We start from the raw sequence: 56,373 nt of genomic DNA on the forward strand, positions 1-56,373 counted from the left end.
ACCGAATGCTGGGTCGGCTTGGTCTTGATCTCGTTGGCCGCCTTCAGATAGGGCACCAGCGTCAGGTGCATGAACAGCGCCTGGCGGCCATACTCGCTGCCGAGCTGGCGGATGGCCTCGAGGAAGGGCAGCGACTCGATATCGCCGACGGTACCGCCGATCTCGATCAGGGCAACGTCATAGCCCTCGATGGCACGGCTGACCGAGTCCTTGATTTCGTCGGTGATGTGCGGAATGACCTGCACGGTCTTGCCCAGGTAGTCGCCGCGGCGCTCCTTGGCGATCACGTTGGCGTAGATGCGTCCGGTGGTGAAATTGTTGCGCCGGGTCATGCGCGTGCGCACGAAACGCTCGTAGTGACCCAGATCGAGATCGGTTTCGGCCCCGTCCTCGGTAACGAACACTTCGCCGTGCTGAAACGGGCTCATCGTGCCCGGATCGACGTTGACGTAGGGGTCGAGTTTCAACAGGGTCACGCGCAGGCCCCGGGCCTCCAGAATGGAGCCCAGCGAAGCGGCTGAAATACCTTTGCCCAGCGATGAAACGACACCGCCAGTAACGAATATGAGAGAGGTCATGCCCGGGCAACCGTGCTGCAGTGGGTCCGGGAGAGAATTGTAACCGATATCGGACGGGAACCTTCCGCGGGGGAACGACCAAAACCTGCGCGGGCCCACGCCGCTGGCAACCATGTCTTGCGCCACTCGCTCATCGAGAGCTGGCTCTTGTTTGAAAACTGGCGCTTGTGAATTGCTCATTGCGGTCGAGCCAGATCACCGACGCCATGCGCCCGGTGCTGCCCTCGCGCCGAAAGGAATGGAACGTGTCGGACTCCTCGAAGGTGCAGCGATCGCAGTCATACACCTCGGCGCCGGCCGCGCGCAGCTGCTGCGCCGCGATCCACTTCAGGTCCGCCCGCCAGCGCTCGCCGTCGGGCGCGAAGGCTGTCTTCAGCGCCGCATCGTCGCGCAGGAAGGCTTCACGCACCTCGCCGCCGACCTGATAGCAGCGCCCGCAGATGGCCGGACCAATCCATGCGCACAGATCCCGGTCGGCGACCGGCAGCGCCGCCAGCGTCTTTCCGATGATGCCCGCGGCCAGCGAACGCCAGCCGCCGTGGATCCCGGCCACCAACGTGGCATTGCGATCGGCCATCAGAATGGGCAGGCAGTCGGCGGTCTGAATGACCACCACTTCTCCGGGCCGATCACTCCAGGCGGCATCGGCCTCGACGCCCGGACGCCAGTCGGCAAGGTCAATGACCCGGCTGCCGTGCACCTGCCGCAGCCAGCACGGCTGGGCCGGAAGCACATCCAAGGCCGCATCCGTTTGGTCGCCGCGAGTGGTCGTGAACGCCGCGATCCTCTGGGCGGCAAGCGGCCAGCCTGGTTCAATCATCGTCATCACCGGCCAGCAGCTCGATGAACTCGCGCATGTCGTTGGGAACGGGCGCCGTTGCCTGCACCGGCTCTGCGGTTTCAGGGTGCTCGAAGTGCAACTGGTGTGCGTGCAGCGCCTGTCGGGGGAAATTCTGCCAGGCCACGCGCTGGGCCTCGGTCAGCCCGGCTGGTGCACCCCGGCGACCGTAAAGCGGATCACCAATGATCGGGTGGCGCTGGTGCGCCATATGGACGCGAATCTGATGCGTCCGCCCGGTTTCGAGCGCGACGTTCAACAAGGTCGCAGCCTTGAGCCGCCGCGCCACCCGATAGTGCGTCACCGCGCGCCGGCCGTCATGGCGAACGACCTGACGCCGCCGGTCGACCGGGTGCCGGCCCAGCGGCTGGTCCACACAGCCACCGGCAATCAGCTCGCCCCAGACCAGTGCGCGATAGCGACGCTGGATTTCGCGCTGCTTCATGGCGGACACCAGGCGCCGATGGCTGGCCGTGGTACGCGCCACCAGAAGACAGCCGCTGGTGTCCTTGTCAAGACGGTGAACCAGGCCCGCGCGCGGCAGCGGCGCCAGCCCGGGGTCGAAGTGCAACAGCGCGTTGACCAGCGTGCCATCCGGGTTGCCCGAACCGGGATGCACCACCAGCCCGGCCGGCTTGTTCACGACCAGAAAATGCGGATCGTCGATCAGCATCTCGAGCTCGATGGCCTGCGGCTCGAGTTCGGCATGCGCTTCCAGGCAGGCCGCCAGCACCACGCGCTCGCCGCCGGCAACCCGCTGGCGGGGCTTGACGACCCGACCATCAACGGTAATCTCTCCGCCCCGGATCCAGGCAGCAATGCGGCTGCGGGAAAAGTCGGACCACAGCCCGGCCAGCAGAGCGTCCAGGCGCTGCCCGGCTTGCGCCGCGTCGATCACAAGGTCCTTGTTGATACGAATGTTCATGGTGTCCGGTAGCAGCCGACAAGCAGGCCGGCAGAATGGCATAATGACGCGCCGCAGCGTGCCTTTATTTTCGACTTCCAGAGAACATTATGCGCAATCCCGCCCCAGCCCGCCGCCCCTTATCCGTCACCGTGGTGCTTTTGACCGCACTGGTCCTGGCCCTGGCCGGCTGTGCGCGCGAAAAAATCAGCGATGACATACCGCCCGAAGAGCTCTACCAGCGCGCGCACAAGGCGCTTCAGGCTCAGGCCTGGCCACAGGCCATTCAGCGCTACAAGCAGCTGACCACGCGCTACCCCTTCGGTCGCCACGCCGAACAGGCTCAGCTCGACATGGGTTTTGCCCAGTACAAGGCCGGCGCTTCAGAGCAGGCACTGACCACGCTCGACCGCTTCATTCGCACCTACCCGACCCATCCCAACGTCGACTACGCCTGGTACCTGAAGGGGCTGGTCAACTACGATCAGGCCATGGGTTTTCTGCGCCGGATATTTCCCGGCCAGGTGGTCGATCGTGACCAGACCAAGGCGCGCCAGGCCTTCATGGAGTTTCAGGAGCTGGTGCGTCGCTTTCCCGAAAGCCGCTACGTGGCTGACGCCCGCCAGCGCATGGTGTTTCTGCGCAACATCATGGCCGAGCAGGACGTGGTGGTCGGCGAGTACTACTTCCGGCGCGGCGCCTACATCGCCGCGCTTGGCCGGGCCGAACACGTGATCAAGACCTATCCGCAGGCGCCGGCCAACGTTTCGGCGCTGGACCTGATGGCGCGCGCCTACAGCCAGCTGGACCTGCCCGAGCTGGCGGCCGACGCGCGCCGGGTGATCGAGCACAACTACGGCGATCTCACCCTGGAAGAAGAAGATCCCGGTTTTTTCCGCCGGCTGTGGCCGTTTGACTGAAGCGCGATACGACTCCGGATCTACAGCATGTCTGCCGCGGCCTTTTCCGAGCGCACCGACCTATTGACCGGGCGCCTCGAAGCCTGCCTGGAGCGCCGCCTCCAGGCACTTCCGGGCAGCGACGTGCCGCTTGCCGAAGCCATGACCTACGCCGCCATGGGCGGCGGCAAGCGCCTGCGACCGCTGCTCGTCTACGCCAGCGGGCAGGCGCTCGGCCTGGACCTGCCCGGACCGGATGACACCGACGGCCACTTGCTCGACGCGCCCGCCATGGCGGTGGAACTGATTCACTGCTACTCCCTGGTACACGACGATCTGCCGGTGATGGACGACGACGACCTCCGTCGCGGCCGGCCAACCCTGCACCTGGCTTTCGACGAGGCGACGGCGATTCTCGCCGGTGACGCCCTGCAGGCACTGGCCTTCGAAGTCCTGGCAGGATTGCCGGACGCCGCCGCATCGCAGCGAATGATTGCGCAGCTGGCGCACGCCTGCGGTGTCGTCGGCATGGCCGGCGGTCAGGCGCTGGATCTGCACTTTGAAGGCAAACAGCCCGACCGCGAGGCCGTCGAAGACATGTTCCGTCGCAAGACCGGGGCCCTGATCCATGCGGCGGTCATGATGCCCGCCGCCCTCGCGCCAGAGCTGCCGTGCGCCCGGCGCCAGGCCCTTTCGGACTTCGCCGGCGCCATCGGCCTGGCGTTCCAGATTCGCGACGACCTGCTCGAGGTCGAATGCGACACCCAGGTCATCGGCAAGTCCAGCGCCAGCGACGCCAGTCGCCAGAAAGCCAGCTGGCCGATGCGTTTCGGCATCGAGGCCGCGCATGCACGCATCGACGAGCTGGCGGCAGAAGCTCGCCGGGCGCTGGGCGCAGTCCACGGCGATACCGACGGCCTGGCGTGGCTGGCAGGCCGCCTGCTCAATCGCGGTTATTGATTCAGCTGTTATTGCCTCAGCGGCTCTCGACCCGGCAGAGGATATCGACGATTTCGTGACCCTTGCTGTGGCCGCGACGCTCGAAATGCGTTTGCGGCCGCCAGCCGGGCCGGGCCACGAAGGGGTTGCCTTCCAGCTTCAGCTGCGGCACCGCGCCGATGGCTGCCAGCATCCACTCGGCGTAGGGCTGCCAATCGGTTGCCAGATGCAGCCACCCCCCGGGCCGAATTGATTCCACCAGGGTGGTCAGAAACCCGGGCTGGATCAGGCGCCGCTTGTGGTGGCGTTTTTTTGGCCAGGGGTCGGGAAAATAGACGCGAACCTCATCCAGGCTGGCCGGCCTGACCTGCGCGGCCAACACCTCCACGGCATCGCGCATGGCCACTCGGACGTTCGCCAGGCCGGCCTCGTCGATGCTGTTGAGCAGGCGACCCACGCCCGGCTCGTGCACCTCGATGCCGACAAAGTTCTTTTCGGGTTCACGGGTGGCCATCCAGGCCAGTGCCTGGCCGTTACCGCAGCCGATCTCCACCACCAGCGGCGCGGGGCGCTCGAATGCCGTGCGCAAGTCGGTGATGTCTTCATCAATGCCGTAGCGCGGCAACAGTTCCTCAAGCGCGCGCCGCTGACCCGCAGTCAGGCGGCCGGGGCGGCGAACGAAGCTGCGAACACGGCGAAGGTGGGTGTGGTCGTTCATTCGGACGTGGTTGGCTGGTTGGCTGGTTGGTTGGCTGGTTGGCTGGTTGGCTGGTTGGCTGGTTGGCTGGTTAGCTGGTTAGCTGGTTAGCTGGTTAGCTGGTTAGCTGGTTAGCTGGTTAGCTGGTTAGCTGGTTAGCTGGTTAGCTGGTTAGCAATGATCATGATGCTCGGATCACATAAAGCAACAGCAAAAGGGCTTATCCCGGCGCACCTAGCCAACTAGCCAACTAGCCAACTAGCCAACTAGCCAACTAGCCAACTAGCCAACTAGCCAACTAGCCAACTAGCCAACTAGCCAACTAGCCAACTAGCCAACCAGCCAGCCACGCTCGCCAGCGCGGGGCCGCCTTTTCAAGCGCCCATGGATCAAGCGCCCGAGTCGCTCTCCTCGATCTCGACTTGGTCGCCGTCGTTGATCGTCACTTCGGCGAACAGGGAAGCGGGCACCGGTTCATCATTGCGCACAACGCGCACCGCATGCTCGTCATGGCCCAGCTCCTCGAGCACTCCGCTGACCGTCAGGTTGTCGGAAAACGTCCGGATTTCACCGTTCAGATGCACTTCCATGGCCCCCATTGTACGCACTTGCCCTTTCGGTAGTGGGCCGGGACAGCCATACCGCCAGAACAATCACCAGCCCACCCACAAGCAGCCGCAGCCAGTCGATATCACGGTCCCAGAAAACGAAATTCACCAGGATGCCGGTCGGAATGAGCATGTTGTTCATTGCCGCCAGCTGGCCCGTATTGACCCGCTTGGCGCCGAGGTTCCAGCCCAGATAGCCCAGGGCGGAAGCGCCCGCGCCCAGCCACAGCAGAACCCCCCACTGGATGCTCGTGGTCGGCCACCGGGAATGGTCGGCAAACAGCAGCACGGCCAGCCCGACAACCACGGCCGCCCCGGCAAAGAACAGCCCGAAAGCCTGTATCTGCGACACCGTATCGCCGAGCTGCAGACGCCTGTAGGCCACCTGACCGGCGGCAAAACACAGGTTGGCCCCCTGCACCAGACCGAAGCCCGCCAGAAAGTCGGGACTTATCTCACCGAAGCGAATGATCCCGGCTCCACCCACGGCCAGCGCTGCGGCCAGCCAGAAACGACCGGGCAGATGACGCCGCCCCCGCAGCAGCTCGTCGATCAAGGTCACGTACAGCGGCGTGAAGATGGTGAACAGCAGCAGCTCCGGCACCCTCAGATAGCCATAGGCGTGAAAAAGAAACAGGTACATGACGCCGATCTGCAGCGCGCCGATGACCATCAGCGACACGCCGGCCCGCCATCCCGGCCGCGCCCGTATCAGCAGCGGAGCAAAAACCGCCAGCGCCAGAATCACGCGCAGGAAAACCGAAATGAAATCATCGACCTCTCCGGCGAGATAAACACCAATCAGGGAGAAACTGAAAGCCCACAGCAGGGTGACGATCCACAACAAAGGCATGACAAGGCGCCCGTCTACTTAATAAATGCCTTGGGAGTTTACAGGATGGCCTGCGCCGCTGCAGGCTGCATTCACCCCGCCGGCGGCCATGCGCTCCGGCGATGCCCGGTTTATGCCACACTGGAAATGAATTCAACATGCTGCCGGAGGCCGAATCATGAGTGATAATGACGGCTACGCCGCGCCACTGCACTTCGGACGCGGGCCAACGATCTTCGAGGTTTTCGTCGAGCCGACCTGCCCGTTCTCGACCAAGGCCATGGGCAAGCTCGAGCCCCTGCTCGCCGCCGTCGGTGAGGATCGGGTCACCGTCAAGCTGCGGCTGCAGTCCCAGCCCTGGCACCTGTGGTCTGGAGTGGTGACCCGCTGCGTGATCGCCGCATCGACCCTGCCCGACGGCCGCGACCGGGCTTGGGACGTGCTCAAGGCGGTGGCCCAACACCGCGAGGAATTCGTGTTCGAAAACCATGCCACCGGCCCCAACCGCACAACCACGCCGGATGAAATCATCGAGCGCATCGAGGGCTACAGCGGCTTCGCCCTGGCGGCCGCCTTCGACAATCCCAAGCTCGATACCATCACCAAATGGCACAGCAAATACGCGCGCCAGAACGGCATTCACGTCTCGCCGACGTTCATGGTCAACGGGCTCATCGACCCGGACCTGGGCAGCGGCGACGAAGTGGACCAGTGGGCCGAGGCCATCCGCGGCGCCCCCGTGCGCTGATTGCCCGGGCCAAGGCCTGCCGGCACGGGGGAGACTAGCGACCAGTGCATCGATCAAGGGGAAGTCGCCGATGGCGGCGCTGAAATCCGACGTCGCGGTCATCGGCGGCGGTCTGGCCGGTATCGTCACCGCGCTCGAGTGTCTGCGCGCTGGCCGGCGGGTGATCCTGATCGACCGTCATCGCCCCGAGCATTTCGGCGGGCTGGCGCTGTGGGCCTTCGGCGGCATGGCGCTCATCGGCACGCCGCTGCAAGCGCGCCAGAAGATTCCCGACACCCCCGAGCGCGCCCTGGCCGACTGGCTGCGCTTCGGCGAGCTCGACCCCGACGACGAGCTGGCCTGCCGCTGGGCGCGCCATTACGTCGAGCACTCCCGCGTTCAGGTTCACGACTGGCTGCTCGCCCACGGCGTCAAGTTCATGCCGGCGGTCAACTGGGTCGAGCGCGGCCGCCACGGCGACGGCAACAGCCTGCCGCGCTATCACATCGTGTGGGGCACCGCCCGCCACCTGGTGCGGCAAATGTGCGCCGCGCTCCACGAGGCCGGCCGGAACGACCGCCTGCAGCTGCTGCACGAACACCGTGTCAGCGCGCTCGACCACGCCGGCGGAACGATTCGCGGCGCTCTCGCCATCGACGAGACCAGCGGAAAAGAAGTGCAGATTGCCGCGCCGGTCGTGGTGCTGGCCACCGGCGGCATCAACGGCAACCTCGAGCAGGTTCGCGCCCACTGGCCGGCCGACCGGCCGCAACCAAAACGCCTGCTCAACGGCGCCCACCCCTTCTCCGACGGCGCCCTGCAGCGCTGGGCGGCCGACAATGTAGACGGCCAGATCGTGCGCGCCGGTGAGATGTGGAACTACGCCGCCGGCATTCCCCACCCGCAGCCGCTGTTCGACGGCCACGGCCTGTCGCTGATTCCGTGCAAGTCCGCGCTCTGGCTCGACCACCGCGGCGAACGCATCGGGCCCGAACCGCTGGTCACCGGCTTCGACACCCACTGGCTGTGTCAACGCGTGGCCGAACAGGAACAACCCTGGAGCTGGCAGCTCATGAACCGGCGTATCGCCATGAAGGAGTTCGCCATCTCCGGCGCCGAGCACAACCAGCGCATCCGCGACCGCCAGTTTCTGCGTTTCACGAAAGACCTGCTGCTGGGCAGCGCTGCGCTGATCGAGCAGATGCAGCGCGAAAGCCCGCATTTTCTGGTCGACGACACGCTCGCCGGCCTGGCCGAAAAGATGAACGCACTGACCGGCACGCGCGCTATCGACCCGGCTGTCCTCAAGGCCACCGCCGACGCCTTCGACGCCAACTTTGCAGCCGGCGGCTGGCTCGAGAACGACGACCAGATCCGCCGCATCCGCCACGCCCGCCAGTGGGGCCCCGACCGGCTTCGAACCTGCAAGCCCGCGCCGCTACAGGACAAGGCCGCCGGCCCGTTCATTGCCGTCCACACCCAGCTGATCACGCGCAAGAGCCTGGGCGGGCTGCGTACCGATCTGTCCAGCCGGGTGCTCGGCCGCAATGACCAGCCCGTCGCCGGCCTTTACTGCGTCGGCGAGGCGGCCGGTTTCGGCGGCGGCGGGGCCTGCGGCAAGCGCTCGCTGGAAGGGACCTTCCTGCCCGGCTGCATCTTGACCGCCCGCGCCGCCGCGCGCGCCATCGACGAGGGAGGCTGACACCATGCCGATGTCCCGACATCCGGCATTTCCGGTCACGGCCGAGGATTATCGACGGCTGGCGAAAAAGCGCCTGCCGCGCTTCCTGTTCGACTACCTCGACGGCGGCGCTGGCGAAGAGAAGACGGCGGCCGCCAATCTCGCCGGCCTCGACGCCCTCCGTCTGCGCCAGCGCGTATTGGTCGACGTCGACGGCCTCGACACCACAACAACCTTGTTCGGCCAGCCCTGGCGGATGCCGCTGGCCCTGGCCCCGGCCGGGCTGGCCGGCATGATGGCCCGGCGCGGCGAGGTCCAGGCCGCGCGCGCGGCAGAAACCGCGGGCGTGCCCATGACCGCCTCGACCGTCGGCATCTGCTCGCTTGATGAACTGCAAGCCGCGGTGGAAAAGCCGGTCTGGTTCCAGCTCTACATGCTGCGCGATCGCGGCGCGGTCGAAGCCCTGCTGGAAAATGCCCGTCAGGCCGGCTGCAAGACCCTGGTCTTTACCGTCGACCTGCCGCTGCCGGGCATGCGCCACCGCGACGCCCGCAACGGCCTGGGCCTGCCCGGCGCACGGGCAAAGCGGGTGCGCGCCGCCCAGGCGCTCGCCCGCCCGCGCTGGCTGTGGGACGTGGCCGTTCGCGGCCGCCCGCACACCTTCGGCTGCCTCACCGACCAGGTGCCCGATGCCCGCGATCTCGACGCCTTCAAGGCCTGGGTCGATGGCCAGTTCGACCCGGGCGTGACCTGGGACGACATCGCCTGGCTGCGCGAGCGATGGGACGGCACGCTGATCCTCAAGGGCATCATGGAGGTCGATGACGCGCGCCGCGCGGTCGAGGCCGGGGCCGACGGCATCGTCGTGTCCAACCACGGCGGCCGCCAGCTCGACTCGGCGGCCGCCACCGCCGACAAGCTGCCGGCGATTGCCGCGGCGGCGGGCGAAGACACCACCGTGTTGGTCGACGGCGGCATCCGCAGCGGTGTCGACATCTTCAAGGCCCTGGCCCTGGGCGCGCACGGCGCTCTCATCGGCCGGGCGTGGATGTGGGCGCTGGCGGCGCAGGGACAGCGCGGCGTGGAAAATCTGCTCGCGACACTCCAGCATGAACTCATGCTGACCATGACGCTCACCGGCACGAACAGCGTGAGCGAAATCGGCCGGCAGCAGCTCGACCGCCTGCCGGAAAACAATTGACCTGCAAGGAAGATCCATGACCAACGGTGCACAAGCCCTGATCCGGACCCTGGCCGATGCCGGCGTCGAAGTCTGCTTCTCCAACCCCGGCACCAGCGAAATGCATTTTGTCGCCGCGCTCGACAGCGAGCCGCGCATGCGCGCCGTGCTTGCCCTGTTCGAGGGCGTGGCCACCGGCGCGGCCGACGGCTACGCGCGCATGAGCGGCAAGCCGGCCGCCACCCTGCTGCATCTGGGCTCGGGCCTGGGCAACGGCCTGGCCAATCTGCACAACGCGCGCAAAGGCAAGACGCCGGTGGTCAACATCGTCGGCGATCACGCCACCTGGCACACCCAGTACGACGCCCAGCTCCAGTCCGATATCGAAACGGTGGCGCGCAACGTCTCGCCGGAATTCGTGCGCACATCGAAAACTACCGCCGAGCTGTGCCGCGACGCCGTCGACGCCATTGCCGCGGCCAAGGGCCCGCCCGGGCGGGTTGCCACGCTGATCCTGCCGGCCGACGTGTCCTGGGGCGAAGGCGGGCAGCCGAGCCCGCCGCCGAGCGAGCCCGAAGTGCAGGCCGCCGATGATGCAACCGTCGAGGCCATCGCCGATCTGGTAAAAAGCGGCAAGCGCTGCGCCATCCTGCTTGGCGGACGGGCCCTGCGCGAAGGCCCGATCATGGACGCCGCGCGCGTGGCCAGAAAGCACGGCGTGCAGCTGTTCGCCGAATGCTTTCCCACGCGCATGGAGCGCGGCGCCGGCCTGCCGCCGATCGACCGCATCGCCTATCTGGGCGAGCTGGTCGGCGTGCAGCTCGGCGAGGTCGAGCACCTGATCCTGGTCGACGCCAAATCGCCGGTGTCGTTCTTCGCCTATCCCGGCAAGCCCAGCGATCTGGTGCCCGAGGGCTGCAGCGTGCATACCCTGGCCAAGCCCGACCAGGACGCCGCCGCCAGCCTGAAAAAACTGGCCCGCGCGCTCGAGGCCGAAGACGAGGAACCCGAACTGCAGCCGCTGGCCCGCCCCGGCCGCCCGCGCGGCAAGCTGACCGCGCCGAAAGTCTGCAAGGCCGTCGGCGAGCTCATGCCCGAGAACGCCATCATCGTCGACGAGGCCATTACCTCCGGCCTGATGCTGCCGGCCATGACGGCCGGCGCGCCGCGCCACGACCTGCTGGCGCTGACCGGCGGCGCCATCGGCCAGGGCCTGCCCAGCGCCACGGGTGCGGCCATCGCCTGCCCCGAGCGACCCGTGATCGCGCTGATCGGCGAAGGCACGGCCATGTACACCATCCAGGCGCTGTGGACGATGGCGCGAGAGGAGCTGAACGTTACGGTCATCATCTTCAACAACGCCGCCTATTCGGTGCTCAACATGGAGCTGCAGCGCGTGGGCAGCGATACCGCCGGCGGCCCCAAGGCGCGCTCGCAGCTCGAGCTGACGGGTGCGGATCTGAACTTCGTCCACCTGGCCGAAGGGATGGGCGTGCCGGGACGGCGCGCGAAGACGTCCGAGGAATTCTGTCAGGCCCTGGAGCACGCCCTGGCCGAGCCCGGACCGCACCTGATAGAAGCCATCGTGCCCGAGTCCCTGGGCGGCACCAAGCGCCGGATTCTCCCCTGGCTGCTGCGCTCGCTGCCCAACCTGTCGCCGAGAATGCAGCGGGCACTGAAAAAGAAGATCGCGCCTTAGCGGGCTACTAATCATCCTGCCACTCATCGACGAACACGGCAGCGTGTTCGTCGACTGATCGCTTGACGGCCTGGACAAAGCGGCGGCGTTCGGCGACCAGCGCATCGCTTCCGGCCTCCGGCCAGGCAGCGATCTGGGCGATGACCAGCTGGCGCGCGGGGTCAATATGCACCAACTGGCCGAAGATGCCGGCGGCCTGATAGCTGCCGTCGGCGTTGATCCACCACAAATAGCCGTAGCCCTGATCGCCGTCGTCGCCGGACTCGTCAACGGGCTGGAGCAGGCGGGTGGCGTCATCGTGCCAGGCCCCGGCGACGACCGGTTCGCCGTTGAGCTCGGCGCCATCGAGCATGAACTGCCCCAGCCGGGCGTAGTCGGAAAGCGTGGCCGACAGGCCGCTGCCGCCGATGGTGCTGCCGTCGCATTCGTCGGCCAGCCACCAGGCCTCGTGCGCCATGCCGAAAGGCCGCCAGACGCTGCCGGAGAGATACTCGGCCAGTGACATCCCCGTGGCCTGCTCGATCAGGATGCCGAGCAGGTCGGTCTCGCCGGTGCTGTAGTTGAAGCGGGTGCCGGCCGGCCGGGTGCGCGGCAGATCCTTCATGTAGGTGACGATATGAGCCTCGTCGCGCTCGCAGGGCTGCATGTACATCTGCGCCACGTCGGAGTCGGCATCGGCATAGTCCTCGTCCCATCGGACGCCGGAGGTCATGGTCAGCAGCTCGCGCACCGTGACCTGGGCGTATTCGCTGTCGGCGAGCGCGGGAATATAGTCGGCCAGCGGATCGTCCAGGCTGTCGACGTGGCCCTCGTCGAGCGCGACGCCCAGCAGCAGCGAGGTAATCGACTTGGCCACCGAAAACGAGGTCCACAGCGTGCTCTCGTCGACGCCGGGGGCGTATTCCTCCAGATGAATCCGGCCATCGACGAGCACCATCACGCCGGCGATGTGGTTGGCCGCCATGTAATCGGTCACGGAGGTGTCGTCTTGCCAGCGCGGCGTCAGCGCCTGTCCCGCCGGCAGTTCATGCACACGATCGCCGCTGGCCACGCGGTGGCTGGGAAAGATCTCGTGCATCTTCCGGAAGCGCTCGTCGCGCTGCTGCTGGCTCCAGAACAGCAGGCCTTCCAGGCGCTGGCCCATGGTGAGCTCGTCGGAAGAGGTGCTATCGGGCTGCGGCTGGGCCGCACAGGCAGCCACGATCAGGCCGGCCAGGATCAACGACAACCAACGCAGTGGTCTGCTTGACATGCTTGCTCTCCCTGATGCTTGACATCCTCCCCGGCATGAATGCCGGAGATTCCTACGGCGCTCAGGCGCGGCATTGAGCCTTGCCTGAGTCGCTTCGGTGGGTTCCTGCTGCTGGCGACATTGGTGCATCGCTCACTTCACAGGCGCAACGGGCATGTCCTGCCCTGAGAACATTGACGGCCGCGACCTCATCGGCATGGCCCTCGAAGCCGCATTCGACGCAGGCGAACCGCTCTTGCGTCCGGCGGTTGTCGGCCGAGACGTGGCCACACGCCGGGCAGGTCCGGCTGGTGTTGTGCGGCGGTACGGCGATGAGCCAGCCGCCGTTCCACGCCAGCTTGTAGCCCAGTTGGCGGCGGAACTCGAACCAGCCCTGATCGAGGATGGACCTGTTCAGGCCGGACTTGGCCCGAACGCTCTTGCCCGGCTGCTCGGTGCTGGAGGCCGCCGACTTGGACATATTCCGCACCTGCAAGTCCTCGATACACACCATCGCGTGGTTTTGGCTGATCGTGGTCGTGGCTTTGTGCAGGTAGTCGCGGCGGGCATTGCCGATGCGGGCATGGATACGCTGGACACGGGCTTTTGCCTTCTTCCAGTTGTTGCTGAATTTGCTTTTACGGCTCATCGCTCGCTGCGCTTTGCGCAATGCAGTCTCGTGCCGCTTGAGACTGTTGAGTGGTGCGTAAAACGTGCCGTCCGACAGCGTGGCGAAGCGGGCAATTCCCATGTCGATGCCGATCGCCCCGCCGTGCGGAATGGGCCGCTCGACCTCACGTTCGGTCTGGATCGAGATAAACCAGCGGCCACCGGACTGACTGACGGTGACATTGCGCAGCTCGCCCAGTAGGTCCCGGCTGTTGCGATAGCGCAGCCAGCCGAGCTTGGGCAGGAAGACGCGGCTGTTGCCCTGATCGAGCTTGATCTGCTTCGGGTCGGGATAACGGAAGCGCTCACCGCGACCCTTTTTCCGGAATCGCGGAAAGCGGGCCCGGCCGGCGAAGAAGTTGGTGTAGGCGCGCTCGAGGTCTTTGAGGGCCTGCTGCAAGGGGTGGACGGGTGCATTCATCAGCCAGGGTGTTTCCGCGCTATTCCGCCAGGCGGTGAGCTCTTTGCACAGACCGGTGTAGCCGAGCTTCTTCCCCCTGGCCTGGTAGCGCTCCTTCTGAAGCGCCAACGCCCGGTTGTAGACGAACCGGCACGACCCGGCGAAGCGGCGCATTTGCTGCTCCTGTTCGCCGTTGGGGCGTAGCTCGTATTTGAAGGCCTGAAGTCGCTGCATGGAGGCAGTCTATATCAAGGTTTTCTCAAAGCCTGAGAACGCGGGCGCTATCCTTCCCCGCCCTGAAGAGACGGGGCTTGCCGCGCCACTGGGTCAAAGATGTCGCTCAATGATAGCGCCAGGCCGGCCTTTTCCACGTACCATTGGCTGCTTTCGTTTTCGAACTTTTCAAACAATCGGCGGCAGAGCTGTGGGCAAATCAACCATTCCCGGATCGACCGGGCAAACACCGCCTGAGGGCAATCACAGGAACACGACCTCCGCCAGCGACGCCATCCCGTCGGGCGGGCAGTCGCTGCGCGCCTGGGTAGTCTATGCGGTCGGGGTGTTTGCCTACATCGTTGCCGTCATGCAGCGCACCACTCTAGGTGTGGCCGGGGTAGCCGCCACCGATCGCTTCGAGGTCGACGCCGCACTGCTCTCGTCGCTGGGCGTGCTGCAGCTGGCCATCTATGCCGTCATGCAGATTCCCGTCGGCATTCTGATCGACCGCATCGGCTCGCGCCGGCTGCTGATCGGCGGCACCGCCATCATGCTCGTCGGCCAGGCCCTGGTCGGCTTTGCCCCCGACATCGTGCTGGCGGTGTGCGGGCGCATTCTCGTAGGCGCCGGTGATGCCATGATATTTGCCTCGCTGGTGCGGCTCACGGCGGCGTGGTTTTCAGGATCCATCCTGTCGTCGCTGTTCCAGTGGATCGGCAGCCTGGGCCAGATCGGTCAGATTCTTTCCGCGGTGCCGTTCGCCTGGCTGCTCAACCAGTCGGGCTGGACCACCGCTTTCCTGAGCGCGGCGTCCTGTTCGGTGATTGCCCTGATCGTGCTGATCATCGGCATTCCCGCCGGCACGCCCCAGGGCGCGTTGACGCGCTCGAACCGCCCGCCCGAGCGCGCGCTGGCGCTGCTGGGCCAGGCCATTTCCGAACCCGGCACCCGGCTGGGCTTCTGGACCACCTGGACGGCGCAGGCCTCGGGCTTCATGTTCATGCTGATGTGGGGCTATCCCTTCATGGTCTATGGTCTTGGGCACGGGCCCGACCTGGCCGCCTACCTGCTGGTCATCGTGGTGGTCACCGGCGCCGTGGCCGGCCCGCTGCTCGGCCTTTTTTCCGCCCGCTTCCCGACCGCCCGCAACCGTCTGATCCTGAGCGTCGTCAGCGGCTACGGGCTGATCTGGACGCTGCTGCTCGCCTGGCCCGGCCAGCCGCCCTTCTGGCTTCTGATCGTGCTGCTCATCGCCATGGGCGTGACCATTCCCAGCGGCGTGCTCGGCTTCGACCACGCGCTGTCAGGCAATCGGCCCGAAAGCCTGGGTTCGGCCAACGGCATCGTCAACATGGGCGGCTTTGTCCCGGCCGTGGCCCTGATCCTGATGATCGGGTTGATGCTCGACTGGCAGCAGCTGGCTGCCGGCACCACCGGCGCGCAGGCGCTGTACTCTCTGGGCCACTTCCGCATCGCCTTTCTGGTTCAGTACCCGGTCGCTCTGATCGGCGTCTGGTTTCTATTGCGCACGCATCGACAATTGCACAACCACGAGCCGACCTGAGCATCACTGCAGCTTGCTCGAGCGGAAGCGTTCGCGGCACAGTCGCGGGCCGTTCATCCCCGGGAATGCTCTTGGACTTGCGGAAACAGGGCGTTTAAACTGCGCGCATGCGGGGTGGGTGCTGTGACTCCTGATCCGCCACGACATGAGGGAGTTCGCATGTTGGACCGTCTGGCCAAACGACTGAAGCTGCGCACCAGCCCCGATATCTTCTTCTGGTCCGCCGGGCTGATGGTGCTGTTCCTGATCCTGCTGCTGATCTTCCCCGGTCCGATCGGCGCCAGCTTTGCCGCCGCCAGGGCCTGGGTGGTGACCAACCTGGGCTGGTTCTTCATCGTCGGGGTGTCGATCTGGCTGATCTTCCTGGTCGGCGCTGCCGCGAGCAAATACGGCAGCCTGCGCCTGGGCGGAGCCGACGCCCGGCCGGAGTACAGCAACATGTCGTGGTTCGCGATGCTGTTCGCCGGCGGCATCGGCACGGTCCTGATGTTCTGGGGGGTGGCCGAGCCGATGTCCCACTTCTCGAACCCGCCGCTGTCGGGGGTGGAGCCCTACAGCGTGGAGGCGGCCAACGACGCGATGGGCTTCGCGATCTATCACCTGGGCCTGCACACCTGGGCGATCTTCACCCTCCCGGGCCTGGCGTTCGGCTACTTCATCTACCGCTACGATCTGCCGATGCGCGTCAGCTCGGTGTTCTACCCTTTCCTCGAGGACCGGATCTACGGCCCCATCGGCAAGACCATCGACATCTTCGCCGTGCTGGGGACGCTGTTCGGCCTGGCCGTTTCCCTCGGCCTGGGCACCCAGCAGGTGTCGGCCGGGTTGAGCGAGCTCACTGGCCTGACCGACAACACCGGCCTGCGCCTTGTCATCATCACCGTGCTGACAATCACGGCCGTATGCTCGATCGTCGTCGGCCTGGACAAGGGCGTGAAACGGCTATCCGACATCAACATCCTCATGGCCATCGGACTGATGCTGTTCGTGCTGTTCTTCGGGGAGACCGTCTTTCTGCTGCGCAGCATCGTCGAGACGGTCGGCATCTATGCCTCCCGCCTGCCCGGTCTGATGTTCTGGAATGATTCGATGGCACCCTACACCAGCCCCGACGGATGGGGCTGGCAGGGTCAATGGACCGTTTTTTACTGGACCTGGACGGTCACCTGGTCGCCCTTCATGGGCGTATTCCTCGCCCGCATCTCCAAGGGCCGCACCGTCCGGCAGTTCATCGCGGGCGTGCTGGCGGCACCCTCGGCCTTCACCCTCGTGTGGTTCGCCATCTTCGGCTGGTCGGCCATGCGCATCGACGGCATCGGCGGCGACGGCGGCGCGCTCGCGGCTGCAGTCAACGAAAGCGTACCGCTGGCGATGTTCGCGTTCTTCGAGAACTTCCCCGCCGCGACCCTCACCCAGGGACTGGCCGTAGTCATCGCCGCGCTGTTCTTCGCCACCTCCTCCGACTCTGCCTCGCTGGTCGTCGACATGCTCTGCGCCGGTGACGCGGATGCGGGTCCGACGCGCCAGCGGGTTTTCTGGGGCGCCTCCGAGGGCATCCTGGCCGCCGCGCTGATCTGGCTGGGAGGCGCTGAGGCACTGACGGCACTGCAGGCGGTAATCACCGTGATCGGGCTACCCATCTTCCTCATGGTCTTCGTGATGATGTTCGCCCTGATCAAGGGGTTCGCCTCGGAGAGCAAAGCGCTCAAGACCGCCTGGGCTTCCGGCGACCTCACCACGACCGAACCTCCGATGGAGCGAGACGACTTCGATATCAATACCGGTGAGGAGCACCGCGTCAGAGAGAGCAAGCTGCGCGACTGAAAGGGTCGCCGAGCGACGACTGGATCTGCCGAGCCAATAACAATCGCTGCCGCCAGGCATGTATGGGCAACGCTGCCGCTCTCCTGCATGGCCTGAAGAACAAGAACTCGCGTTCCATCGTCACAATAGAAGATGCAGCACGGCGGCATGACTCGTTCTCTATAGACGGCATCGGACCGCTCGGGGAAAGTGCTCCGGATTGGGAACATTCTTCCAGGCGTTCGGTTTTATCGAACCGGACCAAGCGCAATCTTGCAGTCGCTTGCCCGCGAAACGGGGCACAGCAGGCAGGTGTCCGAGGAGTGATAAACCCAGGTTTCGCTCGGCTCCGACTTTCCTGGCCAGGACGCACAGGCTGCCCTCATCTTGTCAGCATGTCCCAACGGCCTGAGCAGCGCCAAGACCTTGCGGTAACGCGCGATGAGGTTACCGTCCGGATCAATGACTGGAGTAGTGTTATAAAGCTTGCCGTCCTTTTTTCTCGTAGAGTGAGCCGGGTTTCAATCAACCGCGCAACTGCGACTGATCACAGCCGTATCGGCCAGCAAACCTGATCGTCATACCAGCGCAACTGGTCGCCATCAATGACCACCCATAAACCATAGGCTTCTGCATAAGCCCAGCGCTGCCACTGACGATACCAGCGCCCCTTCCCCCACCATCGGCCGCGATCAGAGTCATCGTCAGCCTGACCAGCCACACCTCGCATCCGGCCATCGGCAAGAATCCAGAGCGTGCACGGATCACCATGAACCGTGTTGTATACAAGCACCGTACCGGACATGGCCTGCCGGAGTGCCGCGGCGGGGGCTCAACAGGATCAGCCCCAGAGAGTGGGCGCGCTGCAACACAGCCTGCGTAGCTGCAGGATCACCCTTGCTGCTGTTACGGGACTCCAGCAGATCAAGCGCCAGCATGGAGCCCTTGCCGCGTATATTGCCAATCGGACGCAGGTCGTCGCGCCGGGCGCGAACCTCAAGACCAATTTTCAAGGCGCGGTCTACAAGACCTTCGCTCTCGATGCCTGCCTTGCTGACAAAGACCGGCATGGCCGTAGCCAGCCCGCGCGGAAGTGCCGCCATGCGACGCTTGTGAAGATCCGTATTGGTGGTCATGTTTTCCAGCTCCGAAAGTATTTGAACTCGATGTCCGTGTTGCTCACCCGGCCGTCCAGCTGGTCGCGGCTTGCTGCATCGTTGCTGCAGACAAATCACAGCAGCAGCGCAAACGCTGGCCGGCCACGGGAAGCGAATGAGTCCAGTGTGCAGGCCAGATTGCGTTGCCCATAGCGCCAGATGCGCATGACCATTAGAGCCAGACCGGCCTTCGATTTGCCCGCTACGTTCTCAAGCTGCCAGAATGCCATCAGACCTACTGGAAAGACATGCAATGCGAGACGAATCGTCGCCCTTGGCAGGCTTGAAGGTCATTGAACTGGCTCGTATTCTGGCCGGGCCATGGATTGGCCAGACGCTGGCCGACCTGGGTGCCGAGGTAATCAAGGTGGAGTCGCCAGCCGGCGACGATACCCGCCGCTGGGGGCCACCTGATATTGCCCTTTCTGGCGGGAAAGGAAGCGATGCCGCCTATTTCCACAGCTGCAATCGCGGCAAGAAATCCATCGTGGCTGACTTCAACAATCCGGACGATCTTGAAGTGCTGCGCCAACTTGTTGCCGACGCTGACGTGTTGGTTGAAAACTTCAGGGTCGGAAGCCTCGCCCGCTTCGGACTGGACTACCCCACGCTGCAAGAGCTCAACCCCGGGCTGGTCTACTGCTCCATCACCGGCTTCGGCCAAGACGGCCCGTATGCCCAACGCGCCGGCTATGACGCCATTATCCAGGCCATGAGTGGGCTGATGTCCATTACCGGCGACGCTGGCGGGCCGCCAGTAAAAGTTGGCGTGGCCATCGCGGATATTCTGTCAGGCCTGTACGGCGTCATCGGTATTCAAGCAGCGCTGACGCAGCGAAAAAGAACCGGTCGTGGACAACAGATTGATATTTCGCTGATGGACTGCATGCTGGCCTCGCTGGCCAACCAGAACCTCAACTACCTGGTCTCCGGCCAGTCGTCTGGCAGGCTGGGTACGGCACACCCCAATATCGTGCCGTATCAGGTCTTTGCCACGGCCGACGGCTACATCATGCTGGCGGTTGGCAACGATGCCCAGTTCGATCGCCTGTGCCAGGTTCTGGAGCGGCCCGAAATCGCCAGCAACAGCCGCTTTGCCACCAACGCCGCGCGGGTGCGCCACCGTGAGGAGCTGATACATCTTCTGGAGCAGGTCTTTGCCGAACGGGAGCGCGACTTGCTGCTCCACCAGCTGGAACAAGAGCTGATTCCGGCCGGCCCGGTCAATACGCTGGCTGAAGCCTTCGAAGATCCCCAGGTGCGCCACCGCCAGCTGCAACTGGATCTTGCCGCACCCCACCTTGAAGATGGCCGTGCGCCCGGCGTGCGCACCCCGATCGTGTTTTCCGACTCAAGTCTGAGCACGGAGCGGGCAGCTCCCTACACCGGCCAGGACACCCGGCAAATCCGCGCTCGCCTGAACCTGAAGGACCGGTAATTCCCAATTGCTTTTCTGGTTCAGTACCCGATCGCTCTGATCTGCTTCTGGCTTCCATTGCGCACGCACCGGCAACTACAGCTACAGGCGCAAAAGCGCAGCTGAGTACAATTCACATTGCAGTCGGCCAGCAGTCCTGCGGTTTACCCCGCCACTCACCCTGCCGACTGCGGACGCGGCGCGGCAGCATGATCCGCTGTCCATCTACAGAATCGGAGAACTCGGGAGGACTTCATCAAAACACGCCGCTTGATCACCGCAGCGATGAACACCCTGACCGGCAAGGCGCTTGGCGGCTGGTGCCCCGTGTGCAACAAGCGCAGCGTCTTTATTCCCGTCGGGTCATGGTATCGAGAAGACCTGAAGTGCATTCGCTGCCGCTCATCGGCTCGCCAGCGCGCGCTGGCTCACTTCCTTCAGACTCGACTCGAGACCAGACAAGACGCTCGCGTGCTGGAAGTGGCGCCGGTAGAGCACGTCGCCCGGCAATTTCGCCGGCGGTTCGAGTTTTATGAAACAACCCACTATTTCCCAAGTGCGAAACCGGGCACAACCATCAGGGGCTACCGCAACGAAAACCTGGAATACCTGACCTATCCGGACGAGCAGTTCGATCTGGTTATTACCCAGGACGTGCTCGAGCACGTCGCGAATCCGGCAAGCGCCTTCCGGGAAATCGCCCGCGTCCTTCGCCCCGGAGGCCGCCATGTATTCACGATCCCCTGGTATCCCGCCGCGAAGACGAGAACGCGGGCATACGAACAACAGGGACGCATCGTGCACGTGCTTGAACCGGAGCACCATGGAAACCCCGTTGACCCGGAGGGTTCGCTTGTCTTCACCGACTTCGGGGGCGATCTGCCGGAGATGATATCGAGCGTCACCGGCATGCAGACCCGGCATTGCAGCGACCAGGCAAGGGAGTCTGGAATCATTGGCGATTCCGTGATCGTCTTCTGCAGTCAGAAACGGCCCGATCATCCGCTCGCCGGCCAGACAGACAAGGGCCCGGCAAGCCACGAATAGCAGATTTCCTACAGGCCATGGCGCGGTCGACCCATTTCATCGCTGCCCCGAACAGGCCAGGATCCAGGTCAGACTTCGGGCAAAGGAATCAGGATGGGCCTGGCCACCGTCCAATCACGCGCCGCTGTCGGCATCGAGGCGCCGCAGGTGCTCTGCGAGGTCAACCTGTCGCCGGGTTTGCCGATGTTCGCCATCGTCGGCCTGCCCGAGACCGCCGTGCGCGAGAGCAAGGACCGGGTGCGCGCCGCGCTCAAGAACTCGGAGTTCGATCTGCCCTCCTGGCGCACCACGGTGTCGCTGGCGCCGGCCGACCTGCCCAAGGAGGGCTCGCGCTTCGATCTGCCGATCGCCGTGGGCGTGCTCGCCGCCTCCGGGCAGGTGCCCGATGATGATCTCGGAGGCTGGGAGTTTCTCGGCGAGCTGTCGCTGACCGGGCGACTGCGCGCGATCAAGGGAGCGCTGCCGGCCATCCTGCGCGCCCGCGAACAGGGCCGCAAGCTGATCCTGCCGCGCGCCAACGCCGAAGAAGCCGGGCTGGTGGCCGATGCCGAGATCTATCTGGCCGAGTCCCTGTGCGAGGTCGCCGAAGCACTCAACGGCCGACAGCCCCTGCCGCGGGCCGAGCCGGTGTCGGGCTTCAAGGACATCGCCGGGCCCGACCTGGCCGACGTGCTCGGTCAGCACCGCGCGCGCCGGGCGCTGGAAATCGCCGCCGCCGGCGGCCACAACCTCTTGCTGATCGGCCCGCCGGGCACCGGCAAGACCCTGCTGGCCTCGCGCCTGCCCGGCATCATGCCGCCGATGGAAGAAACCGAGGCCCTGGAGGCGGCCGCCATTGCCTCGGTCGTGGGCCATGAACTCGACCCGCCCACCTGGCGCCAGCGCAAGTTCCGCTCGCCGCACCACACCGCCTCGGGCGTGGCGCTGGTCGGCGGCGGCTCGAAACCGCGCCCCGGCGAGATCTCCCTGGCCCACGGCGGCGTGCTGTTTCTCGACGAGCTGCCGGAGTTCTCGCGCCACGTGCTCGAGGTGCTGCGCGAGCCGCTGGAGTCGGGCCGCGTGATCATCTCGCGCGCCGCCGTTCAGGCGGAGTTCCCGGCCCGTTTCATGCTGGTGGCCGCGATGAATCCCTGCCCCTGCGGCTACGAGGGCGATCCGTCAGGCCGCTGCGCCTGTACGCCCGATCAGATCCGGCGCTACCGCGATCGCATTTCCGGCCCGCTGCTCGACCGCATCGATCTGCACGTGGAAGTGCCGCGCCAGTCGCTCAAGGACCTGCCGCCCGGCGAGTCGTCAGCCGACGTCCGGCAGCGCGTTCTCGCGGCAAGAGCCATTCAGGCGCGGCGCGGCGGGGTCAATGCACAGCTGGATGTCGGCGGGATTCGCGAGCACTGCGCGCTCGATGCCCACCAGGCCACGCTGCTCGAGGCCGCCTGCGAGAAGCTGCGCCTTTCGGCGCGCGCCCACCATCGCATTGTGCGCGTGGCGCGCACCATTGCCGACCTCGACGCCAGCGAGCGCATCGAGGCGCGCCATCTCAGCGAAGCCATCGGCTATCGCCAGCTCGACCGGCGCCAGAATGCCTGGGCGCGCACGGCCTGAACATCAAGCCGCACTCACTGTCGGAGGGTTACCATAAGAATTCGACTTTCCGGGAGATTGCATGACCGCCAGACTGCTGTCGGCCCTGCTCTTGCTGACCATGCTGCTTGGCAGCGGCCTGACCAGGGCGGCCACTGTTTCCACCGAAATCAGCGGCGTGGCGGGCGGTCTGCTGGCCAACGTGCGCGCATCCGTCTCGCTGGTCCAGGCTGAAAAACTTGACGAGCTGTCGCTGTGGCGCCTGCGCCAGCTCGCCGGTGATGCGCGTTCGGAGGTCGAACAGGCACTCAGGCCGTACGGATACTATCGCGCCGACATCCAGGTGCGCCTGATCGAGCCCGAGGACGACAGCCAGCACTGGCAGGCCCGCCTGAACATCAAGCCCGGCCCGCCGGTATCGATCGACACGGTGAACATCGAACTGCAAGGCGATGGCCGTGACGACCCCGAGCTGAAGCGGTGGCGTGAACAATGGCCGCTGCAGTCCGGCGACCGGCTCCACCACCCCGCCTGGGAACAAGCCTGGCGACGGCTCACGCAATTGGCCGAGGAACGCGGCTACTTTCAGGCCCGCTTCGAGAAACGACGCGTCACGGTCGGCGCCGAGCGCGAAAAGGCTGATATCCACATCGTCTTCAATACCGGCCCCCGCTACCGCTTCGGCCGCTATATGGCGCCTGAACAACCCTTCAGCGAATCGCTGATGGAACGCCTTCACATCCTGGAGCCCGACGAGCCCTACAGCATCGAGCGGCTCGATCGACAGCGCGAAGCACTGGTGCGCTCCGGCCTGTTCGACCGCGTGGTTGTCGATACCGAGCGCGACGATGAGCGGCATTGCGTCGATCTGGTCTACCGGCTGGAAACCCGGTCGCCCAACACCTGGCGCGCCACCCTGGGGTTCGGCACCGACACCGGCGCAAGGATGCAGCTGGGCTGGACGCGCCACTACCTGAGCGCGCGCGGCGACCGCCTGGAAGCCGCACTCGGCGCTCAGCAATACCGGCGGGAGTATGTCTTTCAGAGCGAATATCGCCGCCCGCGCGGTGATCAGCCCTCGGAGTTTCTGACCGCCGGCACCACGCTGCGCAGCGAGCAGGATGATTTCCGCTTCTACGACGAAGACCGTATCGAACCGGTGTTCGAAGCTTTCAACGGCCGCCGCGATCAGACCCAGCTGACCTTCGGCCGACTTCAGGAACGCAAGCTCTGGTCAAAGCGCTATCAGGGGCTGGAAGAGCGGCTGTTCGTTTCGCTTCTCAACGAGTCCTTTGATGCCCTTCGCGAAGGCTCCTTCAGCCGCGAGAACGACGCCCTGCTCGAGGCCAACCCCGAGCTGCGCCCTTATCTGAATACCGAAAGCCGCGTCGTCGCCTTCGGCGGACGCTGGCGACTGCCCCGGATACGAGGCGCGGGCTTCAACGCCAGCGGCTCGGTATGGCAGGCGCACCTCATCGGCGCGCACGAGTCAGCCGGCTCGGATGTCAGCTTTGCCCAGGCCTGGCTGAGCGGGCAGTGGCACCTGATTTTTGGCGAGCGTCACAAGCTGATGCTGCGCGGCGAGGCGGGCTATACCGAAGCCGACACCCGCCGCCTCGACATCGACCTGGACGATCGCCGCCTGGATCTGACGCTCACCGAAGTGCCCGAGCGCTACCGCTTCAAGACCGGGGGCGACAGAACGGTGCGCGGCTATGGCTACGAGAAGCTGAGCACCAACCGCAACGGCGCCAATCACCTGCTGGTCGGGTCGGTCGAATACGAATACCGCGTCGGACAGAACTGGTCGCTGGCGGCCTTTGCCGATATCGGCAACGCTTTCAACGATTTCAGCCAACGCAAGCTCAAGCGCGGCGTCGGCGTGGGTTTCCGCTGGTATACGATGATCGGCCCGATTCGCATCGACATCGCCCAGGCCCTCGACGAAGTCGATGACCCCTGGCGTCTGCACTTCACCATCGGCACGCAACTGCTATGAAAAAGTGGCTGAGCATCATTGGTATTGCCATACTGACCCTGCTGTTGTTGGCAACGGCAGCCTGGCTGTGGCTGACGCATACCGAAAGCGGCGCCCGCTGGGCCGTTGCCCGCGCGAGCGGGTTTGTCGAACGCCTCGATTACGACGCTTTCGCCGGCGGCCTGGCTTCGGGCCTCACCCTGCAGGGCGTCGACTTTGCCCACGCCGGCATGCGGGTCAGCGCCGATCAGCTGGAACTGGCCGCGCGCGTGGAGCTGTTCTCCGGTCCGCGCGTGGTGGTTCGCCGCCTGCGCGGCCGCGGCATCGACATTCACCCGCCACAGGCTCAAGCACCTGCAGAAGAAAAGGCCGAGTCAGCCTTCGATCTCTCGGCGCTGGCCAGTCCGATCGACATCGTCGTCGAAGAGCTCGACCTGCGGCAGCTGACCATCCACGCCGGCAGCGAACCGCTGCGCATCGACCATATCGGGCTGGCCGGGCGTTACGGCGACCGTCTCGAGCTCGATCGACTTGCCGTTGCAAGCGAAACCGGACGCGCCAGCGCCGCAGGGCACTGGGCGCTCGAGCGCCAGGGCCAGGGCCGACTCGACATCGAAGTGGAGGTGCCCCTCGAGGAGGGCACAACGCAGTCCGGACACATCACATTGGCCGGCCGCCCGGCGGCGCTTGATATCGAGCTGTCGACAGCAGGCCCGGCCCGGCTCGAAGGCAGCGGCAGGCTGCGCGATCTGCTCCAATCACCCGCCATCGAGGCCAGAGTCACCGGCAAACTGAGCGGCTGGCCCGGCCTGCCCGTGAACGTTGACGACATGGTGGTCTCGCTCGACGGCCAGCCGGAGGACTGGCAAGCCAACTCCAGCGCGCGAGTGAGCGGCCCGGACATTCCGCCCGGCGAGTACTCGCTGGCGCTGTCGGGTGGCACCCAGTCGCTGACCATCGAAACGCTCGACGCGCAACTGCTCGACGGCCGGATCAGCGGCCACGGCCAGCTCGACTGGAGCGAATCGGCGCCGGCTTCCCGCGCCAGCCTGCAAATCGAATCTCTCGACCTCACGCCGCTGTACCCCCAGTGGCCCAATCAGGGCCGCATCAGCGGCGAGCTGGCGGTGGCCACGCAAGAGGGCGTGATTGCAGTCGAGTCGCTTTCCCTGCGCGCCAACCCGGGGGATCTGAAGGTGACCGGCAGCGGCCGCATCGACCCGGCCGGCGACCACGTCAACGCCACGCTCGAATGGCAGCAGTTTGCCTGGCCGCCAGTCACTGATGATGTCGAGCCACTGGTGGCCAGCGAGTCCGGCCAAATTCATGTCACCGGACAGATCAGCGACTGGCGGGCTCGCATCGAAGCCATGGTGCAATCGCCACGGACGCCGGCCGCGCACATCGAGGCCAGCGCCAGCGGAACGCGCGAGACCGCCCGCATCCGGCAGCTGACCATCACCGCCGGAGAGCACGGATCGCTGGCGCTGGACGGTCGCGTGGCCTGGCAGCCTGCACTGGCCGCCGAGGTCAACCTGGTGCTCGACGGATTCGACCCCGGCGTTCTGGTCAGCCAACTGCCCGGGCGGATCGACGGCCGCGCTGCAATCAGCCTGGCCCGCGATGACCACTGGCAGCTGACCGTTGGGCTCGACGAGCTCAGCGGTCGTCTTCGTGGCCAGGCGCTGACCGGGTCGGGGCAGCTGGCATGGGCGGGCGATCACCCGGAAGCGGCCGATCTGCAGCTGCAGTTGGGCAACAACCGCATTGCCCTCGACAGCGAAGACGCAGAAGCCCTGCGGATCGACCTGAATGCAGCCTCGCTTGATCAACTCTGGCCCGAGCTGGCCGGCGAAATCCACCTGGCCGGCCAGCTTCGGCCCGGCAAAGGTCAGCTCGATCTCAGCGGCCAGCTCGACGAGCTGCGCTACCAGGGCTACAAACTGGAGCAGGCCGATGTCGATCTGGGGCTTGCGTGGCTGGATCAGCCGGCAATGGACCTGAACATCACCGCCACCAACCTCGACCTCCAGCCCTGGGAGCGCATCGAGCGGCTGGAGCTCACCCTGGGTGGCGGCTGTCAGTCGCATCGACTCGAGCTCACCACCTCCGGCTCCCGCGGCAATCTCAACCTGGCCATGGGCGGCCAGCTCGTCGACTGCCTGGAGGGAGCGCCGGAATGGCAGGGCGAGATCACGCGCCTGTATCTGGGCGAGACCGTGGCCGGCGACTGGCGGCTGGCTGCCGCGCTGCCCCTGGCCTGGTCCGCCGGGCGCATCGTGGCCAAAACAGCCTGCCTGACCACCGCGGCCGACACGCCGGCGCGGCTCTGCCTCGAGCACCTCGAGGCAGGCGCGGAAGGTCGTGTCGCCACCCGTATCGAGCAGGTGCCCATGGACCTTCTGCTGCTGCCGCTCGACCCGGTCATTTCGCTGACCAACACCCTCTCCGGCAAGGTCGAAGCGGCCTGGGACCAGGCTGGCCTGTCGCGGGTGGAAGGCGGGCTCGAAATGAGCGCCGGCGAACTCCAGGCCATTGGCGACGAAGAGGAGCTGCTGACCATCGACGCGCTGCGGCTCGACCTCGAACCGACCGATGACACCGGGCTGCTGGCGGGCCTGCAGCTACGCCTGGAAGGCCAGACCACGATCAACGGCCAGGCGCATGTGGTCGATTTACGCAAGCTGGCTGACACTCGGCTCGAAGGCGAGGCCAGGCTCGATCTGCCCAACATCGCCGCGTTTGCGCACCTGATCCCGCGGATCGACCGCATCGGCGGCTCCGCCAACGGCCGGATCGAGGTGACCGGCCCGATCACCGGGCCCTCGATCAGCGGTCGCGTGGCCGTCGATAACGGCGAGGTGGTGCACGCACCCTTCGGCCTGAACATCCACGACATTCACCTGGCGCTGTCGGGCTCGGCCGATCGCGCCACTCTCGAAGGCCGGGCGCGATCGGGCGACGGCCAGCTGAGTCTGTCCGGGCAGGCCCGCCTGGGCGATGACGGCTGGCGCCTGGAAAGCCGGATCGAAGGCGAGCAATTCAAGTTTGCCGGCGCCGACTGGCTGGAACTGGCTGCCAGCCCGCAGGTCAGCCTTGATCTGCAGCCCGACCAGGTCAGTATCAACGGCGATATCCACATCGACCGGCTGCGCGGCGGGTTGCCGCCCGGCGCGGCCGAGCGCGTCCAGCCCTCTCCCGACGTCGAGATTGCCGGTGAGCAAGACGAACAGGAGGCGGCCGGGAATGCAGTCAAGCGGCGAATCGAAGGCCGGCTGGGCATTGACCTGGGCGACAACGCCAGCCTGGCCATGGAAGGATTCCGCACCGAACTCGCCGGCGGCCTGGAGCTGGCATGGAACGGACCGCCCAAGCCCGAAAGCCGCGGTGCCATCCGTCTGCCCGAGGGCGCCTACCGCGCCTACGGCCAGAACCTCGAGATCAACGACGGCGAAGTCATCTTCACCGGCGAGCCGACTGATAATCCGCGCCTGGATATCCGCGCCGTGCGCGACATCTTCGGCGATCCGGAAGTGGAAACCGCCGGGGTCGAAATCACCGGAAACGCCCGCAACCCGCACATCGAGCTCTACACCGATCCACCGACCAGCCAGGAAAAAGCACTGGCCTATGTAGTCACGGGCTCGGACTTCGACCAGGCCGGGGGCCAGGGTGCACTCAACGTCGGTTTCTATCTGCTGCCGCGCCTGTTCGTCAGCTATGGCGTGGGTCTGTTCGAGACCGGCAACGTGCTGTCGGGCCGCTACGAGCTGTCCACACGCTGGGGTGTGCGCGTGGTCTCGGGCGAACGCGACACCGGCGTTGATCTAAGCTATACCATCAACAACTGAAGGCCCGGAGCTTCGCGATCGGGGCCTGAGCAAGGAGACCTCAATGAGCAACAAGAGCATTCAGGAACAGCTGGCGCCGGAGAGCATCTGCTTTGGCTGCGGGCCGGCCAACGAGCAGGGCCTGCGCATCCGCTCCTTCGTCGAAGGCGAGCGCATGACCGCTGACTGGCAGCCAGAAGCCCACCACGAGGCTTTTCCCGGCGTTATCAACGGCGGCATCATCGGCACCCTGCTCGACTGCCACATGAACTGGACCGCGGCCTGGCACCTGATGCAGGAAGACCGGCTCGAAGCCGTGCCGTCGACAGTCACCATGGACTACGGTGTTCAGCTCCGGCGGCCGACGCCGTCTTCCGGGCCGCTGCATCTGGAAGCCTGGGTCGAAGGCCGCGACGACAAGGGTATCGTCAGCATCGCCGCCGAACTGTCGGCCGGTGACAAGGTGTGCGCCACCGCCAGCGGTCGCTTCGTCGCCGTCAAGCCGGGGCATCCGGCCTATCACCGCTGGTAATCAACCCGCGCAATGACAGGGCGCACGAAATCCGCGCGCAGACGATGGTCGGGCCGGGAAACCTGCCCCGCCCTTGCTGTCATGCGTGGCCACGCAGTGCCATAATCGAAGCTGATCGACACAGATGGATGGGCACATCGGACCATGAATACGGGAAGTAAAACATTGCACGCGCTCGCCGGGCTGTTTCTTGTGCTGGCGCTGGGCGCCTGCAGCCAGTCCGAAGACCGCACCGGCGATGATCAATCGACCGGGGATCCGACGGGATCGGCGGCGTCAGGCGAGCAATCGAGCGGAGAGATCAACATGCATGCCAGCAACGGCAACAGCCTGAGCCTGGAGGAGGCCGTGCAGGCCGCGCGCGAAGCGTTGGCGGAACGCAGCGGCACACCAATCGCAGCAATCGAGACCGTTCGGGCCCGGGCCGTCACCTGGGCGAACGGCGCCATGGGCTGCCCGCAGGAGGGCATGATGTACACCCAGGCCCTGGTCGAGGGCTACTACATCCTGCTGCGCACAGAAGGTCGGGAGGTTGCCTATCACGCCGGGCGCGATGGCCGGCCCTTTCACTGCCCTGCCGAGCGCAGCCGAGCCCCTTCGCCCGACGATCGCAGCGACAGCCTGTCCTAGCGCACCGACCGTGCAGACAAGAAAAACCCCGCCGCAGCGGGGTTTTTCTTTCCTACCTGTCATGAAGCGGTTCGCTTCAGGCGGGCTCGACGTTGGCGGCCTGCGGGCCCTTGGGGCCTTCCTGGATATCGAAGGTGACTTTCTGGCCTTCGGCCAGGGTTCTGAAGCCGCTGCCCTGGATGGCGGAGAAGTGAACGAAGACGTCCTTGCCGCCATCATCCTGGCTGATGAAACCGAAGCCCTTGGCTTCGTTGAACCACTTGACTGAACCTGTTGCCATGATCTTGCTACCTGTATAAAAACAAAAATAAACGCGCCAGGGTAGATGAAGATGGGATTTCGGCGATGTCCTGCCAGATAGGGAGGGGTCAACCTGAATTCACACGCGCCATTTACCGTAGGCACGTTTCCAGTATACGTGGACACGAGAGCAAAATCCAGCGCTTTTTGTGCTGCGTTCGGCGACAGCGTCAGGCGCCGCTTTTTGGCCAGGCCAGCGACTCGAGTGAATCATTCAGTTCCGCGGCCAGCTCGGCCAGCGCCGTCGAGCGGCTGCCCGAAACGCCGCCGCCGTTGAGCGCCGACCAATCCGGATGGTGCCGTGCGCGACGCACGGCCCGCGGCAGGCGGCGCTTGTCCAGAGCAGCCACAACCCGGGCGCGGATACGGTCGGGGCTGCCGTGGCCGCGATGCATCAGCGCGGCGAGCAACTCCACCGAGCGCGCCACCATCAGGCGGGCGACGGCATCGCTGACCTGGATGCGCTCCCGGCCGCGCAGGCGATCGATCAGGCGCGAGCCGGCCGAACGGACCAGGCCGGTTCCGGCACCCAGGGCGGCCCCGGCCAGCATGCCGGCACCCAGCGACAGCCCGCCGGTGGCCACATCGACCAGCGCGCCGCCGCCGGCACCGGCGGCGGCATGGCTCGAAGCCCTCAGGCCATAGTGGCGCAGCGTTTCGGGGTCGAATGGATCAGCATGCCAGCGGCCGTCGCTGACGGGCAACTCCGCTTCGTCATAGTCCTCGCGTCCGAAACGGTAGAGCTCCAGCAGGGTATCGACACAGGCCTGCTCGCGCCGGTGAATGGTTGCCCGCAGCTCGCGCCAGACCTGCTGACGCTCGGTCTCGCTGCCGGCCTCGATCTCGCGCACGCAGGCGGCCACATCAAGCAGCATGGCGGCGATGGCCTCCAGCGCCGCCTGCCTGCGCTGCCGCTCTTCGGCGCGACGGTGGCCAAGCCAGGCTGACAGCACGTCTGCGTGATGATCGAGCTGGCTCTTGAGCTTCTCGAACAAGGCGAGCTCGGTCGCCGGGTCACGCACGGCGGCATCGAAAGCCAACACGGTATGCAGGCGAACCCGGGCCAGAGCATCACGCCACTGCGCCTCACGGCTGCTGTCCGAGGCAGTAAAATTGAGCACCGCCACGATGGGCCTGGCGCACAGCCCGAGCACAGCCAGCTCGTCCTGATACTTTTCCAGTACCGGCTCGCGGGCATCGATCACGTACAGGGCCACGTCCATCGCGAGCATCAACTCGAGTACCCGGGCTTCGTGGTCGAAGCGCTCGACCGCATCGCTGTCGTCGAGAAATCGACGAATGCGGGCCGGGCCATCGTGACGCTCGCCGGACACGCCATCGAGCCAGTCAAGCAGTGCCGGCGCATTTTCCAGGCCGGGCGAATCATTGAGCTGGATACGCGCACCGTCAGCGGCCACCAGCTCGCCCCGGGCAATCCGGCGGGTGGTGCCCGACTCATCACGGACTTCACCAAAATCGCGATCGTGCGTCAGCGTACGCACCAGAGACGTCTTGCCGGTATTGGTATGGCCAACAATGGCCACCTTGAGCGGGCCGCTGCTCACGAGTTTTCGCTCTCGGCGCCCAGCGCCCGATGCAAAAGCGCCAGCTCTCCGGCTTCGGGCGCTTCACGATCAATCATGACCACGCGGGCACCGGCGCGCTCGGCCAGAGTCTGCCAGTCGCGACGCCGCGCCGCCGCATCGCCGCCGCGGGCCTCGAGCCGGGTGTTTTCGTCAAGCACCAGCCACAGCGGCGCATCAGCGGTGTCGGCCAGGCGCGCAAGAAAATCACCGGTGCCGGCATCCGGCGTTCTCAGCAGCGAGCAGATGCCGAGCACGGCCGCGGCCGGCCGGCGCCGCCCCGCCGCTGCTTCCAGCGCCGCGAGGCGCCCGGCGCGATCGTCGGCGCGCCCCAGATCAATCACGTCGATGCCGGGCACCACGCCGGCGCCCGTTGCACCCTCGCGCTCGAGCTCCACGGCCACGGCCAGGATGCCGCGGGCATTGGATTTCTGGCGTCGCGGCCCGCGCGCCCGGTGTGGCGGCAGCGGCCGGCTCGCTGCAGGCTCGTGGCGCTCGACCACGGCCAGATCGCCCGCCAGGCGCAGATAGCCGGGGCGAGTGGTATCCAGATGCATTCTGCGGCCGGCCACGACGGCCAGGCCAAATGAAGCCCCAAACAGAAACGCGCGGGGTACAATAGCCCACGCAGCGATCATGGCGAGAAGGAATCGCGCCCACTCCGCCCTGGCGGTAGCTTCGGCAGCACCCTCACGCCCGGCAACAATCCAGGCTTCATCCGCCTCGGGCATGAAACCAAGGATTTCCGGCCAGGCCGCCAACCCCTGCACCAGTTGAACAACGCTGTAATCACTGAGCAGCGTCGTCCCCCATATCAGTTCATATTGAACCACCGAGAAGAAAACGACCAGAGCGCCAAAGGCGCCCAGGGCATAGCCGAGCCAGAATCCGTGACCGACAGCACTCAACACCCAGCGTCCCCAGCCGGTACCCGGCAGCGAAGCGAAGGCCGCCATCACATCGGCTGCATGCGGCGAAGCAAGCAGCCTTGGCGCCAGCCACCGCAGCACGCGACCGGCAACGCTGCCCGCCAGGCTGGGGGGGCCGGCGCGGCCGTGACCCCAGGCCATCAAGACCGCCCAGAGCAACAACATCAGGGTGGGAACAAGCAACAGCGCCGCCGCCGCGAGCAGGATATCGACGCGACTTTCGGCCACCGTGGCCCGCGCCGCGATCGCGCCGGCCAGGGCACCGAGGCCGGCCATGCCAACACCCAGCCAGACCAGGGCCCGGCGCAAACGAAGAATGTCGGCACGGATGGCCGGTGCCGGATCCAGAGCCGCAGCGCGCGCGCGGATGCGCTGCGCCAGGTCGCCGCCGCGATCGCGAGCGACCACGACGGCAGCCTGGTCAGCCAGGCGACCGCAACGCTCTTCCAGATGACGAAACGATTCGGTCAGCAGCCAGTCATTGACGCTGAGTCGGCTCATGAGCGCAAGCGGCAGCGGAAAGTGGAGATCGGACTCATCCCGGCAATCATACCGCCTGGCCGACTGGAAGCGTCGGGGATTGATTCTGGTCAAGAATCCGGCCGCATTCACTAACGATAATTTGCAGCACTCGATTTTTCAGTATCGACCAACCATTGAAGGGATCCATTAATGGCGAATTCCACCACCTATAACGACCGCGTTGTCCGGCAGTTCACCTGGGCAACGGTGATCTGGGGCATCGTGGGCATGCTCGTCGGCGTGCTCATCGCAGCGCAGCTGATCTGGCCCGAGCTCGGGGCCGGCATTCCCTGGCTGAGCTATGGCCGCCTGCGGCCGCTGCATACCAATGCCGTGATCTTCGCCTTTGGCGGCTCCGGACTCTTTGCCACCAGCTATTACGTCGTCCAGCGCACCTGTCACACGCGACTGTTTTCCGACAGCCTGGCGGCGTTCACGTTCTGGGGCTGGCAGGTCGTCATCGTCAGCGCGGTGATCACGCTGCCGCTGGGCTACACCATGAGCCGCGAGTACGCCGAACTGATCTGGCCGGTGGCGGTTCTGCTCGCCGCGGTGTGGGTGGCCTATGCCGTGGTGTTCTTCGGCACCATTGCCAAGCGTCGGGTGCGCCATATCTACGTGGCCAACTGGTTCTTCGGCGCCTACATCCTGACGATTGCGGTGCTGCACATTGTCAACAATCTGGCCGTTCCCACCGACTGGCTGCACTCCTATCCGATTTATTCCGGCACGGTCGATGCCATGGTGCAGTGGTGGTACGGCCACAACGCGGTGGGCTTTTTCCTGACCGCCGGCTTTCTCGGCATGATGTACTACTTTGTGCCCAAGCAGGCCGGGCGGCCGGTGTATTCCTATCGCCTGTCGATCGTGCACTTCTGGTCACTGATCGCGATCTACATGTGGGCCGGGCCACACCACCTGCACTACACCTCGCTGCCTAACTGGGTGCAGTCGCTGGGCATGGTCTTTTCACTGATGCTGTTTGCGCCCAGCTGGGGCGGCATGATCAACGGCATCATGACCCTCTCGGGCGCCTGGCACAAACTCCGAACCGATCCCATCCTGCGCTTCCTGATCGTCGCCCTGAGCTTCTACGGCATGTCGACCTTCGAGGGGCCGATGATGTCGATCAAGACGGTCAACGCGCTGTCGCACTACACCGACTGGACCATTGGTCACGTACATGCCGGCGCGCTGGGCTGGGTGGCCATGATCACCATCGGCTCGATCTACGGCCTGGCGCCGCGCGTTTTCGGCGTCGACAGGATGTACTCCACGCGCCTGATCGAGTGGCACTTCTGGGTCTCCACCATCGGCACGGTGCTCTACATCACCGCCATGTGGATCGCCGGCGTGATGCAGGGCCTGATGTGGCGCACCTTCAACGATGACGGCACGCTGACCTACACCTTCGTGGAGGCGCTACAGCAGACCGAGCCTTACTACATGCTGCGCCTGCTGGGCGGACTCGTCTTCCTCTCGGGCATGTTCATCATGTTCTACAACATCTGGAAGACCTGGCAGATGCGCGAAACGGACAACCTGGACGTGCCGGTCAAGGCACCGGCACACGCCTGATCTCAGGAGAGAAATGATTCATGGCTAGCATGCATGACAAGATCGAAAAGAACATTGGCCTGATGGCCATCCTGATCGTGGTCGCCATCAGCTTCGGCGGCCTGGTCGAGATCATCCCGCTGATGTTCAAGGCCGCCGTGGTCGAGCCGGCCGAAGGCGTTGAGCCCCACAGCCCGCTGCGCCTGGCCGGCCGTGATGTCTACGTCTCGGAAGGCTGCTACAACTGCCACAGCCAGCAGATTCGTCCGTTCCGGGCCGAAACCGAGCGCTACGGCCACTATTCGGTCGCCGGCGAGTTCGTCTATGACCGCCCGTTCCAGTGGGGCTCCAAGAGAACCGGCCCGGACCTGGCCCGGGTGGGCGGACGCTACAGCGACGACTGGCACGAGCTGCACCTGCTGAATCCGCGTGCCGTGGTACCCGAATCGAACATGCCGGCCTACTCCTGGCTGGCCGAGCGCTTCGTCGACCCGCAGTCGATCCAGAAGCGCATGCGCGTGCTTCAGCGCATGGGCCACCCCTACAGCGACGAGCAGATCGAAGCCGCCGCGGATGAGGTTGCCGGCCGCACCGAGCTGGAAGCGGTGATCGCCTACCTGCAGGGGCTGGGCACGGAATGGACCGGCCAGCGCACTGCCAACGGCAACGCAGCCACGCAGGGAGGCGGTTCATGAGCAGCGGACTGATCACGGCCATTGCCATGATCGCCTTTGTGGCCATCGTCATCTGGGTGTTCTTCATCAAGCGCAAGGAAGACTTTGACGAACAGGCCAACCTGCCGCTGGAAGAAGACGACCGGCGCAGGCAGGAAGAACGCCAAAAGGTTGACGATCGCAAGGACAAGGAGAATTCATCATGAGCGCCTTCTGGCACTGGTATGTCGTCCTCATCACGCTGGGCTTCACCGCCGGGCTGGTGTGGTTGTTTATCGCCACCGGCCGCGCGCGCGTACAGTCGCAAGCGCATGACGAGCATGGCGAGACCACCACGCACGTGTGGGATGAGGACCTGCGCGAGTACAACAACCCCATGCCGCGCTGGTGGCTGTGGCTGTTTTACGGCAGCGTCATCTTCTCGCTGGGTTATCTGGTGCTGTATCCGGGCCTGGGCCGTTACGAAGGCACGCTGGGCTGGACGCAGGAAAATCAGTATCAGGCCGAGATGGCACGCGCCGATGAAGCGTTTCGTGCCCGCTTTGCCGAGCTCGCCGCCCGACCCGTCGAGCAGCTGACCGGCAATGCAGAAGCCTTGCGTGTCGGCCGCAACGTCTTTGCCCACAATTGCTCGACCTGCCACGGCTCGGATGCCCGCGGCGCCGAGGGCTACCCCAACCTGACCGACCAGCACTGGATCTGGGGCGGCAGCCCCGAGCGCGTGCTGGAGACGATTCAGTCCGGCCGTCAGGCGATCATGCCGCCCCTGGGGGACAGCCTGGGTGAACAGGGCGTGACCCGGGTTGCGGTATATGCGCAACAGCTGGCCGGCAACCGCGTCGACGCCACCATGGCCGCGGCCGGCAAAAAGCTGTTCCAGCAGAACTGTGCCGCCTGCCACGGCCCGGACGGCACCGGCAACATTCATCTCGGTGCACCCGACCTGACCGCCGGCGTCTATACCTATGGCGGCGACCTGGACACCATCCGTGAAACCATTCGCGAAGGCCGCAACGGCGTGATGCCGGCGCAGCAGGAGCTGCTGGGCGACATCCGCACCCGGCTGGTTGCCGCCTACGTCCTCAGCCTGAGCCAGCAAGACGATGACCAGAGTTGATATCGATTTTCCGCCGCGCCCCCTGGCCCAGCGCATGGGGGCCATTCTCTGGCCGTCGTTCTTCGCCGCCGGCATCGCCACAATCGTGTTCTTCGCCATCGTCGACCCGCTGACGCTGCGGGACATGACCTTCCCCGAGCTCGAAATCGGTCGCATGACCGGCTACACCATCGGCTTTTTCCTGTTCTGGGGAGCCACTGCGGGCTCGAGCCTGTTCACCTGGCTGCTGCTGCGGCCGGCCAGTCGTTTCAACAGCAGGATGCATAAATGAGCAACGGCGCAAGCCAGGAAACCATTCCGCTCTACGTCAAGCAGGCCAAGGTCTACCCGCGCGAGATCAAGGGCCGCTTTGCCCGCCTGCGGGTCATCGCCGTGTGGGTGCTGCTGGGGCTCTATTACCTGTTGCCCTGGCTCAGCATCAACGGCCAGCAGGTCGTTCTGTTCGATCTGGTCAACCGTCAGTTCCACATCTTCGGCCTCACGCTGTGGCCGCAGGATCTGATCATTCTGGCGCTGCTGCTGGCCATGGCCGCGCTGACGCTGTTTTTCTTCACCGCCCTGGCCGGGCGGCTGTGGTGCGGCTACGCCTGCCCGCAGACGGTCTGGACCGAAGTCTTCCTGTGGCTCGAGCGCATCACCGAAGGCCGCCGCAACAAGCGCATGAAGCTCGACCAGGGCCCATGGAACCGCGAAAAGATCGGCCGCAAGTCAGCCAAGCAGTTCCTCTGGATCACCTTTGCCCTGTGGACCGGTTTCACCTTCGTCGGCTTTTTCGTTCCGATCCGCGACCTCGGCCTGCGCCTGCTCGAGTTCAACCTGGGCGGTTGGGAAACCTTCTGGCTGTTCTTCTATGCCTTTGCTACCTACGGCAACGCCGGCTACCTGCGCGAGCAGGTCTGCAAGTACATGTGCCCGTATGCGCGCTTCCAGTCGGCCATGTTCGACGATGACTCGCTGGTCATCTCCTACGATGTCAACCGCGGAGAGCCACGCGGCCCGCGCAAGAAGACAGCCGACCAGGCCGAGCTGGGCCTGGGCGACTGTATCGATTGCATGGGCTGTGTGCAGGTCTGCCCGACCGGCATCGACATTCGCGACGGCCTGCAGATCGAATGCATTGCCTGTGCCGCATGCATTGACGTGTGCGATGACGTCATGGACCGCATGGGTTACCCCCGCGGGCTGATTCGATACACCACCGAAAACGCCATGACCGGAAAGCCCACCCGCATTTTCCGGCCGCGTATCTTCATTTATCTGGCTGCACTGCTGGCGCTTGCCGCGCTGGTTGGCCTGGTTCTCACCGGCCGCGAGCCGCTGCTGGTGGACGTGCTGCGCGACCGCACCGCGCTGCACCGGGTAACCGAACAGACGCTGGAGAACCCCTACACCCTCAAGCTGTCCAACCGTACCGAGCGTGACCTTGCCGTCAGCATCGAGGTACAGGGCCAGTCCATGACCGGCCTGCGCGTGATCGAGCCGACCACGCCGGTGAATATCGCCCCGTCGGAGGTCGCCAACCAGCCGCTGACCGTTGGCCTGCCAATTGAAAACGCACGCGCCGGCATGCATGAAATCATGATCATCACCAGCGATGCAGAAGGCACGGTGCTCAACCAGACCGAAACCCGCTTCTTCATCCCGGCTCGTGCACTGGAGTAACTGAATGAATCCTGAAGTGAGCGCGAATGAAGCGCACCCCTGGTACCGCGAGTTCTGGGTGTGGTTCATCCTGGCAATTCTGGTAATGGGCCTGGCTTCGGGCACCGGCGTACTGATCATCGGCCTCAACAATGCCCCGCAGATGGTGACCGGCGACTACCAGCCGCTGGGCAAGACGATGGTCAACACGCGCGAGCGCAGCACACGGGCCACCGAACTCGGCCTGAGCGCGAGCCTTTTGGTGAGCGATAACCAGGCCGAACTGGTGCTCGACGCGCTGCAGATCGAAGCGCTGCCGAAACAGCTGCTGCTGCGCTTTCAGCACCCGGTCAACGCCGAGCGCGACATCTCTGTGGTCGCCCACCGCGTGGATAGCGGGCACTGGCTGGCCGAGCTGGGCAGTATGGCGCCGCCGGGGCGCGCTCGCGTCATCCTCAGCGACCTGCAGCAAAGCTGGTGGCTTGCCGGGCGCTACTCCGGCACCGTCAACGGCCGGATCGGGCTCGAACCGGAGCCGCTGTGAGCCTTGCGGCGGCGTGCTGGCACTGCGGTGAGCCGGTGCCCCACGGCGTCGACCTCCAGGCCACCATTGCGGGCCAGCCACGGCCGATGTGCTGCCACGGCTGCCAGGCCGTGGCCACTCTTATCGATCAGGCCGGCCTCGATCGCTATTACGATTTTCGCGATGCCCTGCCCCAGCGCCCGGACGCCGCCGACCGCCCGGGCGACTACAGCGCCTGGGACCGTGACGCCATCCGGCATCACTATGCGCGCGCTGACGGCAAGGGGCTGGCGACGATCACCCTGGTGCTGGAGAACGTCCACTGCGCGGCCTGCAGCTGGCTGATCAAGCGCTTTGTCGGCGAGCTCGACGGCGTGGCCGAAATCCAGATCGACATCGGTGACGGGCGCGCCCGCCTGCACTTCGACCCCGAACGCACGCCGCTGAGCCAAGTGGCCACGCGCCTGGCCGCGCTTGGCTACCGACCGCATCTGGACTCGCCCCGGGCGGGTGAACTGCGCGACCGAACCGAGCGCCGACAGCTCCTCAAGGCGATTGTCGTGGCCGGCCTGGGCATGATGCAGGTCATGAGTTACGCCCTGGCCGGCTATATCGGCGCTTTCCAGGACATCGATCCCACCAGTGAGCGCTTCTTTCAGCTCATCAGCATGGTGGTTGCCGTTCCGATTGCGTTGTACTCCGGGCGGATCTTCTATCAATCGGCCTGGCGCACGCTCAGGCGCCGCAGCATGGGCATGGACGTACCGGTGGCCACAGCCATGCTGCTGACGCTCGCAGCCAGCATTTACACCACGCTGCTCGATGCCGGCGAGGCGTATTTCGACTCGGTGGTGATGTTCATCTTCTTTCTGCTGCTGGGGCGCTACGCCGTACTGGTGACGCGCCAGCGCGCCGGATCCGTGCATTCGGCGCTGGCACGCTCGCTGCCGGCTGCGGCGCGCCGACTGAACCCGGACGGTGCCCCGGAAGCCGTCGCCCTGGTCGAACTCGAGCCTGGCGACCGCGTTCAGGTCAGCGCCGGTGAAACGATACCGACCGACGGCCGCATCATGGACGGCCGCGCCATGGTCGACGAATCCCTGCTTTCAGGCGAGTCGAGCCCGCGCAGGCGCAGCGCGGGGGAGTCGGTACTCGCCGGCTCGCTGCTGCGCGACGGCCAGCTGGTGGTCGAGGTCGGAGAAGTCGGGCAGTCCACGGTGCTTGCCGGCATCGTCGAGCTGCTTGAACAGGCTCGCGGCCACAAGCCACGCCTGGCGCAGGTGGCCGACCGCATCGCCGGCTGGTTCGTCGCCTTCGTTCTCAGCGGCGCGGCGGCGACTGCCCTGGTCTGGTGGCAGCTGGACTCCCAGCGCATGCTGCCGATCGTCATCTCCGTACTGGTGGTGTCGTGCCCCTGCGCCCTGGCCCTGGGCACGCCGGTGGCGCTGGCTTCGGCCGCGCGCGGATTTGCCCGCCTGGGGGTGCTGACCACCGGCAGCAATGTACTGGAAAAGCTGCCGGGGATCAGCCACGTGGTACTCGACAAGACCGGCACCCTCACGCAGCCGGAAATGCGCGTGGCCGAGGTGCGTATCGACGACCCCCAGCTGGATCATGAACACACGCTCCGTCTGGCCGGCCGTCTGGAACGGGTCAGCCGCCACCCGGTGGCAACGGCCTTCGAAGACCACGACGACGGCGGCGCCGTGGCCCGGGCCGAAGCGGTGACAGCCGCCGGCGTGCGGGGCACGGTGGACGGCCACGAGCTGGCGCTGGGCAAACCCGCCTGGATTTCACAGCGGCTGGGGCAGGATCTGTCGGCGCCAGGAGACGGACAGTGGATCGCACTGGCCGACCAGTCCAGGCTGCTGGCATGGATACGGCTCGACAGCCCGCTGCGCGAAGGCGCTGTCGAGCTCATCGAGCAGCTCAAGGCGCGCCGAATCCATGTGCTGCTGGCCTCCGGCGACCGCACCGAGAACGTTGCGCGCATGGCCCGGCGCCTGGGTATCCGGCAGTTCGAGGGCGATCTGCAGCCGGCCGACAAGCTCCAGCTGGTGCAGCGCCTGCAGGCCGCAGGCGCGCGCGTTGCCATGGTGGGCGACGGCATCAATGACGCCCCCGTACTGGCCGGCGCCGATGTTTCCCTGGCGCTCGCCGAAGGTGCTGACATCGCCCGCACCCAGGCCGACCTGGTCATCACCGGGCGAACGCTGGGCCGCGCCAGCCAGGTCTTCGAACTGGCCCCGCGCGTGGTCGGCGTGATCCGTCAGAATCTGGCCTGGGCGTTTGGCTACAACATACTCGCCCTGCCGCTGGCCGCCTGCGGTTTCGTTCCCCCCTGGGCGGCTGCCATCGGCATGTCGATATCGAGCCTGATCGTGGTCGCCAACGGCCGCCGGGCCGGCCACCTGCCCAACAACCACCCCAGCCCCGGACTGCCCCTGGAGCCCTCACCCCAACAACCAACCCCGGCCCCCAATCCCTGACCCTTCACACTTCACACCTGAACCCGATGAATATCATCTACGTCCTCATCCCGCTGTCAGTGCTGCTGATGATTCTGGCCATCGGCGCTTTTTTCTGGGCCGTACGCAACGATCAGTTCGACGATCTCGACACCCCGGCGCTCGATATCCTCGACGAGGACGACCGCCCCGGCGCCAGAAGCCCGCGTCGCGACGGCGATGCGGCAGAGCAGGCCGAAGGTCCGGACACCACGGGCGGACAGGTAGCGCAAAGGGAAGATTGAAAGCATCCACACGGGAAATCCACTGGATCCGGGACTAATTGATCGCCACCTCAGCGCGCAGATAGCACGCCATAAAGCAAAACCACCCCCTGAGTGCGATGCGGCTCTCATTTTTGATTGACAGCCGCCATCCCGTCCACGCATTATTGCCAGACGTGTCGGATTCCGGCGCGGATTCTCGTTATTGATGAGAGCCCGCCGCGCCCGGCAGTTCTGACCCGCGGCTGGCTGCAATGCAAATAAATCAACGACTCTCAGGGAGTGAATGCACCATGAAATATCTGATCGCGATTTTGGGCGGCCTGCTGCTCGCCAGCACCGCTTTGGCCAACAACACGGGCGGCACGCCGCCGCCGTCGGCGCGCGCCGTTGCCGGCAATGTCAGCATCACCGGCACGGAAACCGACGGCGGCCCGGGGGACTGCTCCTTTGTCACCATCAACATCACCGCCGAAATCGAGGGCACCAATGACCTCGGCGGCGGCAATGATCAAATCCGTTTTTCCATCTGGGACGACAGCTCGGAAGTGGCTTTCGAAGTTGTTTCAGTGCCCGTGGGTGAAACCCGGACCGTTAACGTAACCCTGACCTTCGAAGGTCTGGTCGGAGTTGGCGCGCCCGGCGTCGGTGTCACTATCTACGACGGCCCCACCACCGGCAGCGCGACTCTGTTCAGCGAAGATCCGTTCCATCCCGAAACCGTGCCCGGAAGCTGTGACGGTGGCGCGCCGGCCATCTCGGTGCCGGTCAATGGGCCCTGGATGCTGATCACCCTGACCGGCCTGCTGGCACTGCTGGGCTTCGGCGTGCTGCGCACACGCGGCTGATCGGAAAAAGAGTCGCTTCGGGCCCGCTGGCGCAGCGCCGATAACGCGCCCGAGCTTTCCCTCCGGACGCCGGCCGTCCTCGGCCGGCGTCACGGCGTTCTGCCTATCGTCACCACTCCGGCCGGTCGCGGTCGTAGACTGGTCGGGCCATGAACGCTGAAACTGCCCTGCTCACCGGCCTGTTGGCCGGCCTGTTCGGGTCGACGCACTGCCTGGGCATGTGTGGCGGCATCGTCGGCCTGCTGCATGCCCAGATTCCTGCCGGCCGCGGAGCGCTGGCCATCGGTTTCCACGTCGGGCGTATCGCGAGCTATCTGGCCATCGGCCTGCTCGCCACCGGCCTGGGCATGCTGCCGGCAGCCGCCATGCCCGAGGCCGCGCCACAGATCATGCGCTGGCTGCTGGGGGGCATCATCGTGCTGATGGCCATCTACATCGCCCTGCCCGGCCGCTTTCGCGACGTGGCCGGCCAGATTGCCGCGCCGCTGACCCGGCGGATGATGCCGGTCTTCGCGAAGTTTCTGCCGGTGCGCTCGTTCGATAACGCCATCGGGCTGGGGCTGATGTGGGGCTTTCTGCCCTGCGGCCTGCTCTATACCGTGGTCGCCACCGCCGTCATGCTGGCCGACCCCCTGGCCACCAGCACCATGATCGTCGCCTTTGGCGTCGGCACCGTGCCGCTGCTGCTTGGCAGCGGGCTTTTGATGCTGAAGTTCCGCTCGGCGGTCAACCGGCCCGGCCTGCGCCGACTGGCCGCCGTGCTACTGGCGCTCACCGGGCTGCTCATCGCCGCCGGCCCGTGGCTGGCCCACGCCATCGACCATCCCTGGATGCAGTTTCTCGTCGAGTGCGTCACCTAGACGCGCTCTGAGAGCTGGCCTCAGGCGGGGCTGCGGGAAAGGACAAACCTTTGCGTCAATCAGATTTCGATTTTGATTCTCTGCGTACTTCGCGGCTCTTGCGTAATGATCATGACTCCGGATAAAGGAACTGCCACCACTCGGGTTCGTCCTTGAGCCACTTGTCGTACCAGGCCAGGATGCTGTCCCACCAGACATAGCGCTTTTCGCGGTCAAGGATCCAGTGGTCTTCGCCGGTGAACTCGACCATCTCGACCTCGCGCCCCAGCAGCTTGAGCGCGGTAAACATGTTGGCGCTTTCCCCCGGCGGCACGTTGGTGTCGGAATCACCGTGCAGCAGCAGCAGCGGGGTATTGATCCGGTCGGCATGGTAGATCGGGCTGTGCTCGACATAGAGCTCGCGGTTGTTCCAGGGGAAGCTGCCGCGGCTGGCGCTGCCGGAATAGGCCCAACCCCACCAGCCTTCGCCCCAGTAGCTGGTCAGCGCGCTGATGCCGGCGTGCGAGATCGAGGCGGCAAACAGATCGGTTTTCGTTGCCAGATACATGGTCATGAAGCCGCCGTAACTGGCGCCCATGTTGCCGATTCTTTCCCGGTCAACAAAGTCGTGGGCCGCGACGAATTTCTGCGTGCCCTCGATGATATCGGCGGCAGCGTAGTCGCCCCAGGCGTTGACGTGCCTTGCCGAAAAGTCCTGGCCATAACCAATGGCGCCGCGCGGCTGGACCACGTAGATGACGTAGCCGTTGGCTGCCCAGAGGTTGAACGGATAGCGCCCGGTGAACTGGCGATTGACCGGCGTGGTGCCGCCGTAATAGTAGACGATCAGCGGATAGCTGCCGTCGGGGTCGAAATCCGGGGGCAGATAATAGCGGCCATCGATTTCGATGCCGTCAGCGTTGTTGAAGCGCCAGTCGTGCACTTCGCCGAACACGACGTCTGCATAGGCGCTCTGGCGGGAATCGACCAGCGTCCGGATATCCCCCTCGAGGCCGACACGATGGACGCGCTGCGGCGCATCAGCATCGCTGCCGCGGGCGACGATGGTCGGCGGTGAGGTGCGCGAAGCGACAAACGACTCCATTACCGCCAGGTCGGTGTCGATGATTTCCAGTCGCCGGGACGCCACATCGAAGTGAACCAGCGCGACCTCTTCACCCGAGATCGCGGAGAGCAGCAGATTGCCGTCAGCCAGGCGTTCGATCGCGGTCAGGGCGGGGTCGAAATCGCGGCTTGCACTGGTCGCCTGCGTGCCATCAACCGAAAGCAGGTAGAGCTGTGTATCGAAGTCGTTGGGCGCAACCTCCGCCGGCGTGATATCGCCATCGCCGGCTGCCAGGGACGGCCCGGCCAGCAGCCAGTAGCCATCTTCGGCATAGCGTATGTCGTTGAAATGACGCAGGCGCGCGATGTCGGTCTGGCGACCGTCGTCGAGCGCAAGCTCGAACACGCGGGTCAGGCTGTGCGGCGCTTCCTCGTAGTCGATGATCGGCTGCGACAGCAAGGCCCGACCGCCAACCACATCGTGCAGCGTGACCGAGTGCGGCTCGGCGGTCAGCGCGCGTACCATGCCGCTGGCCACATCAACCTGATGGAGCTGGCTGGCATCGCGAAAACCCGCCCAGCGATCTTCAAGCGAGCGCAGGCGGCGGCGCTTGTCGGTATCGGTTTCGTCCTTGCGGGTCCAGGCAAACAGGATTGACGCCGAATCGGGATGCCAGCGCCAGCTGCCGATGCCCGCGTGCTCGAGCAGCACCGGCCGAACCCGGCCGCTATCGCGCTCGTGCAGCCACAGGCTGTTGCCGGTCTGGACGGCCAGCTTCGAACCGTCCGGGCTCCAGGCCAGGGCTGCGGGCGCCTGGCCCGTCCATTGCCGCACGATGCGGTCGGTCTGCAGATCGCGAATCGCGAGGCGGCGGACATCGCTGTCGGCCAGCTCGTCGCGGCGCTCGAAGGCCAGCGCCAGATAGCGTCCATCCGGTGAAATGGCCATGCGGTCAACGGTCTCGGCGTTGGTCAGGCGCTGTGCCGACACGCGGCGCACCGGCCGGGTGTGCGCGCGCACGCGGTCAACCTCGGAACGCCCCTGCCAGGCCAGCGACGGCGTGGCGTTGTCTGCGGCGCCCTCGTGCACAACCCAGACGCCGTGGCTGCCGTTACGCAGATCCAGCGCATACCCCTGATCTCCTGCTTCGACCGTCTCGCCATCGATGAATACCCCGGCATTGCGCAGGCCGCTGATCTCGAGCTCACCACGGACAAAGCGCTCGGTCTCGAGCTGGAACCACCACAACTGCAGCTGCCGCTCGCTGTCCAGCTCATCCACGGCCGCCGACTGCCAGCCCAGCTCGCGCCCGAAGGCCGCAACGGATTGCGAGGGCCGTGGCAGTGGCTGTTCGCTCAGCTGTCCGATGAGCGCCCGCCGCAGCCCGTCGGCATGGCCTGCCTCGGCCATGAGCTCGGCATCGACAGGCAGAGGAGCGAGCGCCAGCACTTCTTCGATGGCAACCGCATCGGGGGCATCGGGACCGGCCAGAACCAGGCCGGGAAACAACAGAACAAGAACATGCAGAATTGGGCGAATCACGCTTTCACTCCGGGCTCGGCTCGAATTCAGGCGTTGAATGTACCAGAACACCGGCCGCAGGCGACTTTGGTCTTTTTGACGATGGTCAAGTCGGCTCCCAGAGTGGGGGACTACGCTTGAGCCCTGATCAACACTACCGTCTGCATTCAGATCACCATGTCTCAACTCATGCGCCCCAGTTTCGACGCCGAGCTGATCGCGAAATACGGTGGCGAGGGTCCGCGTTACACCTCGTACCCCACCGCGGTACAGTTCAGCGAGGATTTCGGTCCAGCCGAGCTCGAAGCAGCCATTGCCGACAGCAACGGCCTGCCGATGCCCGCCGGCCTGTCGCTTTATGTGCACGTGCCATTTTGCGCCAGCCCCTGTTTTTACTGTGCCTGCAATCGCGTCATCACGCGCTCGGCCACGGCTGGCCAGGAGTTTCTGGTCAATCTGGAAAAGGAGCTGCGGCTGGTCGCGCCGCGCTTCGACCGCGATCGAACCGTTCGCCAGGTGCACCTGGGCGGCGGCACGCCCACTTTCCTGCGCACTGACCAGGTTCGCCAGCTCATGGCACTGTTGCGGACTCATTTCCAGTTCGCGCCCGATGCCGAACTGGGCCTGGAGGTCGATCCACGCACCGTCGATCCGGCCGGCATCCGCGAGCTGCGCAACATCGGCTTCAACCGCATTTCGGTCGGCGTACAGGACCTTGACCCGCAGGTGCAGAAGGCGGTCAACCGCATCCACGACACCGCCATGGTCAGCGCGGTGATCGGCGCCGCCCGCGGCGTCGGCTTCGAGTCAATCAGCGTCGATCTGATCTACGGTCTGCCGATGCAGACCACGACCGGATTCGCGAAAACCGTCGAGTCGATCATCAGCATGGGCCCCGATCGGATCTCGCTGTTCAACTATGCCCACCTGCCGCACCTGTTCAAGGCCCAGCGCCAGATCGACATCGAACAGATGCCCAGCCCTGCAACCAAGCTGGGCGTGTTCCGCAACACGCTCGCGCGGCTGCTGGATGCCGGCTACGAATTCATCGGCATGGATCACTTTGCCAAACCTGAAGACTCGCTGGTTCAGGCCAAGAAAAACGGCAGCATGGTGCGCAACTTCCAGGGCTATTCGACCCACGGCGGCCTCGACCTGGTCAGCTTCGGCCCCAGCGCGATCAGCCAGATCGGCGACAGTTTCGCCCAGAATCACCGTCAGCTTGAAGAATGGGTCGTTGCCTTGATCGAGGGGCGCCTGCCGACCGCGCGCGGTCTGACCCGCAATACCGACGACCGTTTGCGCGCCGACGTCATCGAACGCATCATGTGCAATGGGGCACTGGTGTATCACGACATCGAACGCGACTACCAGCTGGTGTTCCGACACTATTTCGCCAAAGAACTCGAGCAGCTGCAGTCGCTGGCCGACGCCGGCCTGATCGAGTGCGACGCAGACGGTTTCAAGGTCACGGCCAACGGTCTGCTGTTTCTGCGCGCGATCGCCCGGATCTTCGACGCCTACCTGGCGCCAGCCGGACAGTCAAGCGGCCGTTTCTCGCGCATCGTCTGAGGGTTCAGCGGGTGGCCCACCGCAACGGTCGGCCACCCGCCGATCAACACGATCACTCGGGCAGTTTCGTCGGCGAGATCAACTGGCTGAAGAACAGCGTGTTGCCAAACAGCTTCTCACCACCCCGCCAGTAGCCGCGGAACAGCGGCTCGTCAGCAATGCGCACCACCGTGCCGGCGCCGTGGCGGCTGACGCTGATGGCCGGCGCACCGGCCAGCTTCTGGCGGTTCTTGGCCGAGAGATAACCGGCAGCCAGGGGGGCATCGGCATACACGCCCACCTGGGCGTAGGGGTTGTCAACGGCGCGCAGGCGGTGGGTGCCCTGGCGAAACAGCACCAGATCCTTATCGGTATAACCCCAGGCCAATGGATGGCTCAGATCCAGGTCAATCTGCAGCGCGCTGCCGCCGATCAGCTCACGGGCAAAGTCCTGCTGATAATCACCGTAGGCGCGACGCTGCATATCGCCGCTGGCGTCTTCTTCGGATTTCTCGTCAGCGGCAAACTGCCAGTCCAGCTCCAGCGATTCGACCACTTCCGCGCCGCTGCCAAAAGCCACGACGGTGCCGCCGTCCTTGACGAAGGCGGCAATGACGCGTCTGGTCGAGTCATCGAGCGAGCCATTCCAGCCTGTTGTCGGCACGATCAGGTGCGTGTGCTCTTCCAGCTGCCCACGGCTCAGTCGCGCGGCGTCGAGCTGGGCCAGCGGCTGCGCCAGGCGAGTGTCGAAGAAGTGCCAGACGGCGCCGGCGGCATAGGCGCTGACGCCCGGACCGGTCAGCATGGCCGCGCTGATCGGCTCGAGCACCGGTACCGACGGCGAGCCCAGATCGACGCCTGAGGAGGCCATGCCCCGATCGGCGCTCACAACATCAACCCCGTGCTGCTCGGCCAGCCCGGCCAGACGTGCACCGACCGGGTCGAGCTCCTGCGGCTGAATACCGGCATGGACAACCAGGCTGCCCTGCTCGAAGGCGCGATCGCGGCCATCGACTGCCAGAGTCGCGGCCTTGGTCAGCACCTGCACCCGATAGCCGTCGGCCAGCAGCGCGGCCAGCAGGGCGTCGGCACGATACTGGTTCCAGGGCACCAGCCAGGCCATGGCATCGCTGTTGACCGCCGCTGTTGCGTGGCTCGGCGCTTGCGTCAGCGCAGCACCGGTTTTCGGCAGACGGCGTGCCGTCGTCAACGGCAGATCATGCGCCATTGCCATCGGCCAGGCGGAAACATCGTAGAAGGTTTCGATCTCCATCTCGGTGACCGCCTCGAACATGGAGGTCAGCAGCAGGAAGCGGTCCTGGTCAGCCGGTATGGCCCAGGCCGAGCCGGGGCCGAAACGGGTGTCGCCGATCTCGACCGACTCCTCTACCGGGCGCACTGTCACGTCATGATTGAGCAGCATCTCGATCAGGCCATGGGCGCGCGCCGGGTCACCGCCATCGCCGATCAGCCAGCCTGCCTGCTCCCAGCTGCCGGCCCGGTCCTGCACATCGGCAAAGAAGCGCTGCTGATACTCGACCAGGTCGTCGGCATGAGACGCCGCGGCATCAAGCGTCGAGATGCTGGTGCGCACCTGGTTGGCCACCGTGTCGTTGAAGCGCTTGAGGCCGTATTTGCTGTCCTGAATCACGCCGCGGCTGGAGCCCTGCTCGAACAGGATTCCGATGCCACCGGTCACGTCCGGATAGGTCGAACCCTTGCCGACATAAAAGTCGTCGAAGGACTCGCGCGCGTAATAGGGCTGGCCGGCGGAATCCAGAATGCGGCCGTGAAACTCGGCGATGTCGGCAGTCAGCTGCTGATTGGCATCGGAAATGAGCGGGTTGGTGCGCTCGGGAATACCGGGCTGGAAAAAGAACGTGCTGTTGCGCCCCATTTCATGGTGGTCGGTAATCACATGCGGACGCCACATCTGATAATGGCGCAGGCGGTTCTGCGAAACCGGGTGAACCACAGGCAACCAGTCGCGGTTGAGGTCGAACCAGTAATAGTTGGTGCGCCCGTTCGGCCAGCCTTCGGCATGTTCGCGATCAGCGGGATCCGAAGAGGGATGGTTGCCGCGGTGCATGTTGACCCAATGAGCGAAACGATCGATGCCATCGGGATTGATGGCCGGCTCCATGACCATCACCAGCTCGTCGCGCCAGCGCTGAACGCGTTCATCCTCGCCAGCGGCCAGGTACCAGGCCATGACCAGTGCAGCGCTCACGCCGGAGGCCTCGTTGCCGTGCACCGAGTAGCCCATCCAGACCACGGGCGGCCCTTCTCCGTTGTGCGCGGCGTTCTTGCGTCCAGCACGAATCTCATCGATACGGGCCAGGCGCTCGGGGCTGGCGAAAGTCAGCAACAGCTGCGGTCGCTGGCCGTGCGTGCGCCCGATTTCCTCGAGATGGACGCGGTCGGAGTGAGCAGCCAGGCGCCGCAGATAGGTCACGACCTGATCATGGCGCGGATGGCGCTCGCCCGGCTCGAAGCCAAGCACTTCAGCCGGCGTGGGCACCGACTCGTCCACCGACACGTCGGCCGGCAGGCCGGGAAGAGCCAGCACCGGCGCCGAAAAGAGGAGCAGAAAAGGAATCAGCAACTTCTTGGTCATTTGTTACCGCTAGAGTATTAAAGTGGATGCTATTCAGCTTAAACGAGTTGGCGCTTTCAGTCTGAGAAGGCGGTCACAGGCTGAGGCATTTCCCCGATTTTCGCGAAGGAAAGGCCAGTCAGCAGGCTTCACGCCTGCCGCCCGAGGGCGTCCTGTGACCCGGGCCGTTCGCCAGCGCCCCGACGCGGGATCGGCACGCCGGGCGCTGGCGCACATCGCGCTCGCGGCGCGAGCGCAAAGCGCGTAAAATTTGTCCGGGGATCGGCTGCGACTGGATTGTCAACGCAATATCCAGTCCGCACCCGGGGCCCCGACCCTGTCACCCAACAAGGCTGTCCGATCCAGATGACCCCCGAAAAGGTGCTCCAGAGAATCCGCGAAGAAGAGATCCGGTTCGTTGACCTGCGCTTCTCCGACACGCTCGGCAAGGAGCAGCACATCACGCTGCCGGCCCATGCCGTCGACGAAGACATGTTCGAGGACGGCACGATGTTCGACGGTTCCTCGATCGTCGGTTGGAAGGGCGTCAACGAATCCGACATGGTGCTCATGCCGGATGCCGAAACCGCCTGCCTCGATCCGTTTTCGGAATATCCGACGCTCAGCCTGACCTGCGACATCCTCGAGCCCGACACCATGCAAGGCTACAGCCGCTGCCCGCGCTCGCTGGCCCGGCGAGCCGAGGCCTTTCTGCAGTCCAGCGGCCTGGCCGATGCGGCGTTCTTCGGGCCCGAGCCGGAGTTTTTCGTGTTTGACGACGTGCGCTGGAACAACGATATTTCCGGCTGTTCGTTTGCCATCGACTCCGAAGAAGCCGCCTGGAACAGCGACAAGCAATACGAAGACGGCAACTACGGCCATCGGCCGCGCGTGAAAGGCGGCTATTTTCCGGTCCCCCCGGTCGACGGGCTGGCCGATCTGAGAAGCCTGATGTGCCTGACCCTGGAAGCCTGCGGCATTCCGGTGGAAGTGCACCACCACGAAGTCGGCACCGCCGGCCAGTGCGAAATCGGCACGCGCTTCAATACTCTGGTGCGCAAGGCAGACGAGATGCTGATGATGAAATACGTCATCCACAACGTCGCCCATCGCCACGGCCGCACGGCCACTTTCATGCCCAAGCCCCTGGTCGGCGACAACGGCTCGGGCATGCACGTGCATCAGTCGCTGTCGCGAGACGGCAAGAATCTGTTTGCCGGCGAGGGCTATGGCGGCCTGAGCGACATGGGGCTGCACTACATCGGCGGCATCTTCAAGCATGCCCGCGCCCTCAACGCCTTCGCCAACTCGACCACCAACAGCTACAAGCGCCTGGTACCGGGCTTCGAAGCACCGGTACTGCTGGCGTATTCGGCGCGCAATCGCTCAGCCTCCTGCCGCGTGCCCTGGGTCAGCTCGGACAAGGCACGCCGCATCGAGATCCGTTTCGGCGACGCGGCCGGCAACCCCTACCTCACCTTTGCGGCCATGCTGATGGCCGGCCTCGACGGCGTGATCAACAAGATTGACCCGGGCGCGCCCATGGACAAGGACCTCTACGACCTGCCGCCCGAAGAAGAGCGCGATATTCCGCGCGTGTGTCACGCTCTGGATCAGGCGCTGGAAGCGCTCGATGCCGACCGCGACTTTCTCAAGGCCGGCGACGTCTTCACCGACGACCTGATCGACGCCTACATCAACCTGAAGATGAACGAAGTCACGCGCTTGCGCATGGCGACACACCCGGTCGAATTCGACATGTATTACTCCAGCTGACCCGGCCGCAGGCCCGCATTCCTGACTGAGCTAAAGGACTCGCTGGCATCGGCCGCTAAGGCCGGTATCAGACACCCATTGGAAGCGGAAAGCGGCAATGCGGAACAATCAGCCCGTGACTCAGCGCGAAGTGCGGGTCCCACCCGGCGAGTACATCGTCTCCAAGACCGACCTGCGCGGCAAGATCACCTTCGTCAACCGGACATTCATCGAAATCAGCGGCTTCAGCGAAGACGAGCTGATGGGAAGCCCCCAGAACATGATTCGCCACCCGGACGTCCCGCCGGCAGTGTTCGCGGATTTCTGGAATACCATCAAGGCGGGCCGACCCTGGCGCGGGGTGATAAAGAACCGCTGCAAGAACGGTGATCATTACTGGGTGGAGGCCAACGTCAATCCGATCTGGCAGGGCAACCGCGCGATCGGCTACATGTCGATGCGTCGCGGCCCGTCACGGCGCGAAATCGAGCAGGCCGAGCGCCTCTACAATGATCTGTGGAGCACTCGCCCGCAGCAGGCGCTGCACGAGGGGCACCCGATCCGCCGCGGCATCGCCGGCCGTCTCGGCGTGGCGCTCCGCAGGGTCAGACAGTTCGAGCTCACTGCCCTGTCAGCGGTCGGCGCGGCCTGCATGCTGGCCGCGGCAATCCTTGCCGGCCCGCTGCTCGGCCTCTGGTTGATCGCCGCGCTGGCCTTCACGGGCACGCTTGCAACGGTGGCCCAACTGGTCATTTTCCGCACCCGCTTCAGCCGACCGCTCGAGAAGGCCATCCGCCTGTGCCAGCAAATCGGCGCGGGCGACTTGTACAACCTGCCCTATCGCGACCACCGCAGCCCGATGGGCCACCTGAACCACGCGCTGAGTACGCTTTCGGGCAATATGGCCAGCGCCGTGCTCGAAACCCAACGCTCCGGGTGGACACTCGGAGATCACGTCAACGGCCTGTCTGCAACCGCCAGCTCAATGAACGAATCGGCCATTCAGCAGGCCGACAATCTCGAAGACACGACGACGACCATGAATCAGATGGCGGCCGCGATCGAAAACAATCACGACAGCGCCCGCCAGACCAGCGCCGTGGCGAGGCAGGCGTCCGATCTGGCGCGCGCCGGCGGCGAGCGGGTAAACGCAACGGTGCGCGCCATGCGACGGATCGCCGAGCAGATCCAGAGCATCGACGAGATCGCCTCTCAGACCAACCTGCTGGCCCTCAACGCCGCCATCGAGGCCGCACGCGCGGGCGAGTCGGGCAAGGGCTTTGCCGTTGTCGCCTCGGAAGTCCGCAAGCTGGCCGAGCGCAGTCGCGCCACCGCTCAGCAGGTCGCGCAACTGTCCGACGACTCGGTAAACACGGCCGAGGAGGCCGGCCAGCTGTTCGAGCAGATCGTGCCGTCCATCGAGAAGACGTCCACGCTGCTCGAGCAGATCTCGGCGAGCTCTTCAGAGCAGTCGCTCAATGCACGGCGTATTCGCGAGGTCATCGGCCAGCTCAACGAGGCGGCCCGGCACACGGCGGATTCATCACGGCAGCTGACCTCCACCGCCGGCGAACTGGGCCAATCGGTCAGGCTGCGGGCGCGGGCGATGAACGCTTTTCGCTTCGAAAAGGATCGCGGCGCAGCCTGATCGTGTTTCACTGCGGTATTCCACCGCCATTGCCCGGTAGAATGGAACAATGGATGGAATGTCGGGAGTTTGCCCATGAAAGCGATCAGCATCGTATTGACCGCGCTTCTGCTGGCCGGCGGCCCGCTGGCCGCCCAGGAGATCTACCGCGTTGTAGACGAACACGGCAACGTGACCTACACCGACCGCAAGCCCGACGACGATGCCGAGCCCATGGATCTGCCGGAGCTCAATGTGCTCGAGGGTGATCTCGAGACGCAGCCAACCGACCCCCTGGCCGCGGCTCGACCGGCCATGAACTTCCGCATCGAACAGCCCGCCGATGGCGCCGCCTTGACGCTGGCGGCCGACGACGGCCTCGAGGTCGTGCTGGGCATTGATATCGAAGTGCCGCCGACCGCACGGATCACGCTGGTACTCGACGGTGAACCGCTGGCGCCCCTGCGCTCGCTGCAGGCCAGCATTGATGCACCCCCACCCGGCGGGCACCGCCTGTTCGCCCGACTGGAAACACCGTCAGGCCGCGTACTCGCCACCACCGACCCGGTGGCTTTCACCATGGTGGCCCCTGCAAGCAGATGAATGCGGCATTTCGCAAGGCACAGGTTCGACGACATCGCCAGGCGCGGTAACGGCCCGCGGGCGCCCTCAATTCACCTCCAGCCAGAACGTCACCGGGCCATCGTTGATCAGGGCCACCTGCATGTCGGCGCCAAAACGGCCGAAGGCGCTGCCCGGCCAGTCGCGCTCGACCTGCTCGACCAACGCGGCGAACAGCGCCTCACCCTCGGCTGGCGGCGCAGCCGGGGTGAAACTGGGTCGATTGCCCGAGTTGGTATCGGCCGCCAGGGTGAACTGTGGCACGACCAGCAGGCCGCCGCCGACATCGCGCAGGCCCACGTTCATCCGCCCCTCATCGTCGGCGAAGACGCGATAGTTGAGCAATCGCTCGACAAAGCGCGGAATCCGCTCGACCCTGTCGCCCTGGCGAAAACCGGCCAGCACCACAAGGCCGGCGCCGATCTCGCCGACCGCCTCGCCATCAATCCGGACCGAGGCTTCGCTGACGCGCTGCAGCAGTCCGATCATTTCCCCACCCCGATCAGCCGCAGTCGGATGCCGGATCGTTTGCGCGGTCGGGATCGCTCGCCTCGACCCGCAGCCAGGTGCCCCGGCTTTCTCCATCCACTTCGGTGAGCGTGCATTGGTACACCACCTCGTCGGACACCTCGCAGCCCGCCCGGCTCGTTTGCGCACGCCATTCGCTGTCGGGCAGAAGGCCCGAGCAGAGCCGATCCGCCCCCCCGCTCACGGTCGCGGGTGCGCGCAGTCGTTCGATCCGGGCCGCCGATCGCTCGAGGTAGTCGGAAAAACCCGCCGGGTCTTCGCGGACGGCTTCGGAAATCCGGAAAGGAACCGTCATCTCGCCGAAAGTGCGGCTGCCATCGATCTCGGCGTCGGTGAAACCGTATGCCTGCAGCTGGCGGCGATGGTCCTCCAGTGGCAGGTCCTCGATGGCATCCTCGTCGACCAGCGCGACGCCGTCGACCAGCACGGGAACGTTGAACTCGACGATCAGTTCATGACGCAGCGCATCGGCCGTGCCGACAATGGCGGCGAGCAGTTCGGCCGGCGCCAGGCGGCCGGACATGCCCGGAGGCCAGGCAGGAGCGTCGTCCGCCCGCGCGGGCGGAGCCTGGAGCGCAATCGCGGCGGCAAGAACGGCAATGGTGGCTATAATCCTCATCACGAAACCATACGTGCCAGAACTGACCCGAGCCTACACTGCGCGCACGGCCTTGTCCAAAACACCAGAGCACTGACTCGACTCGTCCAATCCTGGCGCCAGCCGGATTCCCGAACCCCATGATCGAACGCCTTGCCGTCGCCCTCTTGCACCTGCTCTCCTGGCTGCCGCTGCGCCTGCTCCATGCGCTGGCCGTGCCGCTGGCCTGGCTCATGCGCTTCCTGCCCTGGCGCGGGCATGCGGTGGTGCGCACCAACCTGAAGCTGTGCTTCCCCGAGCTGGATGAAGCCGCCCGGGAACGGCTCTACCGCCGCCATCTCGTGGAGATGATGCGCCTGGTGCTGGAATCGGGCGCCGTGTGGTACTGGTCGCGCGCTCGCCTGCAGCGCCATGTCCGACAAGTCGACGGCTGGGCCCAGGTCGAACGGGCCGCCGCGCGGGGCAAGGGCGTTCTGCTGGTTGGCGCGCACTTCGGCAACTGGGAAGTCCTGCCGCTGTGGGTGTCCCTGCAGCGACCGTTTACCGCCCTGTACAAAGCCCCGCGGCAGGCAGGTCTTGACCAGCGCGTTACCGCAAGCCGCCAGCGTTTTGGCGCCCGTCTGATCGCCAGCGGCAGCCCGGCCATGCGCCGGCTTCTGGCCGGCCTGAGGCGCGGCGAGGCGATCGGCCTGCTGGCCGATCAGCAGCCCAAGCAGGGTGAAGGCGTTTTTGCCGACTTTTTCGACCAACCCGCGCTGACCATGACCCTGGTCAACCGTCTGGCGCGCCGCACCGGCTCCGCGGTGATCTTCGCCAGCGCCCAGCGTCTGGCACGGGGCCGCGGCTGGCGGCTGCGCTTCGAGCCGGCCGACCCGGCCATTGCCGACGACGACCCCGTCTGCGCCGCCGGCGTCATGCACCGCTGGCTGGAAAACGAAATCCGGCGCGCTCCTGCACAGTACCTGTGGAGCTACAAGCGCTTCAGCCGCCAGCCCGGTGGGCGTCCTTCGCCGTATCCGGCACGCAGGAAGCGCCACTCTTGATTATTCATTAACCCGACATCGAAGCAGGTTGCCGCCGGCTATTGGTCGGACTGCGTTCGGTCCAGACGCTTGAGGAAGACGCCGATGACCTTTTCGGCCTGCTTGTCGCCGTTGGCCTGCGCGGCCTCCAGCCCCTTCTCCCAGGCCGCTCGGGCCGCTTCCGGCCGCGACGATTCATTGAATGCCTTGCCCAGCTCCTGCCAGGCCATGGTCTGGTCGGGCCGGTGCCCGGTGGCCACTTCCAGGTGCTCGATCGCGCGCGCCAGATCACCGGCTTTCAGCCGCGCCTGCCCGGCCGCCAGCCGTGCTTCATAGCTGTCGCGGCCCTGGTCGATCATTTTTTCGATAACTTCTGGATCCATCGAAATAGCCTCTTGGGTTTTAAGTGTGAAAACTTTAGTGTGAAGTGTGAAGTTTCGGAGCCCTTGGAGCTTGATCGCCAGCTTTTGAAGCGGCAAAAACATCGCCAGGCAAGGATGGAGCTCCGGCTTGCCACCGCCCGCCACTTCACACTTGACACTAGAATTCTTAATGCCTCCAATAACTCGGCGTCAGCAACACCAGGA

At 65.4% G+C, this 56,373-nt stretch carries 49 protein-coding genes (2 of these 49 cut by a window edge); 31 read left to right on the forward strand and 18 right to left on the reverse strand.

Annotation, left to right across the window (positions count from 1 at the left end; genetic code table 11):
• The 3 genes from ACEWQZ_RS09060 to rluD all read right to left on the reverse strand — a co-directional run.
• Positions 1–578, reverse strand: the 5' portion of a protein-coding gene (locus ACEWQZ_RS09060) for a CTP synthase (protein ID WP_476482766.1). The gene continues 1,081 nt to the left of window position 1, outside the view; 578 of the gene's 1,659 nt are visible here — the first part of the coding sequence; the start codon lies at positions 576–578; its stop codon lies beyond the left edge, outside the window.
• 130 nt (positions 579–708) lie between these two features.
• The gene (pgeF, locus tag ACEWQZ_RS09065) at positions 709–1,398 is read right to left on the reverse strand and encodes a peptidoglycan editing factor PgeF (protein WP_476482767.1); all 690 of its coding nucleotides are present in this window, start codon (positions 1,396–1,398) and stop codon (positions 709–711) included.
• On the reverse strand, positions 1,391–2,341 hold the full coding sequence (gene rluD, locus ACEWQZ_RS09070; RefSeq protein ID WP_476482768.1) for a 23S rRNA pseudouridine(1911/1915/1917) synthase RluD: 951 nt from the start codon (positions 2,339–2,341) through the stop codon (positions 1,391–1,393). The genes pgeF and rluD overlap by 8 nt, the downstream gene beginning before the upstream one ends.
• Positions 2,342–2,430: 89 nt before the next feature.
• On the opposite strand from rluD, the gene ACEWQZ_RS09075 reads away from it, so the two are divergent.
• Both ACEWQZ_RS09075 and ACEWQZ_RS09080 read left to right on the forward strand, forming a co-directional pair.
• Positions 2,431–3,240, forward strand: a complete 810-nt coding sequence (locus tag ACEWQZ_RS09075; protein WP_476482769.1) for an outer membrane protein assembly factor BamD — start codon at positions 2,431–2,433, stop codon at positions 3,238–3,240.
• A gap of 27 nt (positions 3,241–3,267) precedes the next feature.
• Positions 3,268–4,179 (forward strand): polyprenyl synthetase family protein, encoded by a 912-nt coding sequence (locus tag ACEWQZ_RS09080; RefSeq protein WP_476482770.1) that lies wholly within the window; start codon positions 3,268–3,270, stop codon positions 4,177–4,179.
• A 16-nt stretch (positions 4,180–4,195) separates the two neighbouring features.
• Here ACEWQZ_RS09080 and trmB read toward each other — a convergent pair whose 3' ends face one another.
• The 3 genes from trmB to ACEWQZ_RS09095 all read right to left on the reverse strand — a co-directional run bounded on the left by trmB (position 4,196) and on the right by ACEWQZ_RS09095 (position 6,316).
• Complete coding sequence (gene trmB / locus ACEWQZ_RS09085; RefSeq protein WP_476482771.1) at positions 4,196–4,876, reverse strand: tRNA (guanosine(46)-N7)-methyltransferase TrmB; 681 nt, start codon at positions 4,874–4,876, stop codon at positions 4,196–4,198.
• Positions 4,877–5,244: 368 nt separating this feature from the next.
• Positions 5,245–5,445, reverse strand: coding sequence for a sulfur carrier protein ThiS (gene thiS, locus ACEWQZ_RS09090; protein WP_476482772.1), 201 nt, complete (start codon positions 5,443–5,445; stop codon positions 5,245–5,247).
• Positions 5,423–6,316: an EamA/DMT transporter family protein gene (locus ACEWQZ_RS09095; protein ID WP_476482773.1), complete on the reverse strand. Its 894-nt coding sequence runs from the start codon at positions 6,314–6,316 to the stop codon at positions 5,423–5,425. Before ACEWQZ_RS09095 ends, thiS begins: the two co-directional genes overlap by 23 nt.
• A 157-nt stretch (positions 6,317–6,473) precedes the next feature.
• Here ACEWQZ_RS09095 and ACEWQZ_RS09100 point away from each other — a divergent pair, with 157 nt between their 5' ends.
• The 4 genes from ACEWQZ_RS09100 to ACEWQZ_RS09115 all read left to right on the forward strand — a co-directional run bounded on the left by ACEWQZ_RS09100 (position 6,474) and on the right by ACEWQZ_RS09115 (position 11,582).
• Positions 6,474–7,043: a DsbA family protein gene (locus ACEWQZ_RS09100; protein ID WP_476482774.1), complete on the forward strand. Its 570-nt coding sequence runs from the start codon at positions 6,474–6,476 to the stop codon at positions 7,041–7,043.
• Between the two features lie 70 nt (positions 7,044–7,113).
• Positions 7,114–8,724 (forward strand): FAD-dependent oxidoreductase, encoded by a 1,611-nt coding sequence (locus ACEWQZ_RS09105; protein WP_476482775.1) that lies wholly within the window; start codon positions 7,114–7,116, stop codon positions 8,722–8,724.
• Positions 8,725–8,728: 4 nt separating this feature from the next.
• Entirely contained in the window at positions 8,729–9,904 is a 1,176-nt protein-coding gene (locus ACEWQZ_RS09110) for an L-lactate dehydrogenase (protein WP_476482776.1), read from the forward strand.
• Positions 9,905–9,920: 16 nt separating this feature from the next.
• Positions 9,921–11,582, forward strand: coding sequence for an acetolactate synthase large subunit (locus ACEWQZ_RS09115; RefSeq protein WP_476482777.1), 1,662 nt, complete (start codon positions 9,921–9,923; stop codon positions 11,580–11,582).
• A 7-nt stretch (positions 11,583–11,589) separates the two neighbouring features.
• Here the strand turns inward: ACEWQZ_RS09115 and ACEWQZ_RS09120 are convergent, their stop codons facing one another.
• Positions 11,590–12,834 (reverse strand): serine hydrolase domain-containing protein, encoded by a 1,245-nt coding sequence (locus ACEWQZ_RS09120; RefSeq protein WP_476482778.1) that lies wholly within the window; start codon positions 12,832–12,834, stop codon positions 11,590–11,592.
• A gap of 61 nt (positions 12,835–12,895) precedes the next feature.
• Entirely contained in the window at positions 12,896–14,116 is a 1,221-nt protein-coding gene (locus tag ACEWQZ_RS09125; RefSeq protein ID WP_476482779.1) for an RNA-guided endonuclease InsQ/TnpB family protein, read from the reverse strand.
• A gap of 190 nt (positions 14,117–14,306) precedes the next feature.
• Here ACEWQZ_RS09125 and ACEWQZ_RS09130 point away from each other — a divergent pair, with 190 nt between their 5' ends.
• Both ACEWQZ_RS09130 and ACEWQZ_RS09135 read left to right on the forward strand, forming a co-directional pair.
• Entirely contained in the window at positions 14,307–15,662 is a 1,356-nt protein-coding gene (locus ACEWQZ_RS09130; RefSeq protein ID WP_476482780.1) for an MFS transporter, read from the forward strand.
• 159 nt (positions 15,663–15,821) lie between these two features.
• On the forward strand, positions 15,822–17,486 hold the full coding sequence (locus tag ACEWQZ_RS09135) for a BCCT family transporter (RefSeq protein WP_476482781.1): 1,665 nt from the start codon (positions 15,822–15,824) through the stop codon (positions 17,484–17,486).
• Between the two features lie 743 nt (positions 17,487–18,229).
• Here ACEWQZ_RS09135 and ACEWQZ_RS09140 read toward each other — a convergent pair.
• On the reverse strand, positions 18,230–18,601 hold the full coding sequence (locus tag ACEWQZ_RS09140) for a hypothetical protein (RefSeq protein ID WP_476482782.1): 372 nt from the start codon (positions 18,599–18,601) through the stop codon (positions 18,230–18,232).
• 274 nt (positions 18,602–18,875) lie between these two features.
• Here ACEWQZ_RS09140 and ACEWQZ_RS09145 point away from each other — a divergent pair, with 274 nt between their 5' ends.
• The 7 genes from ACEWQZ_RS09145 to ACEWQZ_RS09175 all read left to right on the forward strand — a co-directional run bounded on the left by ACEWQZ_RS09145 (position 18,876) and on the right by ACEWQZ_RS09175 (position 29,637).
• Entirely contained in the window at positions 18,876–20,060 is a 1,185-nt protein-coding gene (locus ACEWQZ_RS09145) for a CaiB/BaiF CoA transferase family protein (RefSeq protein ID WP_476482783.1), read from the forward strand.
• A 264-nt stretch (positions 20,061–20,324) separates the two neighbouring features.
• Positions 20,325–21,086 carry a class I SAM-dependent methyltransferase gene (locus ACEWQZ_RS09150; RefSeq protein ID WP_476482784.1) on the forward strand — a complete coding sequence of 254 codons (762 nt, stop codon included), beginning with the start codon at positions 20,325–20,327 and terminating at the stop codon, positions 21,084–21,086.
• A gap of 93 nt (positions 21,087–21,179) precedes the next feature.
• The gene (locus ACEWQZ_RS09155; RefSeq protein WP_476482785.1) at positions 21,180–22,688 is read left to right on the forward strand and encodes a YifB family Mg chelatase-like AAA ATPase; all 1,509 of its coding nucleotides are present in this window, start codon (positions 21,180–21,182) and stop codon (positions 22,686–22,688) included.
• Positions 22,689–22,749: 61 nt separating this feature from the next.
• A complete protein-coding gene (locus tag ACEWQZ_RS09160) occupies positions 22,750–24,666 on the forward strand; it encodes an autotransporter assembly complex protein TamA (protein WP_476482786.1) in 1,917 nt (638 codons plus the stop codon).
• On the forward strand, positions 24,663–28,496 hold the full coding sequence (locus tag ACEWQZ_RS09165; protein WP_476482787.1) for a translocation/assembly module TamB domain-containing protein: 3,834 nt from the start codon (positions 24,663–24,665) through the stop codon (positions 28,494–28,496). Before ACEWQZ_RS09160 ends, ACEWQZ_RS09165 begins: the two co-directional genes overlap by 4 nt.
• A gap of 43 nt (positions 28,497–28,539) precedes the next feature.
• Positions 28,540–29,007, forward strand: coding sequence for a PaaI family thioesterase (locus ACEWQZ_RS09170; protein WP_476482788.1), 468 nt, complete (start codon positions 28,540–28,542; stop codon positions 29,005–29,007).
• A gap of 144 nt (positions 29,008–29,151) precedes the next feature.
• Positions 29,152–29,637, forward strand: a complete 486-nt coding sequence (locus ACEWQZ_RS09175; RefSeq protein WP_476482789.1) for a hypothetical protein — start codon at positions 29,152–29,154, stop codon at positions 29,635–29,637.
• Between the two features lie 76 nt (positions 29,638–29,713).
• Here ACEWQZ_RS09175 and cspE read toward each other — a convergent pair whose 3' ends face one another.
• The 3 genes from cspE to ACEWQZ_RS09190 form a co-directional block, all read right to left on the reverse strand.
• Positions 29,714–29,917, reverse strand: a complete 204-nt coding sequence (cspE, locus tag ACEWQZ_RS09180; protein WP_476482790.1) for a transcription antiterminator/RNA stability regulator CspE — start codon at positions 29,915–29,917, stop codon at positions 29,714–29,716.
• Between the two features lie 190 nt (positions 29,918–30,107).
• Entirely contained in the window at positions 30,108–31,502 is a 1,395-nt protein-coding gene (locus ACEWQZ_RS09185; RefSeq protein ID WP_476482791.1) for a GTPase/DUF3482 domain-containing protein, read from the reverse strand.
• The gene (locus ACEWQZ_RS09190) at positions 31,499–32,950 is read right to left on the reverse strand and encodes a DUF2868 domain-containing protein (protein WP_476482792.1); all 1,452 of its coding nucleotides are present in this window, start codon (positions 32,948–32,950) and stop codon (positions 31,499–31,501) included. The genes ACEWQZ_RS09185 and ACEWQZ_RS09190 overlap by 4 nt, the downstream gene beginning before the upstream one ends.
• Positions 32,951–33,121: 171 nt before the next feature.
• Here ACEWQZ_RS09190 and ccoN point away from each other — a divergent pair, with 171 nt between their 5' ends.
• From ccoN to ACEWQZ_RS09245, 11 genes are all read left to right on the forward strand, one after another.
• Entirely contained in the window at positions 33,122–34,549 is a 1,428-nt protein-coding gene (ccoN, locus tag ACEWQZ_RS09195; RefSeq protein WP_476482793.1) for a cytochrome-c oxidase, cbb3-type subunit I, read from the forward strand.
• 20 nt (positions 34,550–34,569) lie between these two features.
• On the forward strand, positions 34,570–35,223 hold the full coding sequence (ccoO, locus tag ACEWQZ_RS09200; protein ID WP_476482794.1) for a cytochrome-c oxidase, cbb3-type subunit II: 654 nt from the start codon (positions 34,570–34,572) through the stop codon (positions 35,221–35,223).
• Positions 35,220–35,408, forward strand: a complete 189-nt coding sequence (locus ACEWQZ_RS09205; RefSeq protein ID WP_476482795.1) for a cbb3-type cytochrome oxidase subunit 3 — start codon at positions 35,220–35,222, stop codon at positions 35,406–35,408. The genes ccoO and ACEWQZ_RS09205 overlap by 4 nt, the downstream gene beginning before the upstream one ends.
• Complete coding sequence (gene ccoP / locus ACEWQZ_RS09210) at positions 35,405–36,319, forward strand: cytochrome-c oxidase, cbb3-type subunit III (RefSeq protein WP_476482796.1); 915 nt, start codon at positions 35,405–35,407, stop codon at positions 36,317–36,319. The genes ACEWQZ_RS09205 and ccoP overlap by 4 nt, the downstream gene beginning before the upstream one ends.
• Positions 36,306–36,590 (forward strand): hypothetical protein, encoded by a 285-nt coding sequence (locus tag ACEWQZ_RS09215; RefSeq protein ID WP_476482797.1) that lies wholly within the window; start codon positions 36,306–36,308, stop codon positions 36,588–36,590. The genes ccoP and ACEWQZ_RS09215 overlap by 14 nt, the downstream gene beginning before the upstream one ends.
• Positions 36,587–37,981, forward strand: coding sequence for a cytochrome c oxidase accessory protein CcoG (gene ccoG / locus ACEWQZ_RS09220; protein WP_476482798.1), 1,395 nt, complete (start codon positions 36,587–36,589; stop codon positions 37,979–37,981). Before ACEWQZ_RS09215 ends, ccoG begins: the two co-directional genes overlap by 4 nt.
• Positions 37,982–37,985: 4 nt before the next feature.
• Positions 37,986–38,504 (forward strand): FixH family protein, encoded by a 519-nt coding sequence (locus ACEWQZ_RS09225; RefSeq protein ID WP_476482799.1) that lies wholly within the window; start codon positions 37,986–37,988, stop codon positions 38,502–38,504.
• Positions 38,501–40,972 carry a heavy metal translocating P-type ATPase gene (locus ACEWQZ_RS09230; RefSeq protein WP_476482800.1) on the forward strand — a complete coding sequence of 824 codons (2,472 nt, stop codon included), beginning with the start codon at positions 38,501–38,503 and terminating at the stop codon, positions 40,970–40,972. The genes ACEWQZ_RS09225 and ACEWQZ_RS09230 overlap by 4 nt, the downstream gene beginning before the upstream one ends.
• A 26-nt stretch (positions 40,973–40,998) precedes the next feature.
• Positions 40,999–41,235, forward strand: a complete 237-nt coding sequence (ccoS, locus tag ACEWQZ_RS09235; protein WP_476482801.1) for a cbb3-type cytochrome oxidase assembly protein CcoS — start codon at positions 40,999–41,001, stop codon at positions 41,233–41,235.
• 272 nt (positions 41,236–41,507) lie between these two features.
• Positions 41,508–42,062, forward strand: a complete 555-nt coding sequence (locus ACEWQZ_RS09240; RefSeq protein WP_476482802.1) for a hypothetical protein — start codon at positions 41,508–41,510, stop codon at positions 42,060–42,062.
• A 149-nt stretch (positions 42,063–42,211) separates the two neighbouring features.
• Positions 42,212–42,922 carry a sulfite exporter TauE/SafE family protein gene (locus ACEWQZ_RS09245; RefSeq protein WP_476482803.1) on the forward strand — a complete coding sequence of 237 codons (711 nt, stop codon included), beginning with the start codon at positions 42,212–42,214 and terminating at the stop codon, positions 42,920–42,922.
• Between the two features lie 109 nt (positions 42,923–43,031).
• Here ACEWQZ_RS09245 and ACEWQZ_RS09250 read toward each other — a convergent pair whose 3' ends face one another.
• Positions 43,032–45,509, reverse strand: coding sequence for a S9 family peptidase (locus ACEWQZ_RS09250; RefSeq protein WP_476482804.1), 2,478 nt, complete (start codon positions 45,507–45,509; stop codon positions 43,032–43,034).
• Positions 45,510–45,665: 156 nt separating this feature from the next.
• Here ACEWQZ_RS09250 and hemN point away from each other — a divergent pair, with 156 nt between their 5' ends.
• Positions 45,666–47,060, forward strand: coding sequence for an oxygen-independent coproporphyrinogen III oxidase (hemN, locus tag ACEWQZ_RS09255; protein ID WP_476482805.1), 1,395 nt, complete (start codon positions 45,666–45,668; stop codon positions 47,058–47,060).
• Between the two features lie 52 nt (positions 47,061–47,112).
• On the opposite strand, the gene ACEWQZ_RS09260 is transcribed toward hemN, so the two are convergent.
• Complete coding sequence (locus tag ACEWQZ_RS09260; protein ID WP_476482806.1) at positions 47,113–49,656, reverse strand: M14 family zinc carboxypeptidase; 2,544 nt, start codon at positions 49,654–49,656, stop codon at positions 47,113–47,115.
• A 345-nt stretch (positions 49,657–50,001) separates the two neighbouring features.
• Between ACEWQZ_RS09260 and glnA the strand changes: the two genes are divergently transcribed.
• The 3 genes from glnA to ACEWQZ_RS09275 all read left to right on the forward strand — a co-directional run bounded on the left by glnA (position 50,002) and on the right by ACEWQZ_RS09275 (position 53,620).
• Positions 50,002–51,411 (forward strand): type I glutamate--ammonia ligase, encoded by a 1,410-nt coding sequence (glnA, locus tag ACEWQZ_RS09265; RefSeq protein WP_476482807.1) that lies wholly within the window; start codon positions 50,002–50,004, stop codon positions 51,409–51,411.
• Positions 51,412–51,508: 97 nt separating this feature from the next.
• Positions 51,509–53,038: a methyl-accepting chemotaxis protein gene (locus tag ACEWQZ_RS09270; RefSeq protein WP_476482808.1), complete on the forward strand. Its 1,530-nt coding sequence runs from the start codon at positions 51,509–51,511 to the stop codon at positions 53,036–53,038.
• 75 nt (positions 53,039–53,113) lie between these two features.
• On the forward strand, positions 53,114–53,620 hold the full coding sequence (locus ACEWQZ_RS09275; RefSeq protein ID WP_476482809.1) for a DUF4124 domain-containing protein: 507 nt from the start codon (positions 53,114–53,116) through the stop codon (positions 53,618–53,620).
• A 66-nt stretch (positions 53,621–53,686) separates the two neighbouring features.
• Here the strand turns inward: ACEWQZ_RS09275 and dtd are convergent, their stop codons facing one another.
• Both dtd and ACEWQZ_RS09285 read right to left on the reverse strand, forming a co-directional pair.
• Complete coding sequence (gene dtd, locus ACEWQZ_RS09280) at positions 53,687–54,127, reverse strand: D-aminoacyl-tRNA deacylase (RefSeq protein WP_476482810.1); 441 nt, start codon at positions 54,125–54,127, stop codon at positions 53,687–53,689.
• A 13-nt stretch (positions 54,128–54,140) separates the two neighbouring features.
• Positions 54,141–54,785, reverse strand: a complete 645-nt coding sequence (locus ACEWQZ_RS09285; protein WP_476482811.1) for a hypothetical protein — start codon at positions 54,783–54,785, stop codon at positions 54,141–54,143.
• A 119-nt stretch (positions 54,786–54,904) separates the two neighbouring features.
• Here ACEWQZ_RS09285 and ACEWQZ_RS09290 point away from each other — a divergent pair, with 119 nt between their 5' ends.
• On the forward strand, positions 54,905–55,807 hold the full coding sequence (locus ACEWQZ_RS09290) for a lysophospholipid acyltransferase family protein (RefSeq protein ID WP_476482812.1): 903 nt from the start codon (positions 54,905–54,907) through the stop codon (positions 55,805–55,807).
• Positions 55,808–55,845: 38 nt separating this feature from the next.
• On the opposite strand, the gene ACEWQZ_RS09295 is transcribed toward ACEWQZ_RS09290, so the two are convergent.
• Positions 55,846–56,169 carry a hypothetical protein gene (locus ACEWQZ_RS09295; protein ID WP_476482813.1) on the reverse strand — a complete coding sequence of 108 codons (324 nt, stop codon included), beginning with the start codon at positions 56,167–56,169 and terminating at the stop codon, positions 55,846–55,848.
• A 166-nt stretch (positions 56,170–56,335) separates the two neighbouring features.
• On the reverse strand, positions 56,336–56,373 hold the 3' end of the coding sequence (locus ACEWQZ_RS09300; RefSeq protein ID WP_476482814.1) for a TrkH family potassium uptake protein. The gene runs 1,417 nt beyond the window's last position; the window shows 38 of its 1,455 coding nt (coding positions 1,418–1,455); its start codon lies off the right edge, out of view; the stop codon is at positions 56,336–56,338.

Source organism: Wenzhouxiangella sp. YN1, assembly GCF_056324145.1.

What these genes read in the sequence shown, in the direction of transcription:
- ACEWQZ_RS09275 (WP_476482809.1), top strand. Translation starts at nt 53,114, where the DNA reads ATGAAAGCGATCAGCATCGTATTGACCGCGCTTCTGCTGGCCGGCGGC.
- rluD (WP_476482768.1), bottom strand. Translation starts at nt 2,341, where the DNA reads ATGAACATTCGTATCAACAAGGACCTTGTGATCGACGCGGCGCAAGCC.
- ACEWQZ_RS09095 (WP_476482773.1), bottom strand. Translation starts at nt 6,316, where the DNA reads ATGCCTTTGTTGTGGATCGTCACCCTGCTGTGGGCTTTCAGTTTCTCC.
- ACEWQZ_RS09125 (WP_476482779.1), bottom strand. Translation starts at nt 14,116, where the DNA reads ATGCAGCGACTTCAGGCCTTCAAATACGAGCTACGCCCCAACGGCGAA.
- ccoO (WP_476482794.1), top strand. Translation starts at nt 34,570, where the DNA reads ATGGCTAGCATGCATGACAAGATCGAAAAGAACATTGGCCTGATGGCC.
- dtd (WP_476482810.1), bottom strand. Translation starts at nt 54,127, where the DNA reads ATGATCGGACTGCTGCAGCGCGTCAGCGAAGCCTCGGTCCGGATTGAT.
- ACEWQZ_RS09170 (WP_476482788.1), top strand. Translation starts at nt 28,540, where the DNA reads ATGAGCAACAAGAGCATTCAGGAACAGCTGGCGCCGGAGAGCATCTGC.
- ccoS (WP_476482801.1), top strand. Translation starts at nt 40,999, where the DNA reads ATGAATATCATCTACGTCCTCATCCCGCTGTCAGTGCTGCTGATGATT.
- cspE (WP_476482790.1), bottom strand. Translation starts at nt 29,917, where the DNA reads ATGGCAACAGGTTCAGTCAAGTGGTTCAACGAAGCCAAGGGCTTCGGT.
- ACEWQZ_RS09150 (WP_476482784.1), top strand. Translation starts at nt 20,325, where the DNA reads ATGAACACCCTGACCGGCAAGGCGCTTGGCGGCTGGTGCCCCGTGTGC.
- ACEWQZ_RS09285 (WP_476482811.1), bottom strand. Translation starts at nt 54,785, where the DNA reads ATGAGGATTATAGCCACCATTGCCGTTCTTGCCGCCGCGATTGCGCTC.
- ACEWQZ_RS09155 (WP_476482785.1), top strand. Translation starts at nt 21,180, where the DNA reads ATGGGCCTGGCCACCGTCCAATCACGCGCCGCTGTCGGCATCGAGGCG.
- ccoP (WP_476482796.1), top strand. Translation starts at nt 35,405, where the DNA reads ATGAGCGCCTTCTGGCACTGGTATGTCGTCCTCATCACGCTGGGCTTC.
- trmB (WP_476482771.1), bottom strand. Translation starts at nt 4,876, where the DNA reads ATGAACGACCACACCCACCTTCGCCGTGTTCGCAGCTTCGTTCGCCGC.
- ACEWQZ_RS09100 (WP_476482774.1), top strand. Translation starts at nt 6,474, where the DNA reads ATGAGTGATAATGACGGCTACGCCGCGCCACTGCACTTCGGACGCGGG.
- ACEWQZ_RS09190 (WP_476482792.1), bottom strand. Translation starts at nt 32,950, where the DNA reads ATGAGCCGACTCAGCGTCAATGACTGGCTGCTGACCGAATCGTTTCGT.
- ccoG (WP_476482798.1), top strand. Translation starts at nt 36,587, where the DNA reads ATGAGCAACGGCGCAAGCCAGGAAACCATTCCGCTCTACGTCAAGCAG.
- ACEWQZ_RS09145 (WP_476482783.1), top strand. Translation starts at nt 18,876, where the DNA reads ATGCGAGACGAATCGTCGCCCTTGGCAGGCTTGAAGGTCATTGAACTG.
- thiS (WP_476482772.1), bottom strand. Translation starts at nt 5,445, where the DNA reads ATGGAAGTGCATCTGAACGGTGAAATCCGGACGTTTTCCGACAACCTG.
- ACEWQZ_RS09215 (WP_476482797.1), top strand. Translation starts at nt 36,306, where the DNA reads ATGACCAGAGTTGATATCGATTTTCCGCCGCGCCCCCTGGCCCAGCGC.
- ACEWQZ_RS09245 (WP_476482803.1), top strand. Translation starts at nt 42,212, where the DNA reads ATGAACGCTGAAACTGCCCTGCTCACCGGCCTGTTGGCCGGCCTGTTC.
- ACEWQZ_RS09115 (WP_476482777.1), top strand. Translation starts at nt 9,921, where the DNA reads ATGACCAACGGTGCACAAGCCCTGATCCGGACCCTGGCCGATGCCGGC.
- ACEWQZ_RS09160 (WP_476482786.1), top strand. Translation starts at nt 22,750, where the DNA reads ATGACCGCCAGACTGCTGTCGGCCCTGCTCTTGCTGACCATGCTGCTT.
- ccoN (WP_476482793.1), top strand. Translation starts at nt 33,122, where the DNA reads ATGGCGAATTCCACCACCTATAACGACCGCGTTGTCCGGCAGTTCACC.
- hemN (WP_476482805.1), top strand. Translation starts at nt 45,666, where the DNA reads ATGTCTCAACTCATGCGCCCCAGTTTCGACGCCGAGCTGATCGCGAAA.
- ACEWQZ_RS09075 (WP_476482769.1), top strand. Translation starts at nt 2,431, where the DNA reads ATGCGCAATCCCGCCCCAGCCCGCCGCCCCTTATCCGTCACCGTGGTG.
- ACEWQZ_RS09270 (WP_476482808.1), top strand. Translation starts at nt 51,509, where the DNA reads ATGCGGAACAATCAGCCCGTGACTCAGCGCGAAGTGCGGGTCCCACCC.
- ACEWQZ_RS09105 (WP_476482775.1), top strand. Translation starts at nt 7,114, where the DNA reads ATGGCGGCGCTGAAATCCGACGTCGCGGTCATCGGCGGCGGTCTGGCC.
- ACEWQZ_RS09205 (WP_476482795.1), top strand. Translation starts at nt 35,220, where the DNA reads ATGAGCAGCGGACTGATCACGGCCATTGCCATGATCGCCTTTGTGGCC.
- ACEWQZ_RS09080 (WP_476482770.1), top strand. Translation starts at nt 3,268, where the DNA reads ATGTCTGCCGCGGCCTTTTCCGAGCGCACCGACCTATTGACCGGGCGC.
- ACEWQZ_RS09165 (WP_476482787.1), top strand. Translation starts at nt 24,663, where the DNA reads ATGAAAAAGTGGCTGAGCATCATTGGTATTGCCATACTGACCCTGCTG.
- pgeF (WP_476482767.1), bottom strand. Translation starts at nt 1,398, where the DNA reads ATGATTGAACCAGGCTGGCCGCTTGCCGCCCAGAGGATCGCGGCGTTC.
- ACEWQZ_RS09260 (WP_476482806.1), bottom strand. Translation starts at nt 49,656, where the DNA reads ATGACCAAGAAGTTGCTGATTCCTTTTCTGCTCCTCTTTTCGGCGCCG.
- ACEWQZ_RS09110 (WP_476482776.1), top strand. Translation starts at nt 8,729, where the DNA reads ATGCCGATGTCCCGACATCCGGCATTTCCGGTCACGGCCGAGGATTAT.
- ACEWQZ_RS09225 (WP_476482799.1), top strand. Translation starts at nt 37,986, where the DNA reads ATGAATCCTGAAGTGAGCGCGAATGAAGCGCACCCCTGGTACCGCGAG.
- ACEWQZ_RS09140 (WP_476482782.1), bottom strand. Translation starts at nt 18,601, where the DNA reads ATGACCACCAATACGGATCTTCACAAGCGTCGCATGGCGGCACTTCCG.
- ACEWQZ_RS09175 (WP_476482789.1), top strand. Translation starts at nt 29,152, where the DNA reads ATGAATACGGGAAGTAAAACATTGCACGCGCTCGCCGGGCTGTTTCTT.
- ACEWQZ_RS09120 (WP_476482778.1), bottom strand. Translation starts at nt 12,834, where the DNA reads ATGTCAAGCAGACCACTGCGTTGGTTGTCGTTGATCCTGGCCGGCCTG.
- glnA (WP_476482807.1), top strand. Translation starts at nt 50,002, where the DNA reads ATGACCCCCGAAAAGGTGCTCCAGAGAATCCGCGAAGAAGAGATCCGG.
- ACEWQZ_RS09295 (WP_476482813.1), bottom strand. Translation starts at nt 56,169, where the DNA reads ATGGATCCAGAAGTTATCGAAAAAATGATCGACCAGGGCCGCGACAGC.
- ACEWQZ_RS09135 (WP_476482781.1), top strand. Translation starts at nt 15,822, where the DNA reads ATGTTGGACCGTCTGGCCAAACGACTGAAGCTGCGCACCAGCCCCGAT.
- ACEWQZ_RS09240 (WP_476482802.1), top strand. Translation starts at nt 41,508, where the DNA reads ATGAAATATCTGATCGCGATTTTGGGCGGCCTGCTGCTCGCCAGCACC.
- ACEWQZ_RS09290 (WP_476482812.1), top strand. Translation starts at nt 54,905, where the DNA reads ATGATCGAACGCCTTGCCGTCGCCCTCTTGCACCTGCTCTCCTGGCTG.